Here is a 57,671-nt window from a genome sequence, read left to right on the forward strand (position 1 = left end):
CCGAAACTGCCGCTGATCTGCGAATACGCAGATAGAGAGGGGTCGCGTAGCACTCGTACTATGTGCTGGCGGGGGCCACGCCGGTACTCGTGCATAACAGTTGTGGAGTGTTCCCCAATAGAATGTCGGGAACCCTTGATCGGGAGCTTGCTCTGGCGGACAGATTGGGTGCTACGCCTTCTGGTGTTGGATCTGCTGGCTTTGATTCCGCAGTCGGTTCCGGGACGGTCAAATGGGCGGTTCGGGAGGACGGAAGCCTTGTAGTCGTGCCGAAGTTTGTCGATGGTCAAGAGATTTCACACTCGGTGCTCTCCCGCGGGGCCCCGGTTCGCGCGGCCGGTGAAGCTGATATCGCTGGCTCATCGGGGGACGGGTTCTTCGGGTTGGATATCAACTACCACAGTGGTCACTTCCAGCCATCGAGTGAGAGTCTGCAAATCGGTAGGGATGCATTTGCTGCGGCGGGAGTTCATTTCTGATGATCAGACTAGATGATCTGACGTCGCTCGACCTGCGGTCGCTCTCTGAGGTCCTGGCCGCGCACGCTCCGATTGTCCCTGACCTGGGTAGCGGCGAGTGGCTTGGCATCGTTGAGCTGATGACGATGCGCCTAACCGACGAGTGCAGCTCTCTGCCCGTGGAGTCGTGGGCTACCTGTTCGCTGGCACTCGCGTACGCTCTCGAAGCTGCGGTGGCCTCGGGCTCTATCGATCAGCGTGAGAGCGTGATTCGCCGCCTGAATCTCTCTGTGGCCCTGCTCCGGCAGGTTCCGGCGAACACTGAAGTCGACATCCTGAATCCGGGACATCTAATCGACCTCCTATTTCAAGAGCTTCCGATTTCAAGCGAAGAAACTCGTGACCTATCGGTGGATTGGCGCGCTCTCGACATTGCGCAGATTCGGACTCTGAGGGCTGTTAAGAATCTTGTTTCGCCTGCTCTGAGTCTCGCGAGACTGGCTCCCAGAGAGATTGATGGACGGTTGAAGGCATGGGAAGAAGTTTTTCCTTCGCTTCCATGAGTAGGTAACTGAGAAGGCCCGCCAGGACGAATTCTGGCGGGCCTTTTGGCGTTTTGACGGCAGTGATTGACGGCAACGTCAGCGGACAGCGGTTCCGGCGAGGGGTGGTTCATCGCTGTCGTCGGGCCCGCTGGTGCCCTCCGCAGGGTCGCGGAGGGCGTGGCCGAGCAGGTCGATGGCGTCGTGTTGGAGGCGGAGTCGGACGTGGGCGTAGACGGTGGCGGTGACGCCGATGTGGGCCTGGCCCAACAGCTCCTTGATCACGACGAGTTCCACGCCCTGCGCCAGGAGGAGGGTGGCCGCCGAGTGGCGGAGGTCGTGGAATCGGATCCGTCTCTCGGCAGGAGAAGACGCAGCGATCGGCTTCACGGAAGATGACGAAGTCATCCGCTTGCGACGTGAGGAAGATCTAGTCGTAATGACGTCATCGAAGCATCAATGGCAGGTCTCCATGGAGCAGGAAGAGCTCGTATGTGCTTTCGTTGACTTCCTGCGAGAGGCGCATGCTCAAGGTTGTCCCGTAAATGATCTTCTGGTCGCCTCAGACATGGTTGGCCGCTGTGCCCGCTGCCTTATCCGGCGAGAGCGAGGTTGTGCATGCGGGCGATGCCGAGCATGGCGTGGTGTACGCCGTCGCCTTTGAGGCGGCAGTCGCGGAGGATCTTCCAGGTCTTCATGCGGGCGAAGACGTGCTCGACGCGGGCGCGGACCTGCTTGTGAGACTTGTTGTGCGCCTGCTTCCATTCGGGCAGTTCTTCGCCTTTGCGGCGTCGGTGGGGCATGACAAGTCTGGTGCCCGGGTAGCCGCCGTCGGCGATCGTCATGGTTTTGCCGACGGCGGCTTTGGCGCCGGACTCCCCCATGCCTTGCAATCGTTGCAGTTCCCGGCCAGCGGCCGGCCGACCGCGACGACCAGGCGGGTGTCGGCGTCGATGACGACTTGGTGGTTGGTGGAGTACCTGTAGTTCTTGGACTGCGCGGCAATGGTGTGGTCCCGGGTGGGGACCAGGGTGCCGTCCACGATGAGCACGGTGTCCTTCGCGAACCGCTTTCGGGGCTGGAGCGCGAGCATCGGCCCGAGGTGGTCGATGATGCGGTCCGCCGCCGACTTGGACACGCCGAACAGTGGGGCGAGCTGCCGCGTGGTCAGGTTCGTGCGCCAGTAGGCCGCGACCAACAGGGCCCGGTCCTCCAGCGGAAGACTCCACGGCCGACCCCTGCGGACCGAGTCCGCCCCCTCGCACCGCAGCACCGTCACCAGCTTCCCGAACTGCCGCGGGCTCAGCCCGGTGAACGGGGATATCCAAGACGGCTCCGACGCCGTGATCACACCAGCCACAGCAAGATCATCCCAGTTGCCCGTCTGCCGGCTGGGTCCTGCCCTCGGCACGGAAATCAGGCGACCGGGCCTGGCGCATCATCCAGGATGGCCCCATGAGCCAAGACCTTGTGGCGTTCCTCCACGCACGGCTGAACGAGGAGGCAGACTTGGCCCGACGCTGCGACGGTGACGACTGCGGGGAGTGGACCGCTCACGGGCACACCGTCGACTTCTGCCAAGGAGAACTCTCCGGCTTCCATCCCACGATCGCCCTGCACGTCGCGCTGCACGACCCAGCTCGCATCCTGCGGGAGGTTGAAGCCAAGCGGCGCGTGCTCGCCCGCCATGCACTCAGTCCTGCCACGGGCGACCCCGAACTACCGTGGGACAACCGCGATGACTGCCAGTACGACGGCGAGACCTGGCCATGTGACGACCTGCTCGACCTCGCGTCACCTTACGGCGATCACCCTGACTACCCCGCCACCCCTGAGACGTAGATTGTTTTACGGGACAACCCTTCGTCTGACTGCGAATGTCCCTGGATTGGCAGATAATCCAGTAATTCAGCGGTTCTCACCGGAGCGGCTGGACTCGACGCCAGGCGAATAGAGGGTGAAATGACAGGGCCCCGCTGGGGCATTCAGCAGGGCCCCTGTGCCGTTTGACGGCAACGTCAGCGAACGACGGCCGGAGCGGAGCAGGTCGTAGACGGCCGACCTCCGATCCGCACCAGGAGGCGAAAGGTTCGTCCCGCAGCCCGCAGCCCGCAGCCCGCAGCCCGCAAGCCCGCAAGCCCGCGCACGGTTGCCCCCGGTGAAGTCCGGATCACCCCGGAACACGCCGGACTGCGGTCGGGAAGGCCGTGTGGCGCAACCGGAGCGGGCGCGTTAAGAGGGCTCTCATCTGAGGCACCTACCGTGCGGTACATGAACCCCACGACTCCCACTGCACCCACCGCTCCCGTCGCCGAGGGCGACGGCGAGTCGAAGACCACCAAGGAGACGACCGCGGACAAGGACGCGGGCAGGACCGCCGAGATCACCGCCGAGAAGGCCGCCCCCGACGCCGCAGCCCCCGACGCCGCCGCCCCCGGTGCCGCCGTGACCGGTGGCACGGAGACGCGACTCGACAAGGCGGACCCCGAGTCCGGCGCCGGCGCGGAACAGGACCTCGACCCGGAGCAGGACCTCGATCTCGACCTCGACTCCAATCTTGAGCCGGACGACGACGAGTCGGACAAGGACTCCTCCGGCCTCGCCACCGCCGCCGCGGCCGTCGTCTCCGTCGGACTGGGCATCGTCTCGCTCACCGGAGCCTGGAGCGGCCGGGTCGCCGCCGAGCGCGAGACGCTGATCGGGCAGATGAAGACCTCGTCCGGCGCATCCGCCGCACAGCAGATCTCCGAGATCTACGGCGACGCGTGGCACGCCACCGCGCTGGTCAACGGCCTCTTCGGCCTGCTCGCGCTGCTTGTCGGCGTCTACGTCCTGGTCCGTCCGGCGTTCGGCGCCCCGTCCGCGCACCCGCAGCCCGGCTGGATCCGCGCGGTCGCCAAGGGGGGAATCGCCCTCGGCGTCCTGGGTGTGCTGATCGCCGTGTGCATGTACTTCGACCTCATCGTCGCCCTGCCGACGGCGCCGGCGGCGGCTGGTTAGAGCCGGGTCTGTCCGACTGCGGAGGCCCCGGTTCCTCGCGTACGTCACCTCGCGGCGCGGTCTAAGGCATGTGCGGGCGCCTCGGCAGGGCCCCTGCGGTGGCGTAAGCCCCTCCCTAAGGCCCCCGGCCGCCACAGATGCGGAACTCGCCCGATGCGGCACCACCCCCTGGGGGACGACAGTGGTGGCACGGCAGAAGCACTGCCGCCACCGAGGCCCAACGGGCCCGTCCCCAGGGGGAATCACATGTACGAGCTGGAACTCCACAAGGTCATGGCAGCCGAACTCGTCCGCCGCGCCGACAACGAGCGGCTCGTCCGGGAGGCCCGCCGTGCCCGGAAGGCGGCGCGCGGTTCCGCACGCCAGGAACGCGAGGGGACGGTGAGTGCGGACAGGGACCGGGAGCGGTTCGCGCACGCCGCGTAAGGGCGGACGACTGTGCATGTCCGGCTTTCCCGCTCCCCGTTGCCGGACCTGTGTGCGATGCTCGGCGACGTGGAGACCAGGTCAGTCAGTCCCGTGTTCGTCGGCCGCGCACGTGAACTCGGCGCGCTCACGGACGCACTCGCCGCCACCGCCCCGTCCGGCGGTGGCGGCGGCGAGCCGCAGGCGCTTCTCGTCGGCGGCGAGGCGGGCGTCGGCAAGACGCGCCTGGTCGAGGAGTTCCTCGCGGTGGCGGTCCGCCGCGAGGCCGTTGTCGCCGTCGGCGGTTGCGTCGAGATCGGAGCCGACGGCCTGCCGTACGCCCCCTTCTCCACCGCCCTGCGCGCCCTGCGCCGCACCCTGCCCGAGGAGATGGCCGCCGCCTGCGCGGGCCAGGAGAACGAACTTGCCCGGCTCCTTCCCGAACTCGGCGAGGCCGGCCGGGACGCGGCCGACGAGCACGGCACCGCCCGTCTCTTCGAGCTGACCGCCAGGCTGCTGGAGCGCATCTCGGCGGACCGTACCGTCGTGCTCGTCCTGGAGGACCTGCACTGGGCCGACTCCTCCACACGGCACCTGCTCGCCTACCTCTTCCGTACGCTGCGCAGCGGCCGCCTCGTCGTGATCGGCACCTACCGGGCCGACGACATCCACCGCCGCCACCCGTTGCGCCCTCTGCTGGCCGAGCTGGACCGGCTGCGTACCGTGCGCCGCCTCGGGCTCGCCCGGTTCAACCGGGCCGAGGTCCGCCGCCAGCTCACCGGCATCCTCGCGGCCGCCCCCGAACCCGCCCTGGTGGACGAGATATTCGAGCGGTCCGACGGCAACGCCTTCTTCGTCGAGGAGCTCGCCTGCAGTCTGGAGTGCGGCGACGGGGCCGGGCTGCCCGGCTCCCTGCGCGACGTCCTCCTCGTCCGCGTCGAGGCGCTCTCCGACGACGCCCAGAAGGTCGCCCGCATCATCGCCGAGGGCGGCTCCGCGGTCGAGTACGAGCTGCTGGCAGCCGTAGCCGGCCTCGCCGAGGACGAGCTCATCGAGGCCCTGCGCGGAGCCGTCGGCGCCAATCTGCTGCTGACCACCCCGGAGGGCAACGGCTATCGCTTCCGGCACTCCCTGGTCCGCGAAGCCGTCAGCGACGACCTCCTTCCCGGTGAACGCTCCCGGCTCAACCGCCGTTACGCCCAGGCCCTGGAGGCCGACCCCGCCCTCGTCCGCGACGGGGAACGCGCCACGCGCCTCGCGAGCTACTGGTACGGGGCACGCGATCCGGCCAAGGCGCTGCCCGCCGTGCTGAAGGCATCGGTGGAAGCCCGCCACCGCAACGCCTACGCCGAGCAACTGCGGCTGCTGGAACGGGCGATGGAACTGTGGGACGACGCCCCCGAGGCGATACGCGGCACGCTGCGCCCCATCGACTACGCCGAGGTCTATCCGGCCTGCGGCCGCGACGGCTCCGCCCCGCTGAGCCACCTCGACCTGATGGCGGAGGCCACCGTCGCCGCCCGCTTCGGCGGCGAGCGCGAACGGGCCCTCGCCATCTGCAAGAAGGCCCTGCGCATCCTGGACGGCGAGGACGACGCCCTGCGCGCTGCCTGGTTCTGGGTCCAGCGCTCCCGCCTGGTCCAGGACCTCACCCGGGGCGACGGCTGGGAGGAACTGGCCACGGCCGAGGAACTGGTGCGCGGCCTGCCCCCGTCGGCCGTGCACGCGGACGTCCTGACGAGCGTGGCCGGCTGGGGCGCCCTGCACCGGCCCGGCGCCGAGACCCTCGCCGCCGCCGACCGGGCCGTCGAGTACGCCCGGCTGGTCGGCGACGAGTACATCGAGCTGCACGCGCGGCTCACCCGGGGCTGGCTGAACGCCGACGCCGGAGCCGTCGACGAGGGCATCGCCGAGATGTACGCCGTCCGTGACCGGGCCGATGAGCTGGGTCTCGTCGGCATCATGGGCCGCACGGCCACCAATCTCCCCTCCACCCTCGAAGCCATGGGCCGTTCGCTGGAGGCGGTGGCGGCCGCCGACCACGGCATCGACATCTGCCACAGCCACGGTGTCGCGGACACGGAGGCCTGGGTCCGCACCAACCAGGCGATGTCGCTGTTCTCCCTCGGCCGCTGGGACGAGGCCCTGGCCACCGCCGAGGCAGCCGCCCGCAAGGCGCTCTCCCGGAAGCCGCAGGGCCTGGTTGCCGCACGCCGCACCGAAGTGGCCCTGGCACGTGGGGACCTCGCCGAGGCCGAACGGCAACTGGCGCTGACCAAAAGGGGCTTCGGCTCCAGCGATCCGCAGCCGCAGTTCGTCATCGACATCGTCCGCCACACCCTCACCATCGCCGTGCAGCAGGGGAACCTCCCCGAGGCGCGGGCCGTCTTCGAGGCCCAGGCGGCGGAGGGCTTCCCGACCGGCACCCAGCGGTACGCCTTCCCGCTGCTGCACGCCGTCGCGGCGGCGGAGGCCGACGCCCGGGGGCTGCCCGCCACCGAACCGGGCCGGCCCGGCATCCTCGCCCTCGTGCGCAGCCACCTCAAGCGGCTGCCGGTACTCGTCCCCGTATGGGCTGCCTACGGTGTGCTGATCGATGCCGAACTGGCCCGTGCCGAAGGCCTCGACACCCCGGAACACTGGTCCCGCGCCGCCCAGGTCTTCGCACCGTTGCACCGTCCGTACGAACTGGCGCAGATCCGCCACCGCTGGGCGGAGGCCCTGCTCATCGCCTCCGGCGACCGCACCGCGGCCACCGCGCTGCTGCGCGACGCCCATGACACCGCCGGCCGGCTCGGCGCGCGCCCGCTGACCGAGACCATCGAGCTGCTGGCAGGCCGCGCACGCATCACCCTCACCGATCCCGCCGCCGCTCCCGGCTCCGCACCGGCCTCGGACGACACGATCCCGGATGCCGTGACCGTCCCGGACCACGGGGACGAGCAGGGAGGCCAGGACCACTCGGAGGAACAGCTCCGGGCCGCGGCGGCCGCCGCGGTGGAGTCCTTCGGGCTGACCCCGCGCGAGCAGGACGTGCACCGGCTCGTGGCCGCAGGCCACACCAACCGCAGAATCGCCGAGGAGCTCTACATCTCGCCCAAGACGGCGAGCGTGCACGTCTCGAACATCCTGGCCAAACTCGGCGTCACGGGCCGCGGCGAGGCGGCCGCACTCGCCCACCGGCTGCGGCTGTACCGGATGCCGAAGGACGCGTAGGGCCGACGCCCGGGCGTTGCCGTCATCCGGGCGGCGCCATCGGATCGGCGCCGGCGGGGCGGCCCCGCGAGGTCAGGCCCCGTCGCCACCGTCGCCGCCGCCGCCCGCACCGCCTCCGTCGGATCCGCTGCCGTCGTCCGCATCGCCGCCGTCCGTGTCGTCGCGGTCCCCGTCCGTCCCGCCCGGGTCCCCGTCCTCGTCCCGGCGACGGACCACGACCTTGCCCGAAGTCAGGTCGATGGGGCCGCGCGCGGGGTCACCGATGCCGAGATCCACCCGGGTCAGCTCCAGTCGCTTCTGCTCCTCCGCGGTGTGCTTGCGGCCGGGTGCGAAGAGCTCCTCGAAGAAATTGAACACGGGCTGCGCACCCTTCCGCCTGCTGTGGCCGCCGAGGTCTCTCGTCCGAGAGGCCCTACCGCACCTCGACCACCAGGATCCTGTCGTCTCCCGGCTTCGGGGTGCCGCGGGTGTCCGTCTCGCTCGTCACGAGCCAGAGTCTGTCGCCGCCTGCCGCGAGCACGGTGCGCAGACGGCCGTACTTACCTTCCAGGAACGCCTGGGGTGCCGCCAGAGGTTCCTTGTCCGCCGTACCGGACAGCGGGATCCGCCAGAGCCGCTCACCCCGCAGACCGGCCATCCAGATCGATCCCTTGACGTAGGCGATACCGCTCGGGGACGCCTCGGACGTCTTCCACTGTGCCACGGGATCAAGGAATCCGGCCTGCCCGGCCTTGCCCTCGGCCTCCGGCCAGCCGTAGTTCCCGCCCGGCACGATCCGGTTCAGCTCGTCCCAGGTGTCCTGGCCGAACTCGGACGCCCACAGCTGCTTGTCCCCGTCCCACGCCAGACCCTGCACATTGCGGTGACCGTACGAATACACGACGGAGTCGGCCTGCGGATTTCCGTGCAACGGCTCACCGTCCGGGGTCATCCGCAGGATCTTGCCGGCCAGTGACTTCTTGTCCTGCGCGAGACCGTCGTCCCCCGTCTCGCCCGTGCCCGCGTACAGCATGCGGTCCGGGCCGAAGGCGATCCGCCCGCCGTTGTGGACGGCACCCTTCGGGATGCCCCGCAGAATCGTGTCCGGGGCGCCCAGCAGCTGACCGGGGGTCGTCCCGTCCTCGTCGTAGAGCATGCGGGCGATGCGGTTGTCCGAAGCGGTGGTGAAGTACGCGTACACCAGGTGGTCGGTGCCGTAGTCGGGGGAGACGGCGAGGCCCAGCAGCCCGCCCTCACCGGCCGGTGCCACCCCCGGCACGGTGCCCAGCAGCGTCTTCTTCCCGCTCTTCGCGTCGATCCGGGTGATCGTCCCCTTGTCGCGCGAGGACACCAGCAGATCGCCGTCGGGCAGCTTCGCGAGACCCCACGGCGAGTCCAGCCCCTCCGTGAGGGTCGACACCACCTTCACCGATCCCTTGGCGGGCGGCAGATCGGCCGGGGGACGCGAGGCCGAGGGCGACGTGGAGGGCGAGGCCTTCCGGCTCGGCGGGGGCGCGGACGTACCGGCCGGTGAGCTCACCCCCTGGCCCGCCGTGCTCTCGGCACCCTCCTGCGAGGAGCACCCCGCGCCGAACAGCAGGGCACCGGCCGCCAGCACGGCCACCGCACCCCGCCGCGCAACGCGACCACCCCCGCGGGGCGTCGCGCGACGCCCCACCGGTTCCCGCACAGATCCGAACCTCGCACCGCGCACAGCACCGACCCCTTCGACGACCGCCTGTCCACTGTTCTTACACCGCTGCCGCGCCCAGGGTTCCCGAAGCCCGCGGACTTTCTCGCTCGGCGATCAAACCGCACGCGCCGACGACCGGCGTGCGGGCCTCAGTCCCACGACTCCCGCGCGTCCGGCAGCCGGTCGATCTCGTCGAGGTCCTGGGCCGTCAGCGTCAGCCCGGCAGCCGCCGCGTTCTCGACGGCCCACCGCTCCTGCTTGGTCCCCGGGACCGGAACCACCTGGGGTCCCTGGCGCAGCACCCAGGCCAGGGCGACCTGTGCCGGCGTCGCCCCGTGCCGCTCAGCGATCCGCCGCAGCCCCACCACCACCGGCTGGTTCGCGGCCATCATCTCGGCGGTGAACCGCGGATGCCTGGCCCGCAGATCCTCCGGCTCGAAACCCTGCCCCGGAGTGAGCGTCCCCGTCAGATAGCCGCTGCCCAGCGGCATCGCGGCCAGTACCCCGACCCCGCGCGCCACGCACCAGGGAAGCAGAGCCTCCAACGCCTGCGGGGACCAGACGGAGAGCTCCGCCTGCACCGCGCTCACCGGAAACACCTGCTGGACCCGCTCCAGCTGCCGGATCGTTTCGTCGTGCGTCCGCGCTCCGCGCCGGCGCCCGGCCCTGGCACCGACCGCGCACAGCCCGAGCGCGCGCACCTTGCCCGCGGTCACCAACTCCGCCATCGCGCCCCAGGTCTCCTCGACGGGCACCTCGGGATCGGCCCGGTGGAGCTGGTAGAGATCGATCACATCGGTCTGCAGCCGCCGCAACGAGGCGTCGCAGGCCCGCCGTACGTAGCCGGGCCGGCCGTTGGCCACGATGTGCTGATCGCCCACCAGCAGCCCGCACTTGGTGGAGAGGAACGCCTGCTCACGGCGTCCCTTCAACGCCCGCCCCACCAGCAGCTCATTGGTGAACGGCCCGTACATGTCGGCGGTGTCGAGCAGTTCGACGCCCGCGTCGAGCGCCGCGCGCACCGCACGCAACGCCTCGTCGCCCCGCTGCCGTGAGGCGCCGTACGCCCAGCTCATCGGCATGCAGCCGAGGCCGACCGCGCCCACGGCAAGCGCCGCCGCACCGAGACTTCTGCGCTCCAACTCCCCGAACCCTCCCTCGTACCGCACCCCCCAAGCTAACCTCTGCGTCCTTCCGGGCTTCGCATAGCCTCCTGACCATGACTTCCACCACGCATTCCGCAGCGGCCCCCGACGTATGGCTGCCCTTTCCGGCCGACGAGATCGACGGACTCCCCGAGGGCCTCAACTACCGCTTCTGGGACGGCGGGCAGGACTTCCCCGCCGACCCCGCGCACTGCGCCTTCTACGTCGTCCCCTACATGAAGGGACCGGTGGTGGCGGTCCGTCCGCTCGGCGGCATGGGCGGGGTCCAGGTCGTGCAGACACTCTCCGCGGGCATCGATCATGTGGAGCCCGGCCTCGGACTGCTGCCCGCGGGCGTACGGCTGTGCAACGCCAAGGGGGTCCACGAGGCCTCCACCGCCGAGCTCACCCTCGCGCTGATCCTCGCCTCGCTGCGCGGAATTCCCGGCTTCGTGCACGGCCAGGACAAGGAGGAGTGGCGGTCCGGCTTCTACCCGGCCCTCGCCGACAAGTCCGTGCTGATCGTCGGGTACGGATCGATCGGCTCCGCCATCGAGGACCGGCTCGCGCCCTTCGAGTGCGCGCGGGTGGCACGCGTCGCACGCTCCGCACGGACAACCGCACGCGGGCCCGTACACACACTCGACGATCTGCCCACGCTGTTGCCCGAGGCCGACGTCGTCATTCTCTCCACCCCGCTGAACCCGTCCACACAGGGGCTGGTCGGCGCGGACTTCCTCGCCGCGATGCCGGACGGGGCGCTGCTGGTGAACGTGGCCCGCGGCGGTGTAGTGGACACCTCGGCCCTGTTGTCCGAGCTCGAGTCCGGCCGACTGCGCGCCGCCCTCGATGTCACCGACCCGGAACCGCTCCCTTCCGGCCATCCCCTCTGGCATGCTCCGAACGTCCTCATCACTCCGCATGTCGGCGGCAGCACTTCGGCGTTCCTGCCGCGCGCCAAGCGTCTGCTCGTCGGCCAGCTCAGCCGTTTCGCCGCGGGGGAGCCGGTGCACAACGTCGTGCGCACCACCGGCTGAACACGCTGCGAGCACGTGTGGTACCACTCCGTGCCGACAACACCGCAGGTCGTCACGGAGAGTAGAGGAACTATGTCCCTCTGTGACGGGTCTGGTGTATCGTCCCGAAAGGGGGGCTGCGCCGTGGAGGGCGGCGCAGGGGAGGAAGCCACACGCGAGGGGGCGACGGGCGATGTACGGCCGAGGGGCGAACGATCCGACACGGCAGGGCGGCCGGTGGCTGCCGACGCTGCGTCCGGTGCGCCGGCGCCGCAGCCGTCCGGCGACATCGAGGGCACCCCGGTGAGCGCCCCGGCGAGCACCCGTGGGGCGTTCCTGGCCAGGCGGCCGGTCGCGGACCGGGCGCCCGCGCTGGTCCCGCGGCTTCTCCTCGGCCTCGTCTGCGCGGGATACGCGGTGGGTGCGGCCGTGGGATGGGGCGGGGGCCGACTCGCGGTGTTCATGGGGGACTTCGGCCTGAGCGCGGCCGCGCTGGTCGCCGCCGTCTCGTGCTTCCTCTTCGCGCGCGCCGCGGACAACAGATTCCGGCCCGCCTGGCTGCTGTTCTCGCTCTCCTCCCTGATGGCCGCGGCGGGCAACGGGGTGTGGGGCTGGTACGAGTTCGTGCGTGAGATCCAGGTGCCCAGCCCCTCCTTCGCCGACCTCTTCTTCCTCTGCTTCGCGCCGCCGGCGATCGTCGGACTGCTCGTCCTGGCCAAGCGTCCCGTCACGCGGGCCGGCTGGCTCTGTCTGGTCCTCGACTCCTGGCTGATCGGCGGATCGCTGCTCACGCTCTCCTGGAGCCTCGCCCTCGCCCACACCGCACACGTGGCGGACGTCGAGGGCGCCAGCGTGGCCCGCGCCGCTCTCTCGCTGGCCTATCCGCTGCTCGACATCGTGCTGGTCTCCATGGTGCTCGCACTGCACTTCCGGCGCTCCAGCGCCAACCGCGCCGCGGTGAACACCGCCATCGCCGCGCTGGCCCTCACCGTCCTGTGCGACGCCCTGTTCACCTCGCCGCTGCTGCGCCAGACCTACCGGTCCGGCCAGTTGCTCGACGCCGGCTGGTTCGCCGGATCGCTGCTCCTCGCGTACGCACCCTGGGGCGTCGCCCGGGACGAGGACGACGCCGACAGGCAGCGGGCCGTGCCCCGTACCACCAGTCGCCCCATCTCCGGTTCGCTGGCCGCGCTGACGCCGTATCTCGCGGCGGCGGTCTGCACCCTGGGCATCCTCTACAACGTCATCGAGGGCCGCCGCGTGGACCGCGTCGTGGTGTTCACCGGGTGCACGGTGGTGCTCGCGCTGGTTGTCCGGCAGGGCATCATGCTCGTCGACAACATCGCCCTCACCCAGGAACTGGCGCAGAAGGAGAACCACTTCCGCTCCCTGGTGCAGGGCTCCAGCGACGTCATCATGATCGCCGCCCCGACCGGCATACTCCGCTACGTCAGCCCCGCCGCCGCCGGAGTCTACGGACGCGAGGCGGACGACCTCATCGGCTCCGAGCTCTCCTCGATCATCCACCCCGAGGACCTCGGCGGGGTGGTCCACGAGGTGCGGCGGTTCCTCGCCGCACCGCCCGGCGAGGAGCCTGCCACCCGCATCGAGTGCCGCTTCCGGTCCGGCACCGGTGAATGGCTGAACGTCGAGTCCACCGTCAACCGCCACCAGGGCGGTCTGATCCTCAACAGCCGCGATGTGACCGAACGGGTGCGGCTCCAGGCCCAGTTACAGCACAACGCGGAGCACGACCCGCTCACCGACCTGCCCAACCGGGCGCTCTTCACCGACCGGGTCCGCCGGGTCCTCGGCGGCCGCCGGGCGGGCGACGCGGGCACCGCCGTGCTCTTCATCGACCTGGACGGCTTCAAGGCCGCCAACGACCGGCTCGGCCACCAGGCCGGCGACGAGCTGCTCATCCAGGCCGCCCGCCGACTCCAGGAGTCCGTCCGGGCGGGGGACACCGCGGCCCGCCTCGGCGGGGACGAGTTCGCCGCCCTCATCGTCGGCGACGGCGGAAGTGAGCAGGCCGCCCGCGAGTACCAGGTCCACGAGATCGCCGACCGGCTGCGCCTCACGCTCTCCCAGCCCTACCGCATCGGCGCCGGGGAGGTCCGGGTCACCGCCTCCATCGGGGTCGCCTTCGCCGAGCCCGGAATCACCCCCAACGACCTGATGCGCAACGCCGACCTGGCCATGTACCGCGCCAAGGCCGGCGGCAAGGACCGCGTCGAGCTGTACGCCCCGCAGATGCAGGCCGAGGTGGTGCGCCGCTCCGAGCTGGCGGCCCGGCTGCGCACCGCGCTGCGCGACGGCGAGTTCGCGCTGCTCCACCAGCCCGTCGTCCATCTGGCCAGCGGCACGGTCGCGGCCGTCGCCGCGCAGGCCCGCTGGCGCTCCGCCCAGGGCATCCTCTTCACGCCCGCCGAGTTCCTCCGGGTGGCCGAGGACAGCGACCGCACCGCGGAACTGGGCCGCTGGCTCCTCGAAGAGGCCGTCGAGCAGGCCGCCGACCGGGCCAGGGCCGGCCACCAGGTCTCCGTCGCCGTCCGGCTCTCCGCCCGCAGACTCCTCGACAAGGGGACGCCGTTCGGCTCCGTCGAGGCGCTGCTGACGCGGCACGGGCTGCCGTCCGGGGCCCTGATGATCGAGGTCGCCGACAGCGACCCGCGGGTCTCCTTCGACGAGCTCGAACAGCGACTGGTCGCCCTGCGGCGCCTCGGCGTACGGATCGCGCTGGACGGCTTCGGCAGCGGCTACGCGGCGATCAACGCCCTGCGCAGGCTCCCCATCGACGTGCTGAAGCTGGACCGAGGCCTGGTCGAGGGCGTCGTCGAGTCCGCCCGGCTGCACAAGATCACCAGCGGGCTGCTGCGGATCGCCTGTGACCTCGGCATGCAGTCCGTGGCCGACGGCGTCGACGTACCGGAACAGGTTCTCGCCCTGCGCGCGATGGGATGTACGCACGGCCAGGGCATGGCCTTCTCCGGCCCGCTGGACGAGTACCGGCTGCGCCGCGCCCTGGTCCGCGGCGAGTTCCCGGTGCCCGGCACTCCGCCCGCCCAGCCGGTCCTGGCGGGCGGCTCCGTCCCCCTGCTCACCGGCTCACATGGTGAGACGCCCGTCCCACCCACTTGACACGTCGAGTGCGTCGGAGAGAGGGTCAATGCCATGCGCACCCGAATTCTCGTACTTGGAAAGCGCGTCGGCTGAAGCAGAGTTCCTCGGTGACACTCTGCAGACCGCACCGACGCGCTCCCCTCGCTTGCCTCACGGCACGAGGGGTTTTTTATTGCACCGGCACCACGCAAACCATCGCAAAACACTCGCAAAAACCCTCAGCTTCGAGAAGAGAATGCCGATGACCGAGCAGGCCACCGGGGCCCACCATCCCCAGCCGCGGGCCCGTAACGGCGGATCGTCGTCCGCCACCGTTGAGCACCTCACGGGCGCGCAGTCCCTCATCCGTTCTCTCGAGGAAGTCGGGGCGGACACGGTATTCGGCCTCCCCGGCGGCTGCATCCTGCCGGCGTACGACCCGCTGATGGACTCCACCCGGGTCCGCCACATCCTGGTCCGCCACGAGCAGGGCGCGGGTCACGCGGCCACCGGTTATGCGCAGGCCACCGGCAAGGTCGGCGTCTGCATGGTCACCTCGGGTCCCGGCGCCACCAACCTGGTCACCCCGATCGCCGACGCGGCCATGGACTCCGTGCCCATGGTCGCGATCACCGGCCAGGTGGCCTCGGCCGCCATCGGTACGGATGCCTTCCAGGAAGCCGACATCTGCGGCATCACCATGCCGATCACCAAGCACAACTTCCTGGTCACCCGCGCCGAGGACATCGCGCACACGATCGCGGAGGCCTTCCACATCGCCTCCACCGGCCGTCCGGGCCCCGTCCTCGTCGACATCGCCAAGGACGCCCTCCAGTCGAAGACCACCTTCAGCTGGCCCCCGGCCATGGACCTGCCCGGCTACCGCCCGGTCACCAAGCCGCACGCCAAGCAGATCCGCGAGGCCGCCAAGCTCATCACCCAGGCCAAGCGCCCGGTGCTGTATGTCGGCGGCGGCGTCATGAAGGCCGGGGCCACCGCCGAACTGAAGGTGCTGGCAGAGCTCACCGGAGCGCCCGTCACCACCACCCTGATGGCGCTCGGCTCCTTCCCCGACAGCCACCCGCTGCACGTGGGAATGCCCGGCATGCACGGTTCGGTCACCGCCGTCACCGCGCTGCAGAAGGCCGACCTGATCGTCGCGCTCGGCGCCCGCTTCGACGACCGGGTCACCGGCAAGCTGGACAGCTTCGCCCCGTACGCCAAGATCGTGCACGCGGACATCGACCCGGCGGAGATCGGCAAGAACCGCGCCGCCGACGTGCCGATCGTCGGGGACGCCCGCGAGGTCATCGCCGACCTCGTCCAGGCGGTCCAGGCGGAGCACACCGAGGGCCACACCGGCGACTACAGCGCATGGTGGAAGGACCTCAACCGCTGGCGCGAGACCTACCCGGTCGGCTACGACCTGCCGGAGGACGGCAGCCTCTCGCCGCAGCAGGTCATCCAGCGGATCGGGGAACTCGCCCCCGAGGGCACGATCTTCGCGGCGGGCGTCGGCCAGCACCAGATGTGGGCCTCGCACTTCATCAACTACGAGCAGCCCTCCACCTGGCTGAACTCCGGCGGTGCCGGGACGATGGGATACGCGGTCCCGGCCGCGATGGGCGCCAAGTCCGGCATGCCGGACCGCACGGTCTGGGCGATCGACGGTGACGGCTGCTTCCAGATGACCAACCAGGAGCTCACCACCTGCGCGCTCAACAACATCCCGATCAAGGTCGCCATCATCAACAACGGCGCACTCGGGATGGTCCGCCAGTGGCAGACGCTGTTCTACAACCAGCGCTACTCCAACACCGTGCTGCACACCGGCGCCGACACCGACGGCAACGCGGCGAAGGGCACCCGGGTGCCCGACTTCGTCAAGCTGTCCGAGGCCATGGGCTGCTACGCGATCCGCTGCGAGGACCCGGCCGACCTGGACAAGGTCATCGCCGAGGCCAATTCGATCAACGACCGCCCGGTCGTCATCGACTTCATCGTCCACGAGGACGCCATGGTGTGGCCGATGGTCGCCGCCGGCACCTCGAACGACGAGGTCATGGCAGCCCGTGGCGTCCGCCCCGACTTCGGCGACAACGAAGACGACTGAGAGACAGAGAGAGACCGACTTCCATGTCCACCAAGCACACGCTCTCCGTCCTGGTCGAGAACAAGCCCGGTGTCCTCGCCCGGATCACCGCCCTGTTCTCCCGCCGCGGCTTCAACATCGACTCGCTCGCGGTCGGTACCACCGAACACCCCGACATCTCCCGCATCACCATCGTCGTGAGTGTCGAGGACCTGCCCCTGGAGCAGGTGACCAAGCAGCTCAACAAGCTGGTCAACGTCCTGAAGATCGTCGAACTCGAGCCGTCCGCTGCGATCCAGCGAGAGCTCGTCCTGGTGAAGGTCCGCGCCGACAACGAGACCCGCTCCCAGATCGTCGAGATCGTCCAGCTGTTCCGCGCCAAGACCGTGGACGTCTCCCCGGAGGCCGTCACGATCGAGGCGACCGGAGGCGCCGACAAGCTGGAGGCGATGCTCAAGATGCTGGAGCAGTTCGGCATCAAGGAGCTCGTCCAGTCCGGCACCATCGCCATAGGACGTGGCGCACGCTCGATCACCGACCGGTCGCTGCGCGCCCTCGACCGCACGGCATAAATCATTCCGGGTCAGCCGCGCCGCTCGTATGGCGAGACCCGAAAACGTAACTGACGCACCCCGCCGTACGGTGGGACGCAACACCTGCACACCAAGGAGAAGACCCAGTGGCCGAGCTGTTCTACGACGACGATGCCGACCTGTCCATCATCCAGGGCCGCAAGGTCGCGGTCCTTGGTTACGGCAGCCAGGGCCACGCCCACGCGCTGTCGCTGCGCGACTCGGGTGTCGACGTCCGTGTCGGTCTGCACGAGGGCTCCAAGTCCAAGGCCAAGGCCGAGGAGCAGGGCCTGCGTGTGGTGACCCCGGCCGAGGCGTCCGCCGAGGCCGACGTCATCATGATCCTGGTTCCGGACCCGATCCAGGCCCAGGTCTACGAGGAGTCCGTCAAGGACAACCTCAAGGACGGCGACGCGCTGTTCTTCGGCCACGGCCTGAACATCCGCTTCGGCTTCATCAAGCCCCCGGCCGGTGTCGACGTCTGCATGGTCGCCCCCAAGGGCCCGGGCCACCTGGTCCGCCGCCAGTACGAGGAGGGCCGCGGCGTTCCGTGCATCGTGGCCGTCGAGCAGGACGCCACGGGCAAGGGCCTCGAGCTCGCCCTCTCGTACGCCAAGGGCATCGGCGGCACCCGCGCCGGCGTCATCAAGACGACCTTCACCGAGGAGACCGAGACCGACCTGTTCGGTGAGCAGGCCGTCCTCTGTGGTGGCACCGCCGCTCTGGTGAAGGCCGGTTTCGAGACGCTGACCGAGGCCGGCTACCAGCCGGAGATCGCGTACTTCGAGTGCCTGCACGAGCTGAAGCTCATCGTCGACCTCATGTACGAGGGTGGCCTGGAGAAGATGCGCTGGTCGATCTCGGAGACCGCCGAGTGGGGCGACTACGTCACCGGCCCGCGGATCATCACGGACGCCACCAAGGCCGAGATGAAGAAGGTCCTCACCGAGATCCAGGACGGCACCTTCGCCAACGCCTGGATGGCCGAGTACCACAACGGTCTGCCCAAGTACAACGAGTACAAGAAGGCCGACAGCGACCACCTGCTGGAGACCACCGGCCGTGAGCTGCGCAAGCTCATGAGCTGGGTCAACGACGACGAGGCGTAACACCGATGCCCGAGGGGCGGGTCCCTGACCCGCCCCTCGGGCGTCATCCCTGCTTCACCGCTGGAAGAGGCGGCGCCGTACGTGTGTACAAGTCGTCCAGCCCCGTGTGGGTGATCCTTCCAACGGGGCGCAGATTGCGTCCTCGCGCATGACTACACTTCTCCACACATACACGCGTCAGGCCCACAGTGTCGTGCGTCTTCCACGCGGCAAGCCCCTCCACCGCCTGCGGCCGTCGGGACGGCCGTCCGCACTGGATCTGTGAGGACTCACGTGAGCTCGAAACCTGTCGTACTCATCGCTGAAGAGCTGTCGCCCGCCACGGTGGACGCCCTGGGCCCGGACTTCGAGATCCGGCACTGCAACGGCGCGGACCGCGCCGCGCTGCTTCCCGCGATCGCCGATGTCGACGCCATCCTGGTGCGCTCCGCCACCAAGGTCGACGCGGAGGCCATCGCCGCCGCGAAGAAGCTGCGGGTCGTCGCCCGCGCCGGTGTCGGTCTGGACAACGTCGACGTCTCCTCGGCAACCAAGGCCGGCGTGATGGTCGTGAACGCACCGACCTCCAACATCGTCACCGCCGCCGAGCTCGCCTGCGGTCTGCTGGTCGCCACGGCGCGCAACATCCCCCAGGCCAACACCGCCCTCAAGAACGGCGAGTGGAAGCGCTCCAAGTACACCGGCGTCGAGCTGAGCGAGAAGACCCTCGGTGTCGTCGGCCTCGGCCGCATCGGCGTCCTGGTCGCCCAGCGCATGTCGGCCTTCGGCATGAAGATCGTCGCGTACGACCCCTACGTCCAGCCGGCGCGCGCCGCGCAGATGGGCGTCAAGCTCCTCTCGCTGGACGAGCTGCTGGAGGTTGCCGACTTCATCACCGTGCACCTCCCGAAGACCCCGGAGACGCTCGGCCTGATCGGTGACGAGGCGCTGCACAAGGTGAAGCCCTCGGTGCGCATCGTCAACGCCGCGCGCGGCGGCATCGTCGACGAGGAGGCGCTCGCCTCCGCCCTCAAGGAGGGCCGCGTCGCCGGCGCCGGTCTCGACGTGTACACGAAGGAGCCCTGCACGGACTCCCCGTTGTTCCAGTTCGACCAGGTCGTCTGCACCCCGCACCTCGGCGCCTCCACCGACGAGGCCCAGGAGAAGGCGGGCATCGCGGTCGCCAAGTCCGTCCGTCTCGCGCTGGCCGGTGAGCTCGTGCCGGACGCGGTCAACGTCCAGGGTGGCGTCATCGCCGAGGACGTCCGTCCCGGACTGCCGCTCGCCGAGAAGCTCGGCCGGATCTTCACCGCGCTCGCGGGCGAGGTCGCGGCCCGTCTCGACGTCGAGGTGTACGGCGAGATCACCCAGCACGACGTGAAGGTGCTCGAACTCTCCGCGCTCAAGGGCGTCTTCGAGGACGTCGTCGACGAGACCGTGTCGTACGTCAACGCCCCGCTGTTCGCGCAGGAGCGCGGTGTCGAGGTCCGCCTCACCACCAGCTCCGAGTCGCCCGACCACCGCAACGTGGTCACGGTCCGCGGCACGCTGTCCAGCGGCGAGGAGATCGCGGTCTCCGGCACACTGGCCGGCCCCAAGCACCTTCAGAAGATCGTCGCGATCGGCGAGCACGATGTGGACCTGGCGCTCGCCGACCACATGGTCGTGCTGCGCTACGACGACCGCCCCGGCGTCGTCGGCGCGGTCGGCAAGATCCTCGGCGAGGCCGGTCTGAACATCGCGGGCATGCAGGTCTCCCGGGCCGCCGCCGGCGGCGAGGCGCTGGTCGTCCTCACCGTGGACGACGACGTCCCGGCGTCGGTGCTGACCGAGATCTCCTCCGAGATCGGCGCGGCCTCGGCCCGCTCGGTGAACCTCACCGGCTGATTCCGCACCCGTGTGATCGCTCCCTGATCGGCCGTACCCGGCATGTAGACGTGCGTCTTACACGAACGTCCACATGCCGGGTACGCTGCTGTCATGGGACATCGTGAGGATCTGCTCGAAGGCGCCAAGCGCTGCCTGCTGGAGAAGGGATACGCCCGGACGACGGCGCGCGACATCGTGGCCGCCTCCGGTACGAACCTGGCGTCCATCGGCTACCACTACGGATCCAAGGAGGCCCTGCTCAACCTCGCCTTCATCAAGGTGACGGAGGAGTGGGGCGACATGCTGACCAACGAACCCGAGGGGGCCGCCGACGGTGAGGACGGGTCCCGGGTGCCTCTCGACCAGTTCCGCGAAACCTGGGAACGGGTGATCGGCAGCTACGAGCAGACCCGGTCGGTCTGGCAGCTCCAGATGGAGGTCATCTCCAGGATCGACACCGACCCCGAACTGCAGAAGGCCCTGGCGGGCCCGCAGCGCGAGGGCCGGAACGGGCTCGCGGAGAACATGCTGGGCATCGACCCGGAGACCGATCCCGAGAAGGCCCGGGTGGCCGGACTGTTCTGTCAGGCGCTGCTCGCCGGGGTCATGGTCCAGTGGATGATGGACCGCGACTCGGCGCCGTCGGCGCAGGATCTGACGGACGGGCTGAAGGTGGTCCTGGAGGGCCGGACCGCACCCGGTCAGGATGCCCCGTGAGGACGATCGACAACTGCGTTGACGGGGAAGGAAGTTGATGTACGGCATGGCGCGACTTCAGGGGCCGTGCGGGGACACCGTCCCGCTGCCGACGGGCCGGGCCGCGCGGTGAGCGCCCGGGCCGGAGAGACGTTCGGCATCGCGCGGGCCGTCGCCGACGTCGAGGCCCTGCTGGCCGCGCCGTTGCCGGCCGCCGGACCGACGGTGGCCGAGGGCGAGCCGGGCACGGGGGAGTGGACGATGACCGTGGGCGAGGGCTTCCGGATCGCCCCGCTCTGGGAGAGCGGCTCCCTCGACGAGGCGGACGGCGCCGAGTGGGACGAAGCGGAGGAGGCGGCCGAGGCGCATCTGGCCTCGCTCGTCGAGGAATTGGACGGCCGCTGGGGCGCCCACCGGCAGGTGGCCGTCCACGTCCTGCTTCTCCGGCAGGAGGACGGCAGCGAGACGTCCTCTCTCCCGCGGCAGGACGGAGAAGCGGCACCGCCGCTCTTCGAGGCCCTGCTCGACGAGGACTGCTACGGCGACCTCTCGGTATGGGGGCCGGTGTCCGCGCAGGGGCGCTGGGTGGGGGTGAGCGTCGGCCGGAGCGACGGGGACGCGCCTCTGGTCATGGCCGCCGTCGTCAGCGACCGGCCGATCGTCGCGCCCGCCCCGCCGTCCTGGATGTAGATCCTGTCCGACCCGTTGGTCTGCGGACCTGCTGGTCCGTTGCCCCGCCGACCCGTTGGTCTGCGGATCCGCAGCCCCGTCGGCCCACCGACCGGCAGACCCGCCTCCCCACCGGCCCACCTACCCGCCGACCGGCTGACTCGCAGACCCGCCGACCGGCGTCAGGCCGGCGGCAGTGTCCGGCAGAGCGCTTCCAGCGCCGCGGCGAACGCGTGGTCCGGCGGGGACGCGTACCCCACGACCAGGCCGTCCGGTGCCGGCATCGTCGCAGCGGGATGGCGGAAGGCGTCGAGCCCGTCGACGCCGAGCCCCTGCCAGGCGGCAGCCTTGACGGTGGACTGCTCGCTGCCGGGCGGCAGTCGCAGGACGGCGTGCAGTCCGGCGGCGACGCCGGTGGGCGTGATGTGCGGCGCATGGGCGCCGAGGGCCGCGACGAGCTGGTCGCGACGGCCGCGGTAACGCTGGCGCATCCGGCGGACATGGCGGTCGTAGTGGCCCGATTCGATGAGTTCGGCGAGGGTCAGCTGATCGGGCACGCTCGCCCAGGCCTCACGTTCGCCCTTCGCCGCCAGTACCCGGTCGACCAGGTGTTCCGGCAGCACCATCCAGCCCAGCCGGACCGCCGGTGACAGGCTCTTGCTGACCGAACCGGCATAGAGGACGCGCTCCGGGTCCAGCCCCTGGAGGGCACCCACCGGCTCCCGGTCGTACCGGAACTCCCCGTCGTAGTCGTCCTCCAGGACCAGTCCGCCCCGGCCGCGGGCCCAGTCGACGACGGCCGAACGCCGCTCCGGATGCAGCGGCCCACCGGTGGGGAACTGGTGGGCCGGGGTGAGCAGGACGCCCCGCACGCCCGGCAGTCCGGCCAGCTCGTCGACGCGCGCACCGTCCTCGTCGAGCGTCAGCGGGACCGTGCGCACCGAGGCGGCGTCCAGGATCGACCGGTGGAAGCCGAGCCCGTACGACTCCACGGCCAGCGGGCCGCGCAGGACACCGCCCCCGAACAGCAGCCGCAGCGCATGGGCGAACCCGGAGCAGACCACGATCCGTTCGGGGGTGGTACGGACCCCGCGCGAGCGCCCCAGGTAGTCCGCCAGGGCCCGCCGGAGCTCGATGCGGCCCTGCGGGTCGCCGGGCCCGAAGGCATCGTTCGGTGCGGAGTTCAGGGCACGCCGGGCGGCGCCGAGCCAGGCGGCGCGCGGGAACGAACCGGGGTCCGGCTTGCCCTGGTGCAGGTCGTGGACGGGGCCGGCCGGGCGGTGCGGCGCCTTCTTCGGGACCCGGGCGGGCGCCACGGGCGCGGCGCGCCGGGCGACCCGGGTGCCGGAACCCTGCCGGGCGGTCAGCCAGCCCTCCGCGACCAGTTCGGCGTAGGCGTCGGCGACGGTGTTGCGGGCCAGGCCGAGGTCGGCGGCGAGCGACCGATAGGGCGGCAGCCGGGTGCCGGGGGCCAGCCTCCCCTCCCGTACGGCGTCGCGCAGCGCGCGGATGAGGACGGCCCGGCGACTGCCCGGCCCCGCCAGGTCGAGGAGCAGGTCGCTGCCGATCCGCTCTGCGGAATTGACCCATGAATCCGACATGAAAATGCACCCTACGCGAGGTCTTTGCCGCTCCTAACGTAGAGGACATGACGAACCACGAAGCAGCAGCCGGTGCCATCGACGCTCCCCGCATCAACTTCGCCAAGGCCGCCCCGAAGGCGTTCAAGGCCCTCATCGGCTTCGATGCCGCCGCCCGTCAGGGCCTGGATCCCGCGCTGGTGGAACTGGTGCAGATCCGCTCCTCGCAGCTCAACGGCTGCGCGTACTGCCTGCACATGCACACCACCGACGCCCGCAAGGCGGGGGAGAGCGAGGAGCGGCTGCACATGGTGGCGGTCTGGCGGGAGGCCGCACACTTCTTCACCACCGGGGAACGGGCCGCGCTGGCGCTCACGGAGGCCGTCACCCTGGTCTCCCACGGCGGGGTACCGGCCGACGTCTACGCCCGCGCGGCAGCGGTGTTCGAGGAGGCCGAACTCGCCGGGCTGCTGGCCCTGATCTTCGCCATCAACACCTGGAACCGCATCGCCCTGTCCACCGGCAAGGTGCCCGGCACGGACGAGCGGGCGGCCTGAACCCCCTTGCGCTCGGGGCCGGTCCGCTCATTCCTCGGCAGGCCGGTCGTGCCCGGGCTCCGGCTCCGGCCTCCACTTCGGCCCTTGGCCTCCTGGACCTCCCAGGTACCGGAGACGACCGCCGGGGCCTCGCCGGAGCTTCCGCCGGGCACACAGGCGTGGATGAGTGTGCATTCCGCTCCCTGACCGGCCCTCAGGATTCCGCTCCCTGGCTGCCCCCGAGGATCCTGTGCCGCTCCGGGTTCCTTCGCTGCCGAGCGCCTTCCGGGCCCTGGAAGAACTCAGAGCCGGGACGCCTTCAGCGCCATGTGCAGCAGCAGCCGGTCCTCGCCGTCGTTCAGGTCCAGGCCGGTGAGCTGCTGGACCCGGGAGAGTCGGTAGTAGAGCGTCTGGCGGTGGATGCCCAGCTCTGCGGCCGTCCGGGACGCCTGGCCCGCGCAGTCGAGGAACACCTCGGCGGTGCGGGCGAGGTCCCGGTGGGACGGGGTGAGCAGCGGGCGGACCGCGTGGTCCGGCAAGGTGTCCGGGGCGAGCGCGGTCAGCAGCCGGTACGGGCCGATGGCCGACCACTCGGCGACCGGGCCGAACCGTGTCTCGGCCGCCGCCGCCCGGGCCGCGGCCGAGGCCTCGCGCCAGGCGTCGGCCAGTTCCGCCAGACCGCGGCGGGGCACCGCGATTCCCGCGGTGGCGGCCGTTCCCCCGGTGGTGCGCAGCAGGCGGGCGGCCGTGAGCGCCGGGTCCAGGACGTCGTGCGACCGCAGCCGGACCAGCGCGGCCAGCGCCGGGGCCCCCGTGCCGCCCGGGGAGGGGGCGCCGGACAGCGCCGCCGCCGACGGCACCGTGCGCACCGACGGCGGGTCGTCCGGCCACGGCGTCACGCACACCACGGTGTGCAGCCCCTCGGCGTCCGGGCCGAGCGCCTCGCTGAACGCGGCCACCGCCATGTCGCGCTGCCAGCCGCGCCCCGCCGTGAGGACCGCGCCGAACTCCCGGGACAGATCGGTGCCCGCCCGTGCCTCGTCGGAGAGCAGCGCCCCGATCCTGGCCGTCACGTCCATCGCCGCTTCGAGCTGCTGGTCGGTCGGCCCCGGGTCGGCGTCCAGCAGCCATACGTAACCGAGCACGACACCCCGATGGCGTACCGGCAGGCAGATCCGGTCCCGGTAGACACCGGCCTCCGGGGCGGCCGGGATGCGGACGGGGCCGGTGGCGCGGGTGATGCCGAAGTTCTCGAACCAGGCCCGGACGGCAGGGGTCGAGCGGCGGGTCAGGATCGAACGGGTACGGACCGGGTCCATCGCCGTGTCGTCGTCGCTGTCGTGCGCCCCGAAGGCGACCAGGCCGAAGTCGCGGTTCTCCAGCGTCGCGGGAACGCCGAGCAGCGCGGAGATCTCGTCGACCAGCTCCTGGTAATCGCCCTTCACCCGGCCATTCTCGCACCCCTTCAGACATATGTCTGAGATCCAGGGCACGGATGCGTGACAGCTGTCGATGGCACAGGATCGGAGGGATCCTTAGATTTCACGGTGGTTCTCCGTGCTGTACCGCTTCTGTTCCTTATCGGGCGCTTGTGGCGGTTCGGCCTTCGTTCGTACTTTCCGTGGAGGTGCCCCGTGCTGGGTCCCGTGATTCTCGCCGCGTCACGCAGCGACAAGATGCGCCGTTTCATCTCGGCAGCGCCGGGCACGAAGCAGGTTGTCGACCGGTTCATCGCCGGTGAGTCCGTCGAGCAGGTCGTCCCGATCATCGAGGACGCCGCCGACAAGGGGCTCGAAGTCACGCTCGACGTGGTCGGCGAGGACATCACCACCCCCGAGCAGGCCGCCGACGCGCGCGACGCCTACCTGGAGCTCGTCGGCCGCCTCAAGGACCTCGGTCTGGGCACGAAGGCGGAGATGTCCGTCAAGCTCTCCATGTTCGGACAGGCGCTGGAGAACGGCCACGAGCTGGCCCTCGCCAACGTCCGCCCGGTCGTCGAGGCCGCGGCGGCGATCGGCACCACGGTCACCCTGGACGCCGAGGACCACACCACCCTCGACTCGATGTTCGCCATCCACGAGGAGCTGCGGAAGGACCACCCGCAGACCGGATGTGTCATCCAGGCCTACCTGTTCCGCACCGAGGACGACGCCCGACGGCTGGCCGACGCCGGCAGCCGCGTGCGCATCGTGAAGGGCGCCTACAAGGAGCCCGCCTCCGTCGCGTACCAGGACAAGGCCGAGATCGACAAGGCGTACGTCCGCATCCTGAAGACCCTGATGGAGGGCGAGGGCTACCCGATGATCGGGTCCCACGACCCGCGTCTGATCGCCATCGCCCAGGAACTGGGCCGCAAGGCCGGGCGCAAGCTCGACGAGTACGAGTTCCAGATGCTGTACGGCATCCGCAGCGACGAGCACATCCGGCTCGCGGCCGAGGGCCACCGCATGCGTGTCTACACCGCGTACGGCACCGACTGGTACGGCTACTTCATGCGCCGCCTCGCGGAGAAGCCGGCCAACCTGCTGTTCTTCGGCCGCTCCATCCTCACCAAGGGCTGAGCCCCCTCCACCCCTCTACTGAAGGAGCAACGGAAACCATGGACGCTGTCACCCAGGTCCCCGCGCCGGTCAACGAGCCGGTCCACTCCTACGCCCCGGGCTCCCCGGAGCGCGCCCGCCTCGAGGTGAAGCTCAAGGAGCTCAGCCAGAACCCCATCGACCTGCCGATGACCATCGGCGGGGAGAAGCGGATGGGTGGCGGCGAGCGCTTCGACGTCGTCCAGCCGCACAACCACAAGGCCGTCATCGGCACGTTCGCCGGCGCCACCGAGCAGGACGCGCAGGACGCGATCGACGCGGCCCTCGCCGCAGCCCCGGCCTGGCGCGCGATGGCCTTCGACGACCGCGCCGCCATCATCCTGCGCGCCGCCGAGCTGCTCTCCGGCCCCTGGCGCGAGACGCTGGCCGCCTCCACGATGCTCGGCCAGGGCAAGACCGCCCAGCAGGCCGAGATCGACTGCCCCTGCGAGCTCGTCGACTTCTGGCGCTTCAACGTGCACTACGCGCGCCAGATCCTGGCCGAGCAGCCCCCGGCGAACTCCGCGGGTGTGTGGAACCGCATGGACCACCGCCCGCTGGAGGGCTTCGTCTACGCGATCACGCCGTTCAACTTCTCGGCCATCGCGGCCAACCTGCCCACCGCCCCGGCCCTCATGGGCAACGTGGTGGTCTGGAAGCCGTCCCCGACGCAGACCCACGCCGCCGTGCTGCTGATGCAGCTCCTGGAGGAGGCCGGTCTGCCCAAGGGCGTCATCAACCTGGTGACCGGCGACGGCATCGCCGTCTCCGAGGTGGCCCTGAACCACCGCGACCTGGCCGGTATCCACTTCACCGGATCGACCCCCACCTTCCAGCACCTGTGGAAGACGGTCGGCAACAACATCGCCAACTACCGCACCTACCCGCGCCTCGTCGGCGAGACCGGCGGCAAGGACTTCGTCGTCGCCCACCCGTCGGCCGACCACGCCGTCCTGAAGACCGCGCTGACCCGCGGCTCCTTCGAGTACCAGGGCCAGAAGTGCTCGGCGTCCTCGCGCGCCTACGTCCCGGCCTCCATCTGGAACTCCGGTTTCAAGGAGAAGTTCGCGGCCGAGGTCGACTCCATCACCATGGGCGACGTCACCGACCTGTCGCACTTCATGGGCGCCGTCATCGACGACCGCTCGTTCGCGAAGAACAAGGCCGCCATCGACCGCGCCGCGGCCGACCCGGCGTGCACGATCATCGCGGGCGGCACGTACGACGACTCGGTGGGCTACTTCGTCCGCCCGACCGTCATCGAGTGCAGCGACCCGGAGAACGAGGTCTTCACGACCGAGTACTTCGGCCCGATCCTCGCGGTCCACGTCTACGAGGACGACAAGTTCGACGAGATGCTGGAGCAGATGGAGTCGGTCTCCGACTACGCCCTGACCGGTGCCGTCATCGCGAACGACCGCGCCGCGGCCGCGTACACGATGGAGAAGCTGCGGTACGCCGCGGGCAACTTCTACATCAACGACAAGTCGACCGGCGCCGTCGTCGGCCAGCAGCCCTTCGGCGGCGGCCGTGCCTCGGGTACGAACGACAAGGCGGGCGCCCCGCAGAACCTCCAGCGCTGGACCCTGACCCGGGCCATCAAGGAGACGCTGGTCCCGCCGACCGACTACACCTACCCCCACCAGGGCTGAGCGGGTGGCGGGCGGCCGCTGACCGGGCGGCCACGCACTGGCACGCACCGGACCACGTCCGTGATCCGGTCCGGGGTCACCCGCCAACCGCCGCCCCCTCGGGGTGCCGCCCTCCCGGCACCCCGCCACGAACTCCGCCTCCCGACCGGTTCCCCTGCCGGCCGGGAGGCGGTTTCCATTTCGGGTGCGGCGCGCGGAGGGCGCTGTCACAGTGGGCGCCATGTGTCCGTACCCGCTCCACCCGTACGTCGGTCCTGCGGACATCCTCGCCGCGGTGCAACGGGACAGCCGGGGACGGCCCTTCGATCCCTCGGCGGTCCGGGAAGGCGAGGTGTACACCTTCGTCGTCACGCTGGACGGCGTTCTGCGACTGGCACCGCGGCGCAGCGAGCACGTGGCATGCGCCGGGGGAGCGCCGGTCCTGGGTGCGGGAGAGGTCACGCCGGTGCGCGCGGGCGGCCGCTGGGTGGCGGAGGAGATCACCAACCAGTCGACCGGGTACTGTCCGGACGCCGAGACGTCCTGGCCCGCGGTCGCCGCCGCCCTCGAAGCAGCCGCTGTCGTCCACGGCGGCGGTTTCACGTCCGTGTTCACGTTCCGCCGGTGCGACGGGTGCGGCGCGCTCAACGTCGTACGGGAGCAGTACTACGTCTGCGCGATGTGCGACCTGGACCTGCCGAGGCGGCCGGCCGCTCAGCCCCACCCGTGCACGATCAGCGACAGCCCCGCCGCGAACCCGCCGCCCAGCAGCACCAGGTAGCGGCCGTACTGGCGGCGGTGGCGGCGCATCAGGAGGCCGAAGCCGGCGAAGGCGAGGCCCACCGTCAGGGTGCGTGAGCCGCGGGCCGCCGCCGACGCGGTGAGCCAGTCGAGCGTCGGGACGCCGGCGTGGCCCGCCCCGGCGCCGTACACCTTGAACGGGATGCCGTTCCACGGCTGGTGGCGCACCGCGGACGCGCCCTCCAGAGCCAGCTCGTGCCGGACCTCCGCCCGCATCCGGTCCGTCGTCAGCGGCGCGGGCAGGTTGATACCGGCCGAGGCCAGGTGCAGCGCCAGCAGACCGCCCGCCAGGCTGCCGGCCAGCGCGCCCAGGGACATCTTCAGCGCCGCGCGCGGCACCGCCACGCAGACCGCGCCCAGCAGCAGCTCCGGCATCAGCGGCCAGCTCAGCGCCTCCGCGAACGCCCAGCAGAACGCCAGCGGCACACCCCAGCGCGAGGTGACGACCGCCGCGACCCGGCGCCGGGTCGCGGAGTCCCTCAGCGGCTCGGCGACCGCACGCGTATGCAGCGCCACCACCGCGTCGCGGGCCTCCTCCGGGGAGACGGCCGACGGCAGCGGCTCACCGATCGTCACCCGGACCAGCGCCGAACGCAGCCGCCCGTGCTTGGGCAGCAGCCGGTCCGTGCCCGCGATCCCCACCGGCACGACCGGCACCCCCGCCTCCTCGGCCAGGACCAGCGCGCCCCGGTGGAAGGTGCCCAGCGAGCCGTCCTTCGCCCGGGTTCCCTCGGGGAACAGCACGACCGCCCGGCCCGCCCGCAGCTCACCCGCCATCGTGAGCAGGTCCTCCATCCCACCGCCGCCCCGCCGAACCGGGAAGCCGGCCGCCAGCCTGCGGCAGATCCGCCGCCGCCACGGCGAGGCGAACCAGTAGTCGGCCGCCGCCCCGATCGCCGGGCTGTGCCGGGCGTCCAACGCCGCGAGGAGCGCCGCGGTGTCCGCGTGCGAGGAGTGGTTGGCGACCACCACACAGCCGCCGCGCGGCAGCCGGCCGCGCCGCTCCACCCCACCGGTGAGGCTCAGCACGCCCCACCACAGTCCGCGCCGCAGCGCTGCGGCGACACGGGAGCGGCGCGGGAGCACTGCTCGGGCAGGCGTGCTCAGGAGCGTACTCATCACGTCATCACCGTCGCCAGGAGAAGGGCCACCAACAGGGAGTCGATCCGGTCGAGCAGGCCGCCGAAGCCGGGCAGCCAGCTGCCCGCGTCCTTGACCCCTGACTCCCGCTTGACCATGGACTCGATCAGGTCACCGAGGACACAGCCGCCGATCACCGCCGCCCACAGGGGGAGGCTGAACTCGCCGAGCACCATCAGGAGTACGGCCGTTGCGACGGCCGCGCCCAGCACCCCCGCCCAGGTCTTGTTGGGCGAGAGCGGCGACAGCGGCCGGGCGAGCGGGCCGCGCCGGCCCAGCGCCGTACCGCCGCACCAGGCGCCCACATCGCCGAGCGCCACCGCGAGGCCCACCGCGACGCCCGTCTCGCCGAGCGTCACCAGGCCCGTCAGCGCGACGGGGATCCACAGCAGCCCGAACGCGGTCCGGGCGGTCCGGGTGAAGCCCGTCCGGTCGTCCCCGGCCAGCACCGACGGGAGCGCGGCCGCTACCAGCAGCAGCGCCGCCGCGCGCAGGTCCAGGAGGCGCGGTGCCAGCCAGGCCAGTGCCGGGAGGACGACGGCGGCCGCCCCCAGGACCACATGGTCGCCGCGCCGCAGCCCCGCCATCCGGACGAACTCGCTCGCAGCGATCACCCCGAGCCCCGCGGCCAGCGCGTACGTACCGCCGCCGCCCAGGAAGTACGCCCCCAGGAAGACCGGTGCGACCAGTGCCCAGGTCCGCCACCGCCTGCGCAGTTCGGCCCGCATCCGCACCTTCGAGGGGAGGACCGCGACGGCGACCCCGCCCGCCCCCAGCACACCCGCGACCAGCGGCACCGCCCGCGCGGCCGCCTCCTCGGCGATCAGTACGGCGCTCATGCCAGCTCCCTCCACAGCCCGGCCAGCCGGAGCACCGCCGTGAGCAGCGAACCGGCGGCGATCACGATCAGTACCGGTACGGCCCAGCCGCTCGCCGCTGCGACCACGACCAGCAGGCAGCGCTCGGTCTTGCCGACCGGGCCGCCGTTGCGCCGTGGCGCACCGGCCGCGGCGCCGGCCAGTGACACCCAGGACGGCAGCGTCGCCGCGAGTGCGGCGACCGCCACCAGCCAGAGCGGGGCGAGCGCCAGGAAACCGGCCAGCACGACCAGGTCCGCGACCCGGTCACCGAGCTCGTTGAGCACCGCACCGCGCCGGGTCGTGCGGCCCGTGTCGCGGGCCAGCGCCCCGTCCAGGTTGGCGAAGGCGAGCCGGGCCGCGAGCAGTACGGCGACGGGCAGGGCGGCGAGGCCGGTGGGCAGCCAGGCCAGTGCGGCTGCGCCGCCGGCCGCGGCGACGACGCCGGCGGCGGTGAGGGTGTCGGGCGACACCTCACGACGGACCAGCGAGGCGCGGACACCGGAGAGCCGGTTCGCGTACCAGGGCTTGAGAGCGTAGAGGCCGTTCATGGGTGCAACTGTCGTGCGTCGCACGTTCCTTCGACACGGGCCGGGTACTCAAATGGCGGCTGAGTACCCGGGAGGTACGGCACGGGGGACAGTCGTCAGGCACCCGTGCGGATCAGCATCTTGCCGGTGTTCTCGCCGCGCAGCATTCCCAGGAAGCCGTCCACGGTCCGCTCGAAGCCGTCGACCACGGTGACGTCCGGGGAGATCCGGCCGCTCTGCAGATGCGGTACGAGCAGATCCTCCAACTCGCCCTGCACATCGGTGTAGTTGCGGACCAGTACGCCTTCGAGGCGCAGGCTCTTCCCCACCACGTCGAAGAGGTTGCGCGGAGCGGCCGGCGGCCGGTCCGCGGAGTGGTACTGGGCGATCGCGCCGACCCAGGCGATCCGGCCGTGCTCGCGCAGCGCGGAGATCGCACCCTCCAGATGGTCCCCGCCCACGTTGTCGACGACGGCGTCGATCCCGTCCGGTGCCGCCTTCGCCAGCAGCTCGCCGACCGGCCCGTCGTGGTAGTCGAAGGCCGCGTCGAAGCCGAGTTCCCCAGTGAGCCGGGCGGCCTTCGCGGCCGAACCCGCACTGCCGACGATCCGTCCGGCGCCGAGGAGCCGGGCGATCCGCCCCACCGCGGTGCCGACCCCGCCCGCGGCGGCCGAGACGAACAGGTCCTGGCCGGCCCGGAACTCCAGCGTGCGGGTGAGCGCCACATACGCGGTCAGGCCCGTGCCGCCGAGGACCGACAGATGGGCGGTCAGCGGCACGCCCTCGTGGGAGGGGAGCCTGCGGGTGCCGGATACGCCCGCCGCGACCAGGGCGTGGGTACGCCAGCCCTGCCGGTGGAAGACAAGGTCGCCCTCGGCGAGACCGGGGTCGTGGGAGGCGACGACCCGGCCGATCGCGCGGCCTTCCAGAGGGACGTTCAGCTCCCAGCCGGCGTCCATCTCCCCACGGTGGTACGGGTCGACGGAGAGGTAGAGGTTCTCGACCAGGGCCTCGCCCGGGCCGGGAGCCGGGAGAGGGGCCTCGACCAGGGAGAAGAGGCCGGCGGTGGGGAACCCCGTGGGGCGGGCGGTCAGCTGGAAGGTAAGGGCCGTGCGTGTCGTCGTCATGGCAGTGACGCTAGGAAGGAATCGAACGGCCCGGCAGGGGGTTCCGTCGATGGAAAGGCCGTTTCCATGAGCGGCGTTCATGGATCATTCATGGAAACGAGGGGGCCACACCATGACCGATCTGAGCCCGCACGAGCTGCGGATCATCGTCGCGGTCGAGAGCGCCGGCAGTTTCTCCGGAGCCGCTGCCGCGCTGGGCATGACGCAGTCCGCCGTCTCCCATGCGATCCGGACCAGCGAGAACAGAATCGGGGCGGTGCTCTTCGACCGCGGCCGGAAGGGTGCGAGGCCCACCCCGGCAGGCACGAGTGCCGTCGCGCACGCCCGCCGCGTCCTGCGGCTGCTGGAGCTGATGGGCTCCGAGGCGCGCGCCGCGGCGGCCGGCCCTGGGGGAGGCGACGTACCGGCCGGCCCGCTGCGGATCGCAGCCTTCCGCAGCGCCGCACTGTATTTGCTGCCACCTGCCCTGGAACGGCTCAGGGCCCGCCACCCGGGGATCGAGCCGAGGGTGCGGGTGGTCCGGGAAATGGGACGGGGCACGGCGGGCGAGGTGCTGGACGGGCGCGCCGATCTGGGGATCGCGACGATCGGCGCGAGTTCCCCCGTGCCGAAGGAGTTGATCGGAGGGGTGCTGCGGGAGGAGGAGTACGCGCTGGTGCACCCGGCCGGTCATCCGGCGCCGCGGACGCTCCCCCTGCTCGACTGGGCGGAGAGCTGCACCTCGTACACCCGCGACTGGTGGGCCGCCCAGGACTGGATCCCGCGCGCCACGATGGAGGCGGAGGACGACGGAGCGGTGCTCTCGATGGTGTCCCGTGGTCTCGGCATGGCGATCATGCCGGAGCTGTCACTCGAAGGAGCACCGGACTCGGTCGCGATCACCGCTCTGGGGCCGGAGCGCCCGACGCGTTCCGTGGGCTATGTCACCACCCCTGAGCTGGCACGATCGCTCGCCGTCCGGGCGCTCATCCGGGAGCTGAGAGTGAGTGGGGAGTGAGCGCGCGTAAACCTCCGTCTCAGATAGTAGGAAGTCCGAGTAATTGTGGAGACAGACCGGCGCGGCTGCCCTAGCTTTGTAGAAGCCGAACGTCTCGCTAGATCAAGCGACTGGCGGTCGTGAGCGCGCGCCCCGAAGCAGGCAACCCCTGCGGCGCCTGCTCCCCGCCCCTTCCGGCACCTCGAAATCCCTGATCTCGACATCACGTTCAAGATTTTTCGATCTCGAAATCCTCGCGATCTCAAGGAGTCGATCCACCATGGCCGAGACCACTGTCCGCCGCGTCCGCCACACCCACCGCCCGACCGAGTCGGAGCGGCAGAATGCCGCCGCCGCCCTGCAGCGTGCCCTCGACCGCAGGGACAACGGCGGCTCCACCGGCCACTGACCCGGGCTGCCGCCCGGGCCCGGCCGTGCTCAGCCCCGGCTGATCTCGAAGTGGTCGATGCGCTCGCCGGACTCGGCGAGCGCGGTGACCTTCATCCGCGCGTTCCTCCCGGGCTCCACCTCCACCGCGAGGAACGAGAACCCGGTGTAGCGAACCCGCGACCACTCCACGGTCTCGACGGCCTTACCGCCGCCCTTGGCCACGTGGTACGTGTCCACGCTCTCCAGGTCGGTGACGTGACCCTCGTAACTGTCGGGCGCCGGGAAGTTGTACAGCGCCTTGCCCGCGCCGCCCGCGGTGACGTACACGATGCCGTCCCGCGTCGGGTCGGTGCGCTCGCCGATCGGTACCTTGCGCTGGACCGCGTTCTTCAGGATCGCGTCCGTGCGCTCGTAGACGTGGTTGTGTCCGTTGATGACCAGGTCCACCTGGTGCTTCTCGAAGAGCGGTACCCAGGCCTCGCGCACCCCGCCGTCGGAGGCGTGCGCGTTGGTCGTGGAGAAGGCGCAGTGGTGGAAGAAGACCACCAGGAAGTCGATGTCGTCGCGGGCTCGCAGCTCGCCCAGGCGCCGGTCCAGCCAGCGCGTCTGCTTGCCGCCGCTGATGCCGAAGTTGGCGGGGATCTCGTACGACACGTCATTGGCGTCGAGCGCGATCACGCCGACGTTGCCGTGCACGAAGGAGTACGCCCCGGGCTGGTTCACCGGGTCCGGGCCGTTGGCCGGCAGGGTCCAGCGGGCGTTCTGGCCGCCGTATCCGTCGGGCGAGTACCAGGCCTCCATGTCGTGGTTGCCGGTCGTCACCATCCACGGCACCGTCTTGGACACCGTCTCGGTCTGCGCCAGGAACTGGTCCCAGGTGCGCGCGTCGTAGGTGTCGCTGCTCTGGCCGGAGCCCGACGGGTCGGCGTAGCAGATGTCGCCCGCGTGCAGGTGGAAGGCGGGGTTCTGGCCCAGGATCAGCTGGTCGTTTCCGAGCGCGTGGTAGCTGACGCCCTGGTCGCCGAAGGCGGTGAAGGTGAAGGTCCCGGCGCGCGAGGGCGCGGTGGTGAAGGTGCCGAGCGTGCCCAGGTTGCGGGTGTCCGCCGGGTCGAAGCCGTCGTGGCCGACGCCGTAGTAGTACGTCGTGCCGGGCTTGAGGTGCTCCAGGGCCGCGTGCACGTAGTACTGCTCGGCGGCGGCGATCTTGCCGTCGTTCAGCAGCGGCGTGGTCAGGTGGCGCACCTCGGCGTCGGTCTTCCGGCTGAGCGCCCACGGCTCGAGGCCGATCCGGATGTACGGGCGGCGAACGGCGAACGGGACCTGCCAGGAGACCGCCATCTGCGTCTTCGGGTCGGCGCCGTAGGCCAGGTGCCGGCCGAACGGCGCGACCAGCGAACCGTCCACCCGGGTGGTGCTGTGCGAGGTGAGCACCGTCGGCGCGGCGTACGCGGGCGAGGCGGTCAGCGAGGTGCCGAGCCCGGCACCGGCGGCGACGGCCGCGGTCGCCACGCTCGTACGCAGCACACCGCGTCGCGTCAGCCGGGTGCGCAGGTAGTCGTGCTGCTCGGCCATGCTCATGCGGTCGGCGAGCTTCTCGGGGATGCCGAAACGGGGGATGTCCATGGGCGACAACCTCCACCCGTTCCCTGACGGCACTCCGTCGAGTAGGTGAACGGTACACGTACAGCTGCCCATGTGTCCGTATAGTGGACGTGACATGTCATGGGGTGGGACGCGCAGTATCGTGCCGGACATGGCTTCCAGCATCAATCTCGCAGTGATCCCCGGTGACGGTATCGGCCAGGAGGTCGTGGCCCAGGGCCTCAAGGTCCTCAACGCTGTTCTCCCGCAGGACGTGAAGCTGGAGACCAAGGAGTACGACCTTGGTGCCCAGCGCTGGCACCGCACCGGCGAAACCCTCCCGGACGCGGAGCTGGAGGCCCTCAAGGGCCACGACGCCATCCTGCTCGGTGCGATCGGTGACCCGTCCGTGCCCTCCGGCGTGCTGGAGCGCGGGCTGCTGCTGAAGCTGCGGTTCGCCTTCGACCACTTCATCAACCTGCGGCCGTCGAAGCTGTTCCCGAACACGGCGACCCCGCTGGCCGGCCGTCCGGAGATCGACTTCGTCGTCGTCCGTGAGGGCACCGAGGGGCCGTACACCGGCAACGGCGGTTCGCTGCGGACCGGCACGGAGCACGAGGTCGCCACCGAGGTCAGCCTCAACACGGCCTTCGGTGTCGAGCGCGTCGTCCGTGACGCCTTCGAGCGCGCGGCCGCCCGCCCGCGCAAGAAGCTGACGCTGGTCCACAAGAACAACGTCCTCGTCTACGCCGGCCACCTGTGGAAGAACACCTTCGACAAGGTCGCGGCCGAGTACCCCCAGGTCACCACCGACTACCTGCACGTCGACGCCGCGACGATCTTCTTCGTCACCCAGCCGGAGCGCTTCGACGTCATCGTCACCGACAACCTCTTCGGCGACATCCTCACCGACCTCGCCGCGGCCGTCTCCGGCGGCATCGGCCTGGCCGCCTCCGGCAACATCAACCCGACGGGTGCCTTCCCGTCGATGTTCGAGCCGGTCCACGGCTCTGCCCCCGACATCGCGGGTCAGGGCAAGGCCGACCCGACCGCCACGATCCTTTCCGTCGCCCTCCTGCTGCGCCACCTCGGCTACGAGGCCCAGGCCGTGCGCATCGAGGACGCCGTCTCCGCCGACCTCGCGGAGCGCGACGGGACCGCCCGCAGCACCGACGAGATCGGCGACGCGCTCGCGGTACGCGTAGCGGGCTGATCCGACGACTCCTTCAGAAGCCGCCGGGTCGCACACGCACCCGGCGGCTTCTCCTGTGCGGCCCCGGGTGTCACCATCGAACCCTGGACCGCATTCACGTCATTTCGTGCACGGCTCCCCGCGAGAGATAATCGAACGGGACCGTGGTCTGCCACGAAGCTCGGACGTCCTAGCACCTGTCCGACAGGAGCTGGCGTGGGCGTGGTCCTACACACACAAACCGGTGAAGGACACGCACTCATGACGACGCCCACGATCGAGCTCAAGCCCTCCTCGAACCCGCTGTCCGACGCGGAGCGCGAGGCGATCCTGGTCAAGCCCGGATTCGGCCGCTACTTCACCGACCACATGGTGACGATCAAGTGGACCGACGGCCGCGGCTGGCACGACGCCCAGCTCGTCCCGTACGCGCCGCTGTCGATCGACCCCGCCAATATGACGCTGCACTACGGCCAGGAGATCTTCGAGGGCCTCAAGGCCTACCGCCGGCCCGACGGCACCGTCGCCACCTTCCGTCCCGAGGCCAACGCCGAGCGTTTCCAGTCGTCCGCGCGCCGGCTCGCGATGCCGGAGCTGCCCGTCGATACGTTCGTCGAGGCCTGTGACGCGCTCGTCCGGCAGGACGCGGCCTGGGTGCCGGCCCACGGTGGCGAGGAGTCGCTGTACCTGCGCCCGTTCATGATCGCGACCGAGGTCGGGCTCGGCGTCCGGCCCGCCAACGAGTACCTCTTCCTGATCATCGCCTCGCCGGCCGGCGCCTACTTCCCCGGCGGTGTGAAGCCCGTCTCCATCTGGCTCTCCGAGGACCGCGTCCGCGCCGTCCCCGGCGGCATGGGCGACGCGAAGACCGGCGGCAACTACGCCGCGTCCCTCCTCGCCCAGGCCGAGGCCGCCGCCAAGGGCTGTGACCAGGTCGCCTACCTCGACGCCGTCGAGCACAAGTGGGTCGAGGAGCTCGGCGGGATGAACCTGTACTTCGTGTACGGGAACAAGATCGTCACCCCGGCCCTGACCGGTTCCCTGCTCGCGGGCATCACCCGTGACTCGCTGCTCAGGCTCGCCGCGGACCTCGGCCACGAGTCCGTGGAGGAGCGCGTCTCCATCGACCAGTGGCGCGACGACACCGCCGACGGCACCCTCACCGAGGTCTTCGCCTGCGGCACCGCCGCCGTCATCACCCCCGTGGGCACCGTGAAGAGCACGGGCGGCGAGTGGGCCCAGGGCGACGGCACGCCGGGCCCGGTCACCCTGCGGCTGCGTGAGCGCCTGCTGGACATCCAGCGCGGTGTCGCGGAGGACACCCACGGCTGGATGCACTCGATCGGCTAGCCGACCCCTCATCCGGAAGGCCGCGTCCGCAGGGCGCGGCCTTCTTGCGCGAGAGGACTTGGAGTGTTGCTCGAACCCATACGTCTTGGGTTCCCTTTCCCCTTGCCCACTGGTTAGAGTGCTGCTCTAAACAGGAGGTACGACGACGTGCGACTGACCCCGACCGAGCGGGACCGGCTGCTGCTCTTCGGCGCCGCCGAGCTGGCCCGGGCCCGAAGGGCCCGCGGCCTGAGGCTGAACGTCCCCGAGGCCACCGCCCTGATCGCGGACACCGTCTGCGAGGCCGCCCGCGACGGACGCCGGCTCGCGGAGGCGATCGAGGCCGCCCGCCGGGTGCTGGGCCCGGACGACGTGCTGCCCGGGGTCGCCGATGTCGTCACCGAGGTCCATGTGGAGGCCGTCTTCGACGACGGATCGCGGCTCGCCGTGGTCTCCCGGCCGCTGGGCGCCGGCCTCGGCGACGAGGCGCCCGGCGCCGTCGTGCCCGGACCCGCGACTCCGCGGCCGGAGCCCTCCGCGCGCCTCACCGTCCGCAACACCGCGACCGTCCCGGTCTCCGTGACCTCGCACTTCCACTTCTTCGAGGCCAACCCGCGGCTCGACTTCGACCGGGCGACGGCGTACGGGATGCGGCTCTGCGTGCCCGCGGGCTCCTCGGTCCGTTTCGGGCCGGGTGAGCGCGCCGAGGTGGGGCTGGTGCCCATCGGCGGCGACCGCGTCGCGATCGGGTTCGCCGGGCTGGTCGACGGCCCCCTCGACGCACCCGGCGCCCGCGAGGAGGCCCTGCGGCGCGCGGCCGCCTGCGGCTACCTGGGGGCCGCGCGATGAGCGTCGACCCGTACGAGTACGCCTCCGTGCACGGCCCGCGCGCCGGTGACCGGGTCAGGCTCGGCGACTCCGGGCTGACCGTCAGGGTCGAGTCCGACACCCAGAAGCCCGGCGACGAGTTCCTCGCAGGGTTCGGCAAGACCGCCCGCGACGGCCTCCACCTCAAGGCCGCCGCCGTCCGGGAGACCTGTGACGTGGTGATCAGCAACGTGCTGGTCATCGACGCCGTGCAGGGGATCCGGAAGGTGTCGATCGGTATCCGCGAGGGGCGGATCTCCGCGATCGGCCGGGCCGGGAACCCGGACACCCTCGACGGGGTGGACGTCGTCGTCGGCACGGGGACCTCCATCGTGTCCGGCGAGGGCCTGATCGCGACCGCCGGAGCCGTCGACACCCATGTCCACCTGCTCTCGCCGCGGATCATGGAGGCCTCGCTCGCCTCCGGCGTCACCACGGTCATCGGCCAGGAGTTCGGCCCGGTCTGGGGCGTCGGCGTGAACTCGCCGTGGGCCCTGCGCCACGCCTTCAGCGCCTTCGACGCCTGGCCGGTCAACATCGGCTTCCTGGGCCGCGGTTCCTCCTCCCACCGGGCGCCGCTCGTCGAGGCGCTCGCCGAGGGCGGGGCCTGCGGCTTCAAGGTCCACGAGGACATGGGGGCACACACCCGCGCCCTGGACACCGCGCTGCGCGTCGCCGAGGAGTACGACGTTCAGGTGGCCCTGCACAGCGACGGACTGAACGAGTGCCTGTCGGTCGAGGACACCCTGCGCGTCCTGGAGGGGCGCACCATCCACGCCTTCCACATCGAGGGCTGCGGCGGCGGGCACGTCCCCAACGTCCTGAAGATGGCCGGCGTGCCGAACGTCATCGGCTCCTCCACCAACCCCACGCTCCCCTTCGGGCGGGACGCGGTCGCCGAGCACTACGGGATGATCGTCTCCGTTCACGACCTGAAGACTGACCTGCCCGGTGACGCCGCCATGGCCCGCGACCGGATCAGGGCCGGCACGATGGGCGCCGAGGACGTGCTGCACGACCTGGGAGCCATCGGGATCACCTCGTCCGACGCCCAGGGCATGGGCCGGGCCGGCGAGACCGTCCGCCGCACCCTCGCCATGGCCGGGAAGATGAGGGCCGAACTCGGCCCGATGGAGGGCGACGGACCGGGCGACGACAACGCCCGGGTGCTGCGCTACATGGCCAAGCTCACCATCAACCCGGCCATCGCCCACGGCCTCGCGCACGAGATCGGCTCCATCGAGACGGGAAAGCTCGCCGACATCGTGCTGTGGCGGCCCGAGTTCTTCGGCGCGAAGCCGCAACTGGTCCTGAAGTCCGGCTTCCCCGCCTACGGCGTCACCGGCGACCCCAACGCCGCCACCGACACCTGCGAACCCCTCGTCCTCGGACCGCAGTTCGGCGCGTACGGGGCCACCGCAGCCGATCTCTCCGTCGCCTTCGTCTCGCAGGCCGCCACCCAGCTCGGGGCCGACGCCATGCCGACCCGCAGGCGCCGCGTCGGCGTCCGGGGCACCCGGGGCATCGGCCCCGCCGACCTCCGCCTCAACTCCCGCACCGGAACGGTCGACGTGGACGCACGCAGCGGCCTCGTCACCCTGGACGGCGACCCGCTCAGTTCCGAACCCGCCGAATCGGTCTCCCTCAACCGGCTCTACTTCCTCTGAAAGAGTCCAAGGACCCACAGTGACCTTCCGTATGCCGCCCGAATGGGCCCCGCACGAACGCACCTGGATGGCCTGGCCCGGCCCGAACCCCACCTTCGCCACCGCGGCCGAACTCGACGAGGCCCGCCGCGCCTGGGCCGCGGTCGCCCATGCCGTCCGCCGCTTCGAGCCCGTCACGATGGTCGTCGGCCCCGGCCAGGAGGACGGCGCCCACGCACTGCTCGGCCCGGACATCGAACTCGCGGTGCGCCCGCTCGACGACGCGTGGATGCGGGACATCGGCCCCACGTTCGTCACCGACGGACACGAACTGGCCGCCGTCGACTGGACGTTCAACGGCTGGGGCGCCCAGGGCTGGGCCCGCTGGGAGCACGACCGCCACATCGCCCGCTCCGTCGCCGAGCTCGCCGGTGTCCCCGTGCACAGCTCGCCGCTGGTCAACGAGGGCGGCGCGATCCACGTCGACGGCGAGGGCACCGTGCTGCTCACGGAGACCGTCCAGCTCGGCAAGGAGCGCAACCCCGACCGGACCCGCGAGCAGGTCGAGGCCGAGGTGCACGTGCGCCTGGGCACGGAGAAGGCGATCTGGCTTCCTCGTGGTCTGTCCGGCGACTACGGCACCTACGGCACACTCGGCCATGTCGACATCGTCGCCGCCTTCGCCCGCCCCGGCACCGTGGTCGCCCACGTCCAGCCGGACCCGGCCCACCCGGACCACGAGATCACCCGGGAGACCGTTCGCATCCTGCGCGCCGCCACCGACGCGAAGGGGCGGCCGCTGGAGGTCGTGGAGGTCCTGGCACCCACCGTGCTGCGAGCCGGCGGGGAGTGGGTCGACTACTCCTACATCAACCACTACCTCTGCAACGGCGGTGTCGTCCTGTGCGCCTTCGGCGACCCGCGCGACGAGCTCGCAGCCGGGATTTTCCGTCGGCTCTTCCCCGGCCGTACGGTGACACTCGTCGACGCCCGAGCGATCTTCGCCGGAGGCGGCGGCATCCACTGCATCACCCAGCAGCAGCCGAAGGTCTGAACCGTGCCCACCGCCCCGCGCCGCCGCAACACCGCCCCGCCCCGCGAGGACGTGCTCGCCGCCGTCATGGCCACCGTCGCCGAACGCGGTCTCGACGGCCTCACGATGGCCGGGCTCGGCCGCGAGGTCGGCATGAGCAGCGGCCACCTCCTCTACTACTTCCGTACCAAGGACGAACTGCTGCTCCAGACCCTGGAGTGGAGCGAGAACCGGCTCGGGGCCGAGCGGCGCCGGCTGCTGTCCCTGCCCGGGACGGTCCGCGAACGGCTCGACGCGTACATCGCCCTCTACCTCCCCGCCGGCCACCGCGACCCGCACTGGACGCTCTGGCTCGAGGTCTGGAACCGCTCGCGCGACGCCGACGACGACGCGCGCGCCCGGCAGGCCGCGATCGAGGGCGCCTGGCACCGCGACCTGGTGGCGCTGCTCGCCGAGGGCGGCTCGCGCGGGGAGTTCCGCCGGGTCGACGCCGAACGCTTCGCGACCCGGCTGCGCGCCCTCCTCGACGGCTTCAGCGTCCATGTGGCCGTCGGCCTCCCCGGCACCGGCCGGACTCAAGTCCTGGACCGGGTGGCGGAGTTCATCGACGAATCGCTGACCGCCACCCGATGACGTCACCCGCACGTGAACGAAACGCACGTAAGTACGCGCGATCGTTGCGCCCTGCACTCTTGTTGGACTTCCGCCGGTTCGGGCACGGTGCCAACCATGGGACGAGAGCAGTGGAAGAAAATCTGGGTCGGCTCCGCCGGCAACATGGTCGAGTGGTTCGACTGGTTCGTGTACGCGACCTTCGCGGTCTACTTCGCGGATTCGTTCTTCCCCGAAGGCAACGAGACCGCCAACCTCATGAACACCATGGGCATCTTCGCCGTCGGCTTCTTCATGCGGCCGGTCGGCGGCTGGCTCCTCGGCCGGATCGGTGACCGCAAGGGCCGCAAGGCCGCGCTCACCCTGACCGTCACCCTCATGTCGGCCTCCGCGGTCCTCATCGCGATCGCACCGACCTACGACGTCGCCGGGTACGGCGGCGTCGCCGTACTGATGGTGGCCCGGCTGCTCCAGGGGCTGTCCGTCGGCGGTGAGTACGCGGCCAGCGCCACCTACCTCACCGAGGCCTCCGCACCCGAGAAGCGCGGCTTCGCCTCCAGCTTCCAGTACGTGTCCATGACCGCCGGACAGCTCGTGGGCCTCGGCCTCCAGATCGTCCTGCAGCGCAACATGTCCGAGGCGGCGCTGCACAGCTGGGGCTGGCGCATCCCGTTCGTCGTCGGCGCACTCGGCGCGGGCATCGTCTTCTACCTGCGCCGCTCCATGCTGGAGACCGAGGTGTACGCCGACTCCGGAGCAGCCGAGCAGCAGGACCGCGGCACGCTGAAGGTGCTCTGGCAGCACCGGCGCGAGGCGTTCCTCGTGATGGCCCTGACCATGGGCGGCACCGTCGCCTACTACACGTACACGACCTACCTCACGAAGTTCCTCTCCAAGAGCGCCGGCATGGAGAAGTCCACCGCATCGCTCGTCAGCTTCTGCGCGCTCTTCGTCTTCATGTGCATCCAGCCGCTGGCCGGAATGCTGTCCGACCGGATCGGCCGCCGCCCGCTGCTGATCACCTTCGCGGTCGGCTCGACCTTCCTGACCGTGCCGATCATGACGATGCTCAAGCACGCCGACACGTTCTGGCCGGCGCTCGGCCTCGCGCTGCTCGCGCTGGTCGTGATCACCGGGTACACCTCGATCAACGCCTGCGTGAAGGCCGAGCTCTTCCCGACCGGCATCCGGGCCCTGGGCGTCGGCCTCTCGTACGCCGTCGCCAACGCGCTCTTCGGCGGCACCGCCGAATACGTGGCGCTGTGGTTCAAGAACGCCGGCGCCGAGTCCGGCTTCTACTGGTACGTGGCCGGTTGCGCCGCGGTCTCCCTGGTCGTCTACCTGACCATGCGTGAGACCCGCGACATCGACCTGAACCGGGTCGACGCCGGGCAGGCGGGGGCCGAGGCGCAGCCCGCCGGAGCGACGAGCGTCACGCCCGCATCCTGAGACAGGGCGGGGCACGGAGGCGGTCCTGTGCCAGACTGTTTCCGTGTCCTCGTTCGTCATGATTATTGGCAACAGGCGCGCCGGTCCGCAGTGACCGTCCCGTACCACCATGTACGGCACGGCCACCGTGCCCCAGACCCGCGCGCAGACCTCTCGCACCCGCGAGGGGTTTTTTGTTTTCCGGCCCTCACCACCGGCCGGGACGAGGCGCGCGGGATGATGGGGGCAAGTGGAGTCAGATCGTCCGGATCCACTCATCCGACAGGAGTCAGATCAGCATGACCACCAAGGCCAAGCCCACCGACGACAGTTTCCATGTCTTCGACACCACGCTGCGCGACGGTGCCCAGCGTGAAGGCATCAACCTGACGGTCGCGGACAAGCTGACCATCGCCCGGCACCTGGACGATTTCGGCGTCGGTTTCATCGAGGGCGGCTGGCCGGGGGCCAACCCCCGCGACACCGAGTTCTTCGCCCGCGCGCGCCAGGAGATCGAGTTCAAGAACGCCGAACTGGTCGCCTTCGGCGCGACCCGCAGGGCCGGCGGCAAGGCGGCCGAGGACCCGCAGGTCAAGGCGCTGCTGGAGTCGGGCGCCTCGGTGATCACCCTGGTCGCCAAGGCGCACGACCGCCATGTGGAACTCGCCCTGCGCACCACGCTGGAGGAGAACCTGGAGATGGTGCGTGACACCGTCTCCTACCTGACCGGCCAGGGCCGCCGGGTGTTCGTCGACTGCGAGCACTTCTTCGACGGCTACCGCGCCAACGCCGAGTACGCCAAGGACGTCGTCCGGAGCGCGTCCGAGGCCGGGGCCGACGTCGTCATCCTCTGCGACACCAACGGCGGGATGCTCCCGGCCCAGATCCAGGCCGTCGTCGCCACCGTCCTGGCCGACACCGGCGCCCGCCTCGGCATCCACACCCAGGACGACACCGGCTGCGCCGTCGCCAACACCCTGGCCGCCGTCGACGCCGGCGCCACCCACGTCCAGTGCACCGCCAACGGCTACGGCGAGCGGGTCGGCAACGCCAACCTCTTCCCCGTCGTCGCCGCGCTGGAGCTCAAGTACGGCATGACCGTCCTCCCCGAGGGCGCGCTCGCCGACATGACCCGCGTCTCGCACGCCATCGCCGAGGTCGTCAACCTCACGCCCTCCACCCACCAGCCCTACGTCGGCGTCTCTGCCTTCGCGCACAAGGCCGGGCTGCACGCCTCCGCGATCAAGGTCGACCCGGACCTCTACCAGCACATCGACCCCGCACTGGTCGGCAACACCATGCGGATGCTCGTCTCCGACATGGCGGGCCGCGCCTCCATCGAGCTCAAGAGCCAGGAGCTCGGCATCGACCTCGGCGGCGACCGCGAGCTCATCGGCCGGGTCGTCGAGCGGGTCAAGGAGCGCGAGCTCCGGGGCTACACCTACGAGGCGGCCGACGCCTCCTTCGAGCTGCTGCTGCGCGCCGAGGCCGAGGGCAGGCCCCGCCGCTACTTCCGTGTGGAGTCCTGGCGGGCCATCGTCGAGGACCGTCCCGACGGCACGCACGCCAACGAGGCGACAGTGAAGCTCTGGGCCAAGGGCGAGCGCATCGTCGCGGCCGCCGAGGGCAACGGCCCGGTCAACGCCCTCGACCGGGCGCTGCGGGTCGCCCTGGAGCGGATCTACCCGCAGCTCGCCAAGCTGGAACTGGTGGACTACAAGGTCCGCATCCTGGAGGGCCGCACCGGTACCGAGTCCACCACCCGCGTCCTGATCACCACGGGCGACGGCACCGGCGACTGGGCGACCGTGGGGGTCGCCGAGAACGTCATCGCCGCGTCCTGGCAGGCCCTGGAGGACGCGTACACCTTCGGGCTGCTGCGCGCGGGGATCGAGCCGACGGAGTAGGAGGGTCCTCGGGCGCGGACCCTCCGGCGCGGACGCGCCCGGACCGCGGGCCGGCTCTCCGGCCCGCGGTCCGGGCGCGTGTGGCTGCTACTGGAGACGCCACTTCTGGTTGGCCGTCCCCGTGCACGTCCAGATCTGGGTGCGGGCCCCGTTCGCCGTCGACTGATCGGTCACGTCGAGGCACTTGTCCGCGGCCGTGTTGACGATGTCGCCCGTCGAAGCGTTGTACGTCCAGCGCTGCGCCGAGGTGCCGTTGCAGGTGTACAGCTGGACCTTCGCGCCGTTCGCCGTCGAGCCCGCGGTGACGTCCAGGCAGGCGCCGAGCGCTCGGACCGAGCCGTCGCTCTGCACCGTCCAGCGCTGGTTGGTGCCGCCCGTGCAGTCCCAGAGCTGGACGGGCGTGCCGTCCGCGCCGGTGTTGCCCGTCGCGTCGAGGCACTTGCCGCCGAGGCCGGACAGGGCCCCCGAGGAGGCCTCCACCCCGGACTGCGTCCCCGACCAGGTGAAGGTCGCCGATGTACGGGCGGGGAGCGAGTAGGAGAACTTCTGGCCGCCCCAGTTGACCGTCACCTGCTGGGCCGAGCCGCCGCCGTTGTACGCGATCAGCGCCTTCGAGCCGTCCGGGTTGCGCCAGGCGACGTTGGGCACGGTGGAACTGGCGGTGGAGGAGATCCGGGAGGCGCCCGGGCGGACGAACTTGGTCAGGTGGCCCATCGTGTAGTACTCGATCGTGTAGTCGACCTGTCCGCTCCGGCTGTCCCCGTTGTGCACGGTGATCAGTCCGTCGCAGGTACCGCAACCGCCGTTGTGCGGGCCGCGGTTCTGGTCCACCGCCAGGGACCACTTGGTCACCGACTTCGCCCAGTTGCGGGTGTAATCGATGATGTTCAGCATGTCCTCGCGCTGCTGGTCGGCGATCCAGGTGCCGCCCGAGTGCTCCGTCTGGAACGCGTCCGTCGACGGGTACTGGTTGTGCACCGCCGTCTGCTTGGCGATGTCACCGCCGTACCCGTGCCAGGCCACCCCGCCGAAGTTCGGGTGGTTGCGCACGGCCGCGTCGTCCACGGTGGCGGCGGCGTAGGCGTCGTAGGTGTCCCAGTTCCAGTCGTGCGCGAGCACCTTGGTCGCCAGGCCCGCGGAGGCCAGCTTCGGCAGCAGCTCGCTCTTGGTGAAGTAGGCGAGGCCGGAGCCGTTCCAGCTCATCGACGGATAACCCCCGCAGCACGTCGGCTCGTTCTGCGCGGTGACGTAGTCGACCGGAACGCCCTGGTCCCGGTAGGCCTGGAGGTACTTCACGAAGTAGTCGGCGTAGGCGCCGTAGTTCTCCGCCTTCAGCCAGCCGCCGTTGAGCTGCCCGTTGTCCTTCATCCAGGCCGGGGCGGTCCAGGGCGAGGCCACGGTCGTCAGCGCCGGGTTGAGCTGCCTGGCCTGTTTCGTCAGCGGCAGCACATCCTCCAGATCATGTGCGATCGAGAAGTTCGCGAGGGACGGGTCGCTCTGCCCGGCGGGCATGTCGTCGTACGTGTAGCCGTACCGCGCCAGGTCGGAACCGCCCATCGGATTGCGTACGAACGACAGCCCGATGCCCTCCGTGGGGGAGAAGAGCTTCTTCATCGTGGCGTCGCGAGTCGCCTGGCTCAGCGCCCCGCTGCTCTTCATCAGGTACGCGGCGGTGTCGGTGAACGAGGCGCCGCCGCCGGTGAAGGTCTGGTACCGGGTGTTCTCGTCGACCGTGATGTTCGTACCGCCACCCCCGTTCCCGGCCCCGAACACGACCGGGGTCTGCGCCTCCAGGCCCCGGGTGACATGACGGCCGCCGGAGTCGTCGGTGGTGGTCAGGGCGATGTTCACCGTCTCGCCCGCGGCCTGCGCGGTGCCTGACGAGAGTCCGGTGAGGCCGGCGGTCGCGAGCACTGCGGCGAGCAGCGCCCTGGCCGCCCTTCCTGAACGGATCATGGCTGATGCCTTCCTCGGCGGGAGCGTGGGGGACGTGCCGTCGGACGAGACGGGAGTGAACTGCTCTTACGTGCCCACGTCAAGACTTTGCGCGTTCAGGACTTGAACACAAGCGCGTTCCGGGCCACCCCTGAGATGGGTACGGACCAATCTCGACGTGAAGTATTGACGGTCGTGTTCCGGCGGGGTTAACTCACGCCACCAACGCCGGTACCGGTTCCGGAACCGGTTGCGGTACCGGTTCCACAGCCGTTCGTTCACTCTGTCCCGTTGTGTCCTGGAGGCCCTCGATGCGTGTCACCATCGCTGATGTCGCCCGCGAGGCCGGCGTCAGCAAGACGACCGTCTCCCGGGTCATCAACACCAAGGGCGAAGTGGACGGTTCGACGGCCGCCCGTGTTCGTGAAGTGATCGCACAGCTCGGCTACGTACCCAGTTCGGGCGCCGTCGGTCTGGCCCGCGGCAGCAGCCGCACGGTCGGCATGCTGGTGCCCTCGCTGACCTGGCCGTGGATGGGCGAGGTGCTTCAGGGCGTCGTCGACACCGTCGAGGCCGCCGACTACGGGCTGCTGCTCTTCACCTGCAACCGCGGGGCCGAGTCCGTGGAGCGCTTCACCAGCCAGGTGTCGGCGCGGGCCTTCGACGGACTGGTCGTCGTCGAACCCGAGAACACCATGGACCACCTCACCGCACTGCACCGCGGTGGCCTGCCGATCGTGCTGATCGACGATCGCGGCCACCACCCCGAGTTCCCCTCCGTCGTGACCACCAACCACGAAGGAGGCGCGTCGGCCGCCCGCCATCTGCGGGCTGCCGGCCGCACCAGGCCCCTGGTCATCACGGGCCCCCAGGACTTCGGCTGCGTACGCGACCGGCTGGAAGGATTCGTCTCGGTCCTGCCCACCGACCTCGTCGTCCGCGGGGACTTCACCGAGCGCTGCGGCCGCCAGGCCGTGGAGCAACTCCTCGCCTCCGGCGTCGAGTTCGACTCGGTGTTCGCGCACAACGACATCTCCGCAGCAGGCGTGCTGCGGGCGCTGCGCGCCGCGGGACGCTCCGTGCCCGGCGACATCGCAGTGGTCGGTTTCGACGACATCCCGATGGCCGAGCACACCGAACCGCCCCTGACCACCGTGCGCCAGCCCACCCGGCAGATGGGTGAGACGGCCGCACGGATGCTGCTCTCCCACCTCGGCGGCACGCCCGTACCCGACGCACCGGTCGTGCTGCCCACCGAACTGGTCGTGCGCCACTCGGCGCCCTAGCGGCACGGGCCGAGCCCGCACCGCACCCGTAACGCCCGTACCGCACCCGCACCGCCCGTACCCGGCGCGCCGAGCGCTGCCCGTTTCCGGATCTCCCAGACCCGCCAGTCCCTCCTGGAGTCGTTATGTCCGCACGCCGTCACACGCTCAGAGCGGCCGCGCTCGCCACCGCGGTGGTCGCGCTCGCCGCCGGATGCTCGTCAGCCAACTCGAATCACAACAAGGGCGGTGGCAGCGGCGCTTCGGGCGTCCTGAACATCGGCAAGCCGGACGGACCGCAGACGAACAACAGCAACCCGTTCCTGAACACCTCGGCGGGCGCCACCCTCGGCTACCGCTGGATGATCTACGAGCCGCTGGCGATGGTGAGTCAGATCCGGCCCGCCGACAAGGCCGACCCGTGGCTGGCGACCGACTGGAAGTGGGACCTCAACTTCACCAAGGTCACCTTCACACTCGACCCCAGGGCCAAGTGGGCCGACGGCAAGCCCCTGACCGCCGAGGACGTGGCGTTCACCTTCGACCTGCTGAAGAAGCACCCGGCGCTCAACGCCGACGGCATCGCGTGGGGCGGCGTCGAGATCAAGGACAAGAAGGTCGTCCTGACCTTCGACGACTCGCAGTACGTCAACCAGAACAAGATCATCCAGCAGTACATCGTGCCCAAGCACATCTGGGAGAAGGTCAAGAACCCGGAGACCTGGCCCAACCGCACGCCCGTCGGCTCGGGCCCGTACAAGCTGAAGACCTTCACCCCGCAGACCACCACGCTGACCGCCACGCCGACCTACTGGAAGGGGTCGACGAAGGTCAAGGAGCTGCGCTACAGCACGTACAACGACAACAACGCCGCGACCACCGCGCTGGCCGGCGGCAAGCTCGAGTGGTCGTTCGTCTTCATGCCGGACTACAAGAAGCTGTTCATCGCCAAGGACCCGAAGAACCACAAGCTGTGGTTCCCCTCCGGTCTCGGTATCCACGGCCTGTGGTTCAACACCACCCGCAAGCCGTTCGACAACCCGGCGCTGCGCAAGGCCATGGCGATGGTCGTCGACCGCAACGCGATCTACACCCAGGCCGAGGCGACCCTCTACCCGGAGATCACCAACCCGACCGGCATTCCGCTGCCCGCCGGTGAGTCCTTCATCTCACCCGAGTACAAGAGCGCCACCACGAAGCCCGACGTCGAGGGCGCCAAGAAGATCCTGGAGAAGGCCGGCTTCACGCTCAGCGGCGGTGTGCTGAAGGACCCGAGCGGCAAGGCCGTGACGCTCACCTTCACCGACCCGGCCGGCTGGAACGACTACATCACCGGCCTGTCGATCATCAAGGACAACATCAAGAAGATCGGCATCGACGCCAAGGTCAAGACGCAGACCGCGGACGCCTGGGGCGCGGACGTCGCCAACGGCAACTTCGACGCCACGCTGCACTGGACCAACAGCGGTGCCACCCCGTACGACATGTACCAGAACATCATGGACGGCGCACTGCTCCAGCCCATCGGCAAGCCCTCCCAGTCCGGCAACTTCGGCCGCTTCAAGAGCACCGAGGCGACCGAGGCACTCAAGGACTTCGCCCAGTCCACCACGAACACCGCGCGCACCGCGGCGATGAACACCCTGCAGAAGATCATGGTCGAGCAGGCGCCGATGATCCCGACCGCGGCCGCGCCCGTCGGGGCGGAGTACTCCACGAAGAACTGGGTGGGCTGGCCCACCGAGGCCGACCCGTACGCCGACCCGCAGCACACCCAGCGCTCGTCGCTGGAGATCGTGCTGAAGCTCAAGCCCGCCAAGTAGGACGCAGGGATCCAGGTACCGGCCATGTCTGAACAGTCCGAAAAGAACCAAGTCGTGCTCGAAGCACGCGGAGTCACCAAACACTTCGCCGTGCGGCGCACCGGCCGCGATCTCCTCGCGGGCAAGCGCCGTACCGTCCACGCCGTCGACGACGCCTCGCTGGAGCTGCGGCGCGGCACCGTCACGGCACTGGTGGGGGAGTCGGGCTCCGGGAAGTCCACCGTCGCCAGACTGCTCGCGCAGCTGTATCCGCTCACGTCGGGCGAGATCCACCTGGGCGGGCAGCCGGTGAAGGCCGGACGTGGCCGGTCCTTCCGCAGTTACGTACGCCGGGTCCAGCTCATCTTCCAGGACCCGTTCGCCTCGCTGAACCCGGTGCACACCGTGCGCTACCACCTCACCCGGTCGCTGAAGATCCACGGCCGGGCGGGCAGCGGCGAGGCGGAGCTCGAAGAGAACCTGACCGCTCTGCTGAACCGCGTCCAGCTGACTCCTCCTCATCAGTATCTGGACAAGTTCCCGCACGAGCTGTCGGGAGGTCAGCGCCAGCGCGTGGCCATCGCCCGCGCGCTCGGCGCCGACCCCCAGGTCCTGCTGGCCGACGAGCCGGTCTCGATGCTGGACGTCTCGATCCGGCTCGGGGTCCTCAACCTGCTCAAGGACCTCAAGGACCGCCTCCACCTCGCGATCCTCTACATCACCCACGACATCGCCTCCGCCCGCTACTTCGCGGACACCACGCTGGTGATGTACGCGGGCCGGATCGTCGAGGGCGGGGACAGCGAGACCGTCACCCAGCGCCCCGCCCACCCCTACACCCAGCTGCTGATCGCCTCGGCGCCCGACCCCGACCGGGTGGTCGCGGGGGAGGAGCAGGAGGAGACCGGCAGCGGCGAGCCCCCGTCGCTCATCACCCCGCCGGCCGGCTGCCGCTTCCACCCCCGTTGTCCCAAGGCGATGGAGCGCTGCCGCACCGAGCTGCCGCCGCGCTTCGACCTGGCCGACGGGCAGTGGGCCGCCTGCTGGCTGTACGAGGGAACCGGCACCGTCCCCGCCGACGACCACGAGAAGGAGGCTGCGAAATGAAGTTTCTGCTCCAACGGCTCGCCTTCTACCTGGTCACGGCCTGGGCCGCCATCACGATCAACTTCCTCATCCCGCGCATGATGCCCGGCGACCCCGTCCAGTCGCTCATCGCCCGCTTCCAGGGCCAGCTGGACACCAGCGCCATCGCCTCGCTGAAGGCCCTGTTCGGCCTCGACAAGAAGCAGTCGATCTGGCAGCAGTACACCGACTACTGGTCGCACCTGTTCCACGGCGACCTCGGGCTCTCGTTCACCTTCTTCCCCACCCCGGTGAGCGAGGTCATCGCCCAGTCGCTGCCGTGGACGCTCGCCCTCGTCGGCATCACCACGCTGATCAGCTTCGTCCTCGGCACCGGCATCGGGGTCTTCACCGGCTGGCGGCGCGGCTCCTGGATGGACAGCCTGCTGCCCGTCACCACCTTCATCTCCGCCATCCCGTACTTCTGGCTCGGGCTGATCGCGATCTCGCTGTTCGCCGTGAAGTGGCCGCTCTTCCCGGCCGACGGCGGCTACGACAACTCGCTGGTGCCCGCCTTCGACTGGCCGTTCATCTCCAGCGCGCTCTACCACGGGGTGCTGCCCGGCTTCACGATCGTCCTCAGCGCGGTGGCCGGCTGGATCCTCGGCATGCGCAACATGATGGTGACGGTGTCCAGCGAGGACTACGTCATGGTCGCCCAGGCCAAGGGGCTCTCCGAGCGCCGGGTGATGTTCGGCTACGCGGCACGCAACGCGATCCTGCCCAACATCTCCGGCTTCGCCCTCTCGCTCGGCTTCATCGTCGGCGGCACGCTCCTGGTGGAGATGGTCTTCTCCTACCCGGGCATCGGCTACCAGCTCTTCCAGGGCGTGGGCGCCAAGGACTACCCCCTCATGCAGGGCATTTTCCTGATCATCACGCTCTCCGTCCTCGCGGCGAACCTCCTCGCCGACGTGCTCTACATGCTCCTCGACCCCCGTACCCGAAGGGAGGCGTAGGGCTCATGGCCGTCACCGCCACAGAGGTCGCCGTCCTCGACGTGACCGAGACCCCGGCAGCGAGCAGGCGCAGGTTCCGCTTCCTGCGCGGCCGCAAGACCGTCGTCGGACTCGGCATCCTGCTCTTCTTCGTCCTGATCGCCGTCGTCGGACCGTGGATCGCCCCGTACGACCCCGACACGATGAGCAACGAACTGCTCCAGCCGCCGTCCGGCTCCCACTGGTTCGGCACCACGCAGACCGGCCAGGACGTGCTCTCGCAGATCCTCGTCGGCACCCGTGGCGTCCTCGTCGTCGGCTTCCTGGCCGGGATCATCGCCACGATCCTGTCCGTGCTGATCGGTGTCAGCGCCGGCTTCCTCGGCGGCACCGCCGACGAGGTGCTCTCGCTGCTGTCCAACGTCTTCCTGGTGATCCCCGGACTGCCGCTGATCATCATCATCGCCAGCTTCGTCTCCGACACCGGCGACCTGCTGATCGCCGCCGTCATCGCTCTGACCTCGTGGGCCTGGGGCGCCCGGGTACTGCGCGCCCAGACGCTGTCGCTGCGCCGCCGCGACTACGTCGAGGCGGCCCGCGCCACCGGCGAGTCGACCTGGCGGATCATCTTCTTCGAGGTGATGCCCAACCTGACCGCCGTCATCGCCTCCGGCTTCGTCGGCACGGTCATCTTCGCGATCCTCTCCGAGATCACCCTCGCCTTCATCGGCGTCGCCGACATCTCGAACTGGAACTGGGGCACCGTCCTGTTCTGGGCCCAGTCCAACCAGGCCCTGGCGCAGGGCGCCTGGTGGTGGTTCGTCCCGGCCGGGCTCTGCATCGCCCTGCTCGGCATGTCGCTGGCCCTGATCAACTTCGGCATCGACGAGTTCGTCAACCCGCGCCTGCGCACCGAGACCGGCGGCTCCAGGAAGGTCCGTATGCGCGTCGGCTTCACCCCCGTGGCCCGTACCGGCACGTCCAAGAAGGAGCCCCGCTCATGAGCGAGCCCGTCCTCACCATCAGCGGCCTCAACGTGGACTACGGGACCGGCGCGGCCGCCGTGCACGCGCTGCGCGACATCGACCTCACCCTGCACCGCGGCGAAGTCCTCGGCCTCGCGGGGGAGTCGGGCTCCGGCAAGTCCACGCTGGCCTACGCCGTCACCCGGCTGCTCTCCCCGCCCGGTGTGATCACCGGCGGCGAGGTCCACTACCACCAGCGCGACGGCGAGGCGCTCGACCTGCTGACCCTGTCGGCGCCCGAGCTGCGCGCCTTCCGCTGGCAGGAGCTGTCGATCGTCTTCCAGGGCGCGATGAACTCCCTGAACCCGGTCCACACGGTCCACAGCCAGCTCACCGACGTACTCCAGGCCCACCGCCCGGACATGAAGAAGGGCGAACGGACCGCGCGGGCCAAGGAACTGCTGAACCTCGTCGGCATCTCCGCCGACCGGCTCGGCGCCTACCCGCACCAGCTCTCCGGCGGCATGCGCCAGCGCGTCATGATCGCGATGGCTCTCGCCCTGGAGCCCGAGATCGTCATCATGGACGAGCCCACGACGGCGCTCGACGTCGTCATGCAGCGGCAGATCCTGCGCCAGCTGGTCAGACTCCGCGAGGAACTCGGCTTCTCCGTCGTCTTCATCACGCACGACATCTCCCTCCTCATCGAGTTCTCCGACCGGATCGCGATCATGTACGGCGGACGGATCGTCGAGGAGGCCGGCGCCTCCGACATCTACCGCGACCCCCGCCACCCGTACAGCGACGGGCTGCTGCACTCCTTCCCCGCGCTGCACGGCCCCCGCCGCGAGCTCAGCGGCATCCCCGGCTCGCCCCCGCACCTGTCCGCGATGCCGGCCGGCTGCGCCTTCCACCCCCGCTGCGCCAAGAAGGTCGACGGGTGCGACACCCACGTCCCGGTACTCGCCGCGCCTGACGGGGACGGCTCCCGCTCGGTGGCCTGCTGGCTCCACAAGGAAGCCCCGGCCCCCGCAGTCGCCCGCCCGTAGCGACGTACGCACCGCACACCACAGGAGAACCATGAACCTCGTCACCCCCCAGGCCTACGCCCGTGAGATCGCCGCCCAGGCCGTACCCGGCCTGCCCGCCGACTTCCGCTGGGGCGTCGCCACAGCCGCCTACCAGATCGAGGGAGCGGCGGCCGAGGACGGCAGAACGCCGTCCATCTGGGACACGTACTGCAGGGTGCCGGGCATGGTCGTCCGCGGCGAGAACGGCGACGTGGCCTGCGACCACTACCACCGGATGCCCGAGGACGTGCAGCTGATCGCGGACCTGGGCGTCGACACGTACCGCTTCTCGCTGGCCTGGCCCCGCATCCAGCCCGGCGGCCGCGGACCCGCCAACGCCAAGGGCCTGGACTTCTACAAGCGCCTGGTCGACGAGCTGGACGCCAAGGGCGTCACCCCGTGGATCACGCTCTACCACTGGGACCTGCCGCAGGAGCTGGAGGACGCGGGCGGCTGGCCGGCCCGCGACACCGCCCACCGCTTCGCCGAGTACGCCGCCCTCGCCCACGACGCCCTGGGCGACCGGGTGAAGCACTGGACCACGCTGAACGAGCCGTGGTGCTCGGCGATGCTCGGCTACGCGTACGGCAACCAGGCACCCGGCCGGAAGAACCTCGGCGAGGCGATCCACGCCGTCCACCACCTGCTGCTGGGCCACGGCCTCGCCTCCCGGTACCTGCGGGAGCAGGCCGCCGCCCGCGGCAACGAGCTCGAACTCGGCATCACCCTCAACCTCGGCACCGCGACGCCCGCGACCGACAGCCACGAGGACGCCGAGGCGGCCCGCCGCGCCGACGGACTCGGCGCGCGCCTCTACCTGGACCCGGTCGTCAAGGGCACCTACCCCGAGGACATCGTCGCCGACCTCGCCGTCCAGGGCATCGAACTCCCGGTCCAGGACGGTGACCTGGAGATCATCTCCACCCCGCTGGACGTCCTCGGCGTCAACTTCTACCGCGGCTCCCTCTTCTCCGGCGTGACCGAGGACGGTGCGACGACCGACGCCGACGGCCTGCCCGTCACCCGCGTCGTCGAGCGCGACCTGCCCCGTACCGCCATGGACTGGGAGATCACCCCCACCGCCCTCACCGACCTGCTCGTCCGTCTGGAGAAGGACTACGGTCTCCCGACGGTCATCACCGAGAACGGCGCCGCCTTCGACGACACCGTCTCGGCGGACGGCGGGATCCACGACGCCGACCGCACCACCTATCTCGCCGACCACATCGCCGCCGTCGCCGCCGCCCGCGCTCAAGGGGCCGACGTCCGGGGGTACTTCGCCTGGTCGCTGATGGACAACTTCGAGTGGTCCTACGGCTACGACAAGCGATTCGGCATCGTCCGCGTCGACTACGACACGCAGGTGCGGACGCTCAAGGACAGCGCCAAGTGGTACCGCGACACCATCCACCTCACCCGCAACGCGTAGGGCCTGTCCGGCGGCGCCCACGCGCGGGGCCGCGCAGCCCCATTGACACGAACGGGAGCCCCACCGTGCCCTCTCGTACGACTCTGGCAGCCACCACCGCCGCTCTGATCGCCCTCGCCGCCCCCATGGCCTTCGCCGCCCCGGCCCCCCGGCCGGCGGCGCAGGCCGCGGCATGGGACACCGACCGGGCGGCCGCCGCCCACGCCGCCGACCCAGGCGCCGTCACCGCGTCCGGCAGTGAGAACGACGCCACAGGACCCGGGGCCGCCGCGGACGGCGACGGCGCCACCCGCTGGGCCAGCAATTTCGCCGACGACGCCTGGATCCGGGTCGACCTCGGCTCGGTCATCCGGATCGGCCGGGTCACCCTGGACTGGGAGGCCGCCTACGGCAAGAAGTACGTCCTGGAGGTGTCGAGGAACGGCACCGACTGGACCGCCTTCTACACCGAGGACGACGGCACCGGCGGAACCGTCACCGCGCACACCTACCCCCAGGAGGCCACCGGCCGCTACGTCCGGATGCGCGGCATCCAGCGCGCCACCTCCTGGGGCTACTCCCTCTACTCCTTCAAGGTGTACGGAGGGGAACAGGCCCCCGCCTCCACGACCCGTACCAACCTCGCCCTGAACCACCCCGCGTACGGCAACCTCTACCAGCACGCGGGCAATTCACCGGCCTTCGTCACCGACGGCGGCCGGCCGGCCGACCTCAAGGCGGACCAGTCGCGCTGGTCCAGCGACTGGAACGCGGACCGCTGGGTCGGCGTCGACCTCGGAGCCACCTCCACCATCGACACCGTCGACCTGTACTGGGAGGCGGCCTACGCCGTCGACTACCGGATCCAGGTCTCCGACGACAACCGCACCTGGCGCACCGTCCACCAGCCCTCCGCCGCCGACGTCGCCGCCCGCCGCGCCGATGTGAAGGCGCCGGGCGAGGCGGCCGGCCGCCACGACACCGTCACCCTGCCCACTCCGGCGACCGGCCGTTACGTCCGGATGCTGGGAGTGGAGCGCCGCTCCTTCTACAACCCCGCGCCCGCCACCGCCCAGTTCGGCTACTCCCTCTACGAGTTCCAGGTCTGGGGCACCGGAGGCAGCGCGGACGCCGCCTACCCGGCCCTGCCCAAGAACCCCGGCGGCGCGTACAGCACCACGTTCTTCGACGACTTCACCGGCTCGGGCCTGGACCGCTCCAAGTGGCGGGTGGTGCGCACCGGTACGGAGATGGGCCCCGTCAACGGGGAATCGCAGGCCTACGTCGACTCGACGGACAACATCCGCACCGAGAACGGCGCCCTCGTCCTGGAGTCGAAGTACTGCAAGGGCTGCACCCCGACGCCCAACGGCACCTTCGACTTCACCTCCGGCCGGGTCGACACCAACACCAGGTTCGACTTCACCTACGGCAAGGTCAGCGCCCGCATGAAGCTGCCGGTCGGTGACGGCTTCTGGCCCGCCTTCTGGATGCTGGGCAGCAACGTCGACGACCCGTCCGTCTCCTGGCCCGGCTCGGGCGAGACGGACATCATGGAGAACATCGGCTACGGCGACTGGACCAGCTCCGCCCTGCACGGCCCCGGCTACTCGGCCGACGGCAACATCGGCAGGCAGCAGACCTACCCGAACGGCGGCCGCGCCGACGAGTGGCACACCTACGGCGTCGAGTGGACGCCCGAAGGCATGACGTTCACCGTCGACGACCGGGTCGTCCAGACGACCTCCCGCCAGAAGCTGGAGTCCACCCGCGGCCAGTGGGTCTACGACCACAACCAGTACGTGATCCTCAACCTGGCCCTCGGCGGCGCGTATCCCGCAGGCTGGAACAAGGTCACCACGCCCTACTGGGGCCTGCC

The 57,671-nt window shown here is 70.5% G+C and carries 47 protein-coding genes and 1 pseudogene (1 of these 48 cut by a window edge); 35 read left to right on the plus strand and 13 right to left on the minus strand.

Features of this window, described 5'->3' with window-relative positions; all coding sequences use genetic code 11:
* The first annotated feature begins 478 nt into the window (after positions 1-478).
* Positions 479-1,021 carry a hypothetical protein gene (locus ABT025_RS07920; protein ID WP_350991077.1) on the plus strand — a complete coding sequence of 181 codons (543 nt, stop codon included), beginning with the start codon at positions 479-481 and terminating at the stop codon, positions 1,019-1,021.
* 78 nt (positions 1,022-1,099) lie between these two features.
* Here the strand turns inward: ABT025_RS07920 and ABT025_RS07925 are convergent, their stop codons facing one another.
* A complete protein-coding gene (locus tag ABT025_RS07925; RefSeq protein WP_350991079.1) occupies positions 1,100-1,390 on the minus strand; it encodes a tyrosine-type recombinase/integrase in 291 nt (96 codons plus the stop codon).
* A 203-nt stretch (positions 1,391-1,593) separates the two neighbouring features.
* A pseudogene (locus tag ABT025_RS07930) lies at positions 1,594-2,360 on the minus strand (transposase).
* A 95-nt stretch (positions 2,361-2,455) separates the two neighbouring features.
* Here ABT025_RS07930 and ABT025_RS07935 point away from each other — a divergent pair.
* The 4 genes from ABT025_RS07935 to ABT025_RS07950 all read left to right on the plus strand — a co-directional run bounded on the left by ABT025_RS07935 (position 2,456) and on the right by ABT025_RS07950 (position 7,621).
* The gene (locus ABT025_RS07935; RefSeq protein ID WP_350991081.1) at positions 2,456-2,842 is read left to right on the plus strand and encodes a DUF6221 family protein; all 387 of its coding nucleotides are present in this window, start codon (positions 2,456-2,458) and stop codon (positions 2,840-2,842) included.
* A gap of 429 nt (positions 2,843-3,271) precedes the next feature.
* Positions 3,272-4,000: a hypothetical protein gene (locus tag ABT025_RS07940; RefSeq protein ID WP_350991083.1), complete on the plus strand. Its 729-nt coding sequence runs from the start codon at positions 3,272-3,274 to the stop codon at positions 3,998-4,000.
* A 246-nt stretch (positions 4,001-4,246) separates the two neighbouring features.
* Positions 4,247-4,426, plus strand: coding sequence for a hypothetical protein (locus ABT025_RS07945; protein ID WP_350991085.1), 180 nt, complete (start codon positions 4,247-4,249; stop codon positions 4,424-4,426).
* A gap of 57 nt (positions 4,427-4,483) precedes the next feature.
* The gene (locus tag ABT025_RS07950; protein WP_350991087.1) at positions 4,484-7,621 is read left to right on the plus strand and encodes a helix-turn-helix transcriptional regulator; all 3,138 of its coding nucleotides are present in this window, start codon (positions 4,484-4,486) and stop codon (positions 7,619-7,621) included.
* 72 nt (positions 7,622-7,693) lie between these two features.
* Here the strand turns inward: ABT025_RS07950 and ABT025_RS07955 are convergent, their stop codons facing one another.
* From ABT025_RS07955 to ABT025_RS07965, 3 genes are all read right to left on the minus strand, one after another.
* Entirely contained in the window at positions 7,694-7,978 is a 285-nt protein-coding gene (locus ABT025_RS07955; RefSeq protein WP_350991089.1) for a DUF6191 domain-containing protein, read from the minus strand.
* A 55-nt stretch (positions 7,979-8,033) separates the two neighbouring features.
* Positions 8,034-9,224 (minus strand): PQQ-dependent sugar dehydrogenase, encoded by a 1,191-nt coding sequence (locus ABT025_RS07960; protein WP_350991091.1) that lies wholly within the window; start codon positions 9,222-9,224, stop codon positions 8,034-8,036.
* A 218-nt stretch (positions 9,225-9,442) separates the two neighbouring features.
* Positions 9,443-10,435 (minus strand): aldo/keto reductase, encoded by a 993-nt coding sequence (locus ABT025_RS07965; protein WP_350991093.1) that lies wholly within the window; start codon positions 10,433-10,435, stop codon positions 9,443-9,445.
* A gap of 77 nt (positions 10,436-10,512) precedes the next feature.
* Here ABT025_RS07965 and ABT025_RS07970 point away from each other — a divergent pair, with 77 nt between their 5' ends.
* The 8 genes from ABT025_RS07970 (at position 10,513) to ABT025_RS08005 (ending at position 21,563) form a co-directional block, all read left to right on the plus strand.
* Positions 10,513-11,475 (plus strand): 2-hydroxyacid dehydrogenase, encoded by a 963-nt coding sequence (locus ABT025_RS07970; protein WP_350991095.1) that lies wholly within the window; start codon positions 10,513-10,515, stop codon positions 11,473-11,475.
* A gap of 315 nt (positions 11,476-11,790) precedes the next feature.
* Positions 11,791-14,595 carry a putative bifunctional diguanylate cyclase/phosphodiesterase gene (locus ABT025_RS07975; protein WP_350991182.1) on the plus strand — a complete coding sequence of 935 codons (2,805 nt, stop codon included), beginning with the start codon at positions 11,791-11,793 and terminating at the stop codon, positions 14,593-14,595.
* Between the two features lie 217 nt (positions 14,596-14,812).
* The gene (locus ABT025_RS07980) at positions 14,813-16,669 is read left to right on the plus strand and encodes an acetolactate synthase large subunit (RefSeq protein ID WP_350991097.1); all 1,857 of its coding nucleotides are present in this window, start codon (positions 14,813-14,815) and stop codon (positions 16,667-16,669) included.
* 23 nt (positions 16,670-16,692) lie between these two features.
* The gene (gene ilvN, locus ABT025_RS07985; RefSeq protein WP_350991098.1) at positions 16,693-17,220 is read left to right on the plus strand and encodes an acetolactate synthase small subunit; all 528 of its coding nucleotides are present in this window, start codon (positions 16,693-16,695) and stop codon (positions 17,218-17,220) included.
* A gap of 107 nt (positions 17,221-17,327) precedes the next feature.
* Positions 17,328-18,329, plus strand: a complete 1,002-nt coding sequence (gene ilvC, locus ABT025_RS07990) for a ketol-acid reductoisomerase (protein WP_350991100.1) — start codon at positions 17,328-17,330, stop codon at positions 18,327-18,329.
* 273 nt (positions 18,330-18,602) lie between these two features.
* Positions 18,603-20,195 (plus strand): phosphoglycerate dehydrogenase, encoded by a 1,593-nt coding sequence (gene serA / locus ABT025_RS07995; RefSeq protein WP_350991102.1) that lies wholly within the window; start codon positions 18,603-18,605, stop codon positions 20,193-20,195.
* Positions 20,196-20,288: 93 nt separating this feature from the next.
* Positions 20,289-20,894 carry a TetR/AcrR family transcriptional regulator gene (locus tag ABT025_RS08000; protein ID WP_350991104.1) on the plus strand — a complete coding sequence of 202 codons (606 nt, stop codon included), beginning with the start codon at positions 20,289-20,291 and terminating at the stop codon, positions 20,892-20,894.
* A gap of 108 nt (positions 20,895-21,002) precedes the next feature.
* Positions 21,003-21,563, plus strand: a complete 561-nt coding sequence (locus ABT025_RS08005) for a hypothetical protein (RefSeq protein ID WP_350991184.1) — start codon at positions 21,003-21,005, stop codon at positions 21,561-21,563.
* A 161-nt stretch (positions 21,564-21,724) separates the two neighbouring features.
* On the opposite strand, the gene pdxR is transcribed toward ABT025_RS08005, so the two are convergent.
* Positions 21,725-23,143, minus strand: coding sequence for a MocR-like pyridoxine biosynthesis transcription factor PdxR (pdxR, locus tag ABT025_RS08010; protein WP_350991106.1), 1,419 nt, complete (start codon positions 23,141-23,143; stop codon positions 21,725-21,727).
* A 47-nt stretch (positions 23,144-23,190) separates the two neighbouring features.
* Between pdxR and ABT025_RS08015 the strand changes: the two genes are divergently transcribed.
* Positions 23,191-23,679, plus strand: a complete 489-nt coding sequence (locus ABT025_RS08015) for a carboxymuconolactone decarboxylase family protein (RefSeq protein WP_350991108.1) — start codon at positions 23,191-23,193, stop codon at positions 23,677-23,679.
* Between the two features lie 281 nt (positions 23,680-23,960).
* Here the strand turns inward: ABT025_RS08015 and ABT025_RS08020 are convergent, their stop codons facing one another.
* Complete coding sequence (locus ABT025_RS08020; protein WP_350991110.1) at positions 23,961-25,103, minus strand: PucR family transcriptional regulator; 1,143 nt, start codon at positions 25,101-25,103, stop codon at positions 23,961-23,963.
* Positions 25,104-25,292: 189 nt separating this feature from the next.
* Here ABT025_RS08020 and ABT025_RS08025 point away from each other — a divergent pair, with 189 nt between their 5' ends.
* The 3 genes from ABT025_RS08025 (at position 25,293) to ABT025_RS08035 (ending at position 28,649) form a co-directional block, all read left to right on the plus strand.
* Positions 25,293-26,219, plus strand: coding sequence for a proline dehydrogenase family protein (locus ABT025_RS08025; protein ID WP_350991112.1), 927 nt, complete (start codon positions 25,293-25,295; stop codon positions 26,217-26,219).
* Positions 26,220-26,257: 38 nt separating this feature from the next.
* Positions 26,258-27,889 (plus strand): L-glutamate gamma-semialdehyde dehydrogenase, encoded by a 1,632-nt coding sequence (gene pruA / locus ABT025_RS08030; RefSeq protein WP_350991114.1) that lies wholly within the window; start codon positions 26,258-26,260, stop codon positions 27,887-27,889.
* A 220-nt stretch (positions 27,890-28,109) separates the two neighbouring features.
* On the plus strand, positions 28,110-28,649 hold the full coding sequence (locus ABT025_RS08035; protein ID WP_350991116.1) for a hypothetical protein: 540 nt from the start codon (positions 28,110-28,112) through the stop codon (positions 28,647-28,649).
* Here the strand turns inward: ABT025_RS08035 and ABT025_RS08040 are convergent.
* The 4 genes from ABT025_RS08040 to ABT025_RS08055 form a co-directional block, all read right to left on the minus strand.
* On the minus strand, positions 28,583-29,788 hold the full coding sequence (locus ABT025_RS08040; RefSeq protein ID WP_350991118.1) for a lysophospholipid acyltransferase family protein: 1,206 nt from the start codon (positions 29,786-29,788) through the stop codon (positions 28,583-28,585). The genes ABT025_RS08035 and ABT025_RS08040 overlap by 67 nt on opposite strands.
* The gene (locus ABT025_RS08045; protein WP_350991120.1) at positions 29,788-30,648 is read right to left on the minus strand and encodes a phosphatidate cytidylyltransferase; all 861 of its coding nucleotides are present in this window, start codon (positions 30,646-30,648) and stop codon (positions 29,788-29,790) included. Before ABT025_RS08045 ends, ABT025_RS08040 begins: the two co-directional genes overlap by 1 nt.
* A complete protein-coding gene (locus ABT025_RS08050) occupies positions 30,645-31,217 on the minus strand; it encodes a CDP-alcohol phosphatidyltransferase family protein (RefSeq protein WP_350991122.1) in 573 nt (190 codons plus the stop codon). Before ABT025_RS08050 ends, ABT025_RS08045 begins: the two co-directional genes overlap by 4 nt.
* A 95-nt stretch (positions 31,218-31,312) precedes the next feature.
* The gene (locus tag ABT025_RS08055) at positions 31,313-32,323 is read right to left on the minus strand and encodes an NADP-dependent oxidoreductase (RefSeq protein WP_350991124.1); all 1,011 of its coding nucleotides are present in this window, start codon (positions 32,321-32,323) and stop codon (positions 31,313-31,315) included.
* A gap of 112 nt (positions 32,324-32,435) precedes the next feature.
* On the opposite strand from ABT025_RS08055, the gene ABT025_RS08060 reads away from it, so the two are divergent.
* Positions 32,436-33,320 carry a LysR family transcriptional regulator gene (locus ABT025_RS08060; protein ID WP_350991126.1) on the plus strand — a complete coding sequence of 295 codons (885 nt, stop codon included), beginning with the start codon at positions 32,436-32,438 and terminating at the stop codon, positions 33,318-33,320.
* Between the two features lie 259 nt (positions 33,321-33,579).
* A complete protein-coding gene (locus tag ABT025_RS08065; protein WP_093772350.1) occupies positions 33,580-33,708 on the plus strand; it encodes a hypothetical protein in 129 nt (42 codons plus the stop codon).
* Between the two features lie 29 nt (positions 33,709-33,737).
* Here ABT025_RS08065 and ABT025_RS08070 read toward each other — a convergent pair whose 3' ends face one another.
* The gene (locus ABT025_RS08070; RefSeq protein WP_350991135.1) at positions 33,738-35,312 is read right to left on the minus strand and encodes a purple acid phosphatase family protein; all 1,575 of its coding nucleotides are present in this window, start codon (positions 35,310-35,312) and stop codon (positions 33,738-33,740) included.
* Positions 35,313-35,442: 130 nt separating this feature from the next.
* Between ABT025_RS08070 and ABT025_RS08075 the strand changes: the two genes are divergently transcribed.
* The 8 genes from ABT025_RS08075 to cimA all read left to right on the plus strand — a co-directional run bounded on the left by ABT025_RS08075 (position 35,443) and on the right by cimA (position 45,284).
* Positions 35,443-36,483 (plus strand): 3-isopropylmalate dehydrogenase, encoded by a 1,041-nt coding sequence (locus ABT025_RS08075; protein ID WP_350991137.1) that lies wholly within the window; start codon positions 35,443-35,445, stop codon positions 36,481-36,483.
* A gap of 240 nt (positions 36,484-36,723) precedes the next feature.
* On the plus strand, positions 36,724-37,812 hold the full coding sequence (locus ABT025_RS08080; protein ID WP_350991139.1) for a branched-chain amino acid aminotransferase: 1,089 nt from the start codon (positions 36,724-36,726) through the stop codon (positions 37,810-37,812).
* 147 nt (positions 37,813-37,959) lie between these two features.
* Positions 37,960-38,640: an urease subunit gamma gene (ureA, locus tag ABT025_RS08085; RefSeq protein WP_350991141.1), complete on the plus strand. Its 681-nt coding sequence runs from the start codon at positions 37,960-37,962 to the stop codon at positions 38,638-38,640.
* Positions 38,637-40,325 (plus strand): urease subunit alpha, encoded by a 1,689-nt coding sequence (locus ABT025_RS08090; RefSeq protein ID WP_350991143.1) that lies wholly within the window; start codon positions 38,637-38,639, stop codon positions 40,323-40,325. Before ureA ends, ABT025_RS08090 begins: the two co-directional genes overlap by 4 nt.
* 31 nt (positions 40,326-40,356) lie before the next feature.
* Entirely contained in the window at positions 40,357-41,358 is a 1,002-nt protein-coding gene (locus ABT025_RS08095) for an agmatine deiminase family protein (RefSeq protein WP_350991186.1), read from the plus strand.
* Between the two features lie 3 nt (positions 41,359-41,361).
* On the plus strand, positions 41,362-41,970 hold the full coding sequence (locus ABT025_RS08100) for a TetR/AcrR family transcriptional regulator (RefSeq protein ID WP_350991145.1): 609 nt from the start codon (positions 41,362-41,364) through the stop codon (positions 41,968-41,970).
* Positions 41,971-42,066: 96 nt separating this feature from the next.
* A complete protein-coding gene (locus ABT025_RS08105; RefSeq protein WP_350991147.1) occupies positions 42,067-43,398 on the plus strand; it encodes an MFS transporter in 1,332 nt (443 codons plus the stop codon).
* Positions 43,399-43,676: 278 nt separating this feature from the next.
* Positions 43,677-45,284: a citramalate synthase gene (cimA, locus tag ABT025_RS08110; RefSeq protein WP_350991148.1), complete on the plus strand. Its 1,608-nt coding sequence runs from the start codon at positions 43,677-43,679 to the stop codon at positions 45,282-45,284.
* An 87-nt stretch (positions 45,285-45,371) separates the two neighbouring features.
* Here the strand turns inward: cimA and ABT025_RS08115 are convergent, their stop codons facing one another.
* Positions 45,372-47,240, minus strand: coding sequence for a ricin-type beta-trefoil lectin domain protein (locus tag ABT025_RS08115; RefSeq protein ID WP_350991150.1), 1,869 nt, complete (start codon positions 47,238-47,240; stop codon positions 45,372-45,374).
* A 290-nt stretch (positions 47,241-47,530) separates the two neighbouring features.
* Between ABT025_RS08115 and ABT025_RS08120 the strand changes: the two genes are divergently transcribed.
* The 8 genes from ABT025_RS08120 to ABT025_RS08155 form a co-directional block, all read left to right on the plus strand.
* A complete protein-coding gene (locus tag ABT025_RS08120) occupies positions 47,531-48,505 on the plus strand; it encodes a LacI family DNA-binding transcriptional regulator (RefSeq protein WP_350991152.1) in 975 nt (324 codons plus the stop codon).
* A 125-nt stretch (positions 48,506-48,630) separates the two neighbouring features.
* Complete coding sequence (locus ABT025_RS08125) at positions 48,631-50,307, plus strand: ABC transporter substrate-binding protein (protein ID WP_350991154.1); 1,677 nt, start codon at positions 48,631-48,633, stop codon at positions 50,305-50,307.
* Between the two features lie 24 nt (positions 50,308-50,331).
* On the plus strand, positions 50,332-51,393 hold the full coding sequence (locus ABT025_RS08130) for an ABC transporter ATP-binding protein (protein WP_350991156.1): 1,062 nt from the start codon (positions 50,332-50,334) through the stop codon (positions 51,391-51,393).
* Positions 51,390-52,370: an ABC transporter permease gene (locus ABT025_RS08135; protein WP_350991158.1), complete on the plus strand. Its 981-nt coding sequence runs from the start codon at positions 51,390-51,392 to the stop codon at positions 52,368-52,370. The genes ABT025_RS08130 and ABT025_RS08135 overlap by 4 nt, the downstream gene beginning before the upstream one ends.
* 5 nt (positions 52,371-52,375) lie before the next feature.
* Positions 52,376-53,353 (plus strand): ABC transporter permease, encoded by a 978-nt coding sequence (locus tag ABT025_RS08140; RefSeq protein ID WP_350991160.1) that lies wholly within the window; start codon positions 52,376-52,378, stop codon positions 53,351-53,353.
* Positions 53,350-54,363 carry an ABC transporter ATP-binding protein gene (locus ABT025_RS08145; RefSeq protein ID WP_350991162.1) on the plus strand — a complete coding sequence of 338 codons (1,014 nt, stop codon included), beginning with the start codon at positions 53,350-53,352 and terminating at the stop codon, positions 54,361-54,363. The genes ABT025_RS08140 and ABT025_RS08145 overlap by 4 nt, the downstream gene beginning before the upstream one ends.
* A gap of 31 nt (positions 54,364-54,394) precedes the next feature.
* A complete protein-coding gene (locus ABT025_RS08150; protein WP_350991164.1) occupies positions 54,395-55,813 on the plus strand; it encodes a GH1 family beta-glucosidase in 1,419 nt (472 codons plus the stop codon).
* A 65-nt stretch (positions 55,814-55,878) separates the two neighbouring features.
* A protein-coding gene (locus tag ABT025_RS08155; protein WP_350991166.1) for a discoidin domain-containing protein crosses the window boundary here: on the plus strand, positions 55,879-57,671 show its 5' portion. Its footprint extends 79 nt past the window's final position; the window shows 1,793 of its 1,872 coding nt (coding positions 1-1,793); its start codon is at positions 55,879-55,881; the stop codon falls past the right edge of the window.

Source organism: Streptomyces sp. NPDC002809 (genome assembly GCF_040295435.1).
Taxonomy (GTDB): domain Bacteria; phylum Actinomycetota; class Actinomycetes; order Streptomycetales; family Streptomycetaceae; genus Streptomyces.

Bases quoted from the DNA above. Each gene is read 5' to 3' on its own strand.
- ABT025_RS07920 (WP_350991077.1), top strand. From the start codon at position 479: ATGATCAGACTAGATGATCTGACGTCGCTCGACCTGCGGTCGCTCTCT.
- ABT025_RS07935 (WP_350991081.1), top strand. From the start codon at position 2,456: ATGAGCCAAGACCTTGTGGCGTTCCTCCACGCACGGCTGAACGAGGAG.
- ABT025_RS07940 (WP_350991083.1), top strand. From the start codon at position 3,272: ATGAACCCCACGACTCCCACTGCACCCACCGCTCCCGTCGCCGAGGGC.
- ABT025_RS07945 (WP_350991085.1), top strand. From the start codon at position 4,247: ATGTACGAGCTGGAACTCCACAAGGTCATGGCAGCCGAACTCGTCCGC.
- ABT025_RS07950 (WP_350991087.1), top strand. From the start codon at position 4,484: ATGCTCGGCGACGTGGAGACCAGGTCAGTCAGTCCCGTGTTCGTCGGC.
- ABT025_RS07970 (WP_350991095.1), top strand. From the start codon at position 10,513: ATGACTTCCACCACGCATTCCGCAGCGGCCCCCGACGTATGGCTGCCC.
- ABT025_RS07980 (WP_350991097.1), top strand. From the start codon at position 14,813: ATGCCGATGACCGAGCAGGCCACCGGGGCCCACCATCCCCAGCCGCGG.
- ilvN (WP_350991098.1), top strand. From the start codon at position 16,693: ATGTCCACCAAGCACACGCTCTCCGTCCTGGTCGAGAACAAGCCCGGT.
- ABT025_RS08000 (WP_350991104.1), top strand. From the start codon at position 20,289: ATGGGACATCGTGAGGATCTGCTCGAAGGCGCCAAGCGCTGCCTGCTG.
- pdxR (WP_350991106.1), bottom strand. From the start codon at position 23,143: ATGTCGGATTCATGGGTCAATTCCGCAGAGCGGATCGGCAGCGACCTG.
- ABT025_RS08015 (WP_350991108.1), top strand. From the start codon at position 23,191: ATGACGAACCACGAAGCAGCAGCCGGTGCCATCGACGCTCCCCGCATC.
- pruA (WP_350991114.1), top strand. From the start codon at position 26,258: ATGGACGCTGTCACCCAGGTCCCCGCGCCGGTCAACGAGCCGGTCCAC.
- ABT025_RS08035 (WP_350991116.1), top strand. From the start codon at position 28,110: ATGTGTCCGTACCCGCTCCACCCGTACGTCGGTCCTGCGGACATCCTC.
- ABT025_RS08040 (WP_350991118.1), bottom strand. From the start codon at position 29,788: ATGAGTACGCTCCTGAGCACGCCTGCCCGAGCAGTGCTCCCGCGCCGC.
- ABT025_RS08045 (WP_350991120.1), bottom strand. From the start codon at position 30,648: ATGAGCGCCGTACTGATCGCCGAGGAGGCGGCCGCGCGGGCGGTGCCG.
- ABT025_RS08050 (WP_350991122.1), bottom strand. From the start codon at position 31,217: ATGAACGGCCTCTACGCTCTCAAGCCCTGGTACGCGAACCGGCTCTCC.
- ABT025_RS08055 (WP_350991124.1), bottom strand. From the start codon at position 32,323: ATGACGACGACACGCACGGCCCTTACCTTCCAGCTGACCGCCCGCCCC.
- ABT025_RS08060 (WP_350991126.1), top strand. From the start codon at position 32,436: ATGACCGATCTGAGCCCGCACGAGCTGCGGATCATCGTCGCGGTCGAG.
- ABT025_RS08065 (WP_093772350.1), top strand. From the start codon at position 33,580: ATGGCCGAGACCACTGTCCGCCGCGTCCGCCACACCCACCGCCCGACC.
- ABT025_RS08070 (WP_350991135.1), bottom strand. From the start codon at position 35,312: ATGGACATCCCCCGTTTCGGCATCCCCGAGAAGCTCGCCGACCGCATG.
- ABT025_RS08075 (WP_350991137.1), top strand. From the start codon at position 35,443: ATGGCTTCCAGCATCAATCTCGCAGTGATCCCCGGTGACGGTATCGGC.
- ABT025_RS08080 (WP_350991139.1), top strand. From the start codon at position 36,724: ATGACGACGCCCACGATCGAGCTCAAGCCCTCCTCGAACCCGCTGTCC.
- ABT025_RS08090 (WP_350991143.1), top strand. From the start codon at position 38,637: ATGAGCGTCGACCCGTACGAGTACGCCTCCGTGCACGGCCCGCGCGCC.
- ABT025_RS08095 (WP_350991186.1), top strand. From the start codon at position 40,357: ATGCCGCCCGAATGGGCCCCGCACGAACGCACCTGGATGGCCTGGCCC.
- ABT025_RS08105 (WP_350991147.1), top strand. From the start codon at position 42,067: ATGGGACGAGAGCAGTGGAAGAAAATCTGGGTCGGCTCCGCCGGCAAC.
- cimA (WP_350991148.1), top strand. From the start codon at position 43,677: ATGACCACCAAGGCCAAGCCCACCGACGACAGTTTCCATGTCTTCGAC.
- ABT025_RS08115 (WP_350991150.1), bottom strand. From the start codon at position 47,240: ATGATCCGTTCAGGAAGGGCGGCCAGGGCGCTGCTCGCCGCAGTGCTC.
- ABT025_RS08120 (WP_350991152.1), top strand. From the start codon at position 47,531: ATGCGTGTCACCATCGCTGATGTCGCCCGCGAGGCCGGCGTCAGCAAG.
- ABT025_RS08125 (WP_350991154.1), top strand. From the start codon at position 48,631: ATGTCCGCACGCCGTCACACGCTCAGAGCGGCCGCGCTCGCCACCGCG.
- ABT025_RS08130 (WP_350991156.1), top strand. From the start codon at position 50,332: ATGTCTGAACAGTCCGAAAAGAACCAAGTCGTGCTCGAAGCACGCGGA.
- ABT025_RS08135 (WP_350991158.1), top strand. From the start codon at position 51,390: ATGAAGTTTCTGCTCCAACGGCTCGCCTTCTACCTGGTCACGGCCTGG.
- ABT025_RS08140 (WP_350991160.1), top strand. From the start codon at position 52,376: ATGGCCGTCACCGCCACAGAGGTCGCCGTCCTCGACGTGACCGAGACC.
- ABT025_RS08145 (WP_350991162.1), top strand. From the start codon at position 53,350: ATGAGCGAGCCCGTCCTCACCATCAGCGGCCTCAACGTGGACTACGGG.
- ABT025_RS08150 (WP_350991164.1), top strand. From the start codon at position 54,395: ATGAACCTCGTCACCCCCCAGGCCTACGCCCGTGAGATCGCCGCCCAG.